At 70.4% G+C, this 57,671-nt stretch carries 49 protein-coding genes, 1 tRNA gene and 2 riboswitches (2 of these 52 only partly in view); of the genes, 12 read left to right on the top strand and 38 right to left on the bottom strand.

The genetic code is table 11. The features are described 5' to 3' along the window. Positions 1 to 319 carry the end of an MBL fold metallo-hydrolase gene (locus QSK05_RS07700; RefSeq protein WP_285595415.1) on the top strand. The gene continues 1,028 nt to the left of window position 1, outside the view, so only the last 319 of its 1,347 coding nucleotides appear in the window; its start codon lies off the left edge, out of view; it ends in the stop codon at positions 317 to 319. Positions 320 to 331: 12 nt separating this feature from the next. Here QSK05_RS07700 and QSK05_RS07705 read toward each other — a convergent pair whose 3' ends face one another. Then, positions 332 to 724 carry a VOC family protein gene (locus QSK05_RS07705; protein ID WP_285595416.1) on the bottom strand — a complete coding sequence of 131 codons (393 nt, stop codon included), beginning with the start codon at positions 722 to 724 and terminating at the stop codon, positions 332 to 334. 33 nt (positions 725 to 757) lie between these two features. Then, positions 758 to 1,081, bottom strand: a complete 324-nt coding sequence (locus QSK05_RS07710) for a hypothetical protein (protein ID WP_285595418.1) — start codon at positions 1,079 to 1,081, stop codon at positions 758 to 760. Positions 1,082 to 1,238: 157 nt separating this feature from the next. Between QSK05_RS07710 and QSK05_RS07715 the strand changes: the two genes are divergently transcribed. After that, a complete protein-coding gene (locus tag QSK05_RS07715) occupies positions 1,239 to 1,508 on the top strand; it encodes a hypothetical protein (protein WP_285595420.1) in 270 nt (89 codons plus the stop codon). A gap of 30 nt (positions 1,509 to 1,538) precedes the next feature. Continuing rightward, on the top strand, positions 1,539 to 1,844 hold the full coding sequence (locus QSK05_RS07720; RefSeq protein ID WP_285595421.1) for a hypothetical protein: 306 nt from the start codon (positions 1,539 to 1,541) through the stop codon (positions 1,842 to 1,844). Between the two features lie 484 nt (positions 1,845 to 2,328). Here the strand turns inward: QSK05_RS07720 and QSK05_RS07725 are convergent, their stop codons facing one another. After that, positions 2,329 to 2,712 (bottom strand): hypothetical protein, encoded by a 384-nt coding sequence (locus QSK05_RS07725; protein WP_285595423.1) that lies wholly within the window; start codon positions 2,710 to 2,712, stop codon positions 2,329 to 2,331. A gap of 165 nt (positions 2,713 to 2,877) precedes the next feature. On the opposite strand from QSK05_RS07725, the gene QSK05_RS07730 reads away from it, so the two are divergent. Then, positions 2,878 to 3,201: an effector-associated constant component EACC1 gene (locus QSK05_RS07730; protein WP_285595425.1), complete on the top strand. Its 324-nt coding sequence runs from the start codon at positions 2,878 to 2,880 to the stop codon at positions 3,199 to 3,201. Here QSK05_RS07730 and QSK05_RS07735 read toward each other — a convergent pair. Beyond that, on the bottom strand, positions 3,189 to 4,529 hold the full coding sequence (locus QSK05_RS07735; protein ID WP_285595427.1) for a hypothetical protein: 1,341 nt from the start codon (positions 4,527 to 4,529) through the stop codon (positions 3,189 to 3,191). The genes QSK05_RS07730 and QSK05_RS07735 overlap by 13 nt on opposite strands. Before the next feature lie 309 nt (positions 4,530 to 4,838). Between QSK05_RS07735 and QSK05_RS07740 the strand changes: the two genes are divergently transcribed. Continuing rightward, a complete protein-coding gene (locus QSK05_RS07740) occupies positions 4,839 to 5,528 on the top strand; it encodes an HAD family hydrolase (protein ID WP_285595429.1) in 690 nt (229 codons plus the stop codon). Here QSK05_RS07740 and QSK05_RS07745 read toward each other — a convergent pair. The 8 genes from QSK05_RS07745 to QSK05_RS07780 all read right to left on the bottom strand — a co-directional run bounded on the left by QSK05_RS07745 (position 5,513) and on the right by QSK05_RS07780 (position 10,735). Beyond that, a complete protein-coding gene (locus tag QSK05_RS07745; RefSeq protein WP_285595431.1) occupies positions 5,513 to 5,677 on the bottom strand; it encodes a hypothetical protein in 165 nt (54 codons plus the stop codon). The two genes, QSK05_RS07740 and QSK05_RS07745, sit on opposite strands and share 16 nt — an antisense overlap. A gap of 154 nt (positions 5,678 to 5,831) precedes the next feature. Then, on the bottom strand, positions 5,832 to 6,617 hold the full coding sequence (locus QSK05_RS07750) for a L,D-transpeptidase (protein WP_285595433.1): 786 nt from the start codon (positions 6,615 to 6,617) through the stop codon (positions 5,832 to 5,834). A gap of 5 nt (positions 6,618 to 6,622) precedes the next feature. Beyond that, entirely contained in the window at positions 6,623 to 6,991 is a 369-nt protein-coding gene (locus QSK05_RS07755) for a hypothetical protein (RefSeq protein WP_285595435.1), read from the bottom strand. A gap of 133 nt (positions 6,992 to 7,124) precedes the next feature. Next, positions 7,125 to 7,688 (bottom strand): hypothetical protein, encoded by a 564-nt coding sequence (locus tag QSK05_RS07760; RefSeq protein WP_285595437.1) that lies wholly within the window; start codon positions 7,686 to 7,688, stop codon positions 7,125 to 7,127. Further along, a complete protein-coding gene (locus tag QSK05_RS07765; RefSeq protein WP_285595438.1) occupies positions 7,685 to 8,284 on the bottom strand; it encodes a SigE family RNA polymerase sigma factor in 600 nt (199 codons plus the stop codon). The genes QSK05_RS07760 and QSK05_RS07765 overlap by 4 nt, the downstream gene beginning before the upstream one ends. 200 nt (positions 8,285 to 8,484) lie before the next feature. Further along, positions 8,485 to 8,976, bottom strand: coding sequence for an FBP domain-containing protein (locus tag QSK05_RS07770; protein WP_285595441.1), 492 nt, complete (start codon positions 8,974 to 8,976; stop codon positions 8,485 to 8,487). A gap of 231 nt (positions 8,977 to 9,207) precedes the next feature. Continuing rightward, positions 9,208 to 9,927 carry a hypothetical protein gene (locus tag QSK05_RS07775; RefSeq protein ID WP_285595444.1) on the bottom strand — a complete coding sequence of 240 codons (720 nt, stop codon included), beginning with the start codon at positions 9,925 to 9,927 and terminating at the stop codon, positions 9,208 to 9,210. Between the two features lie 70 nt (positions 9,928 to 9,997). Then, positions 9,998 to 10,735, bottom strand: coding sequence for a metallophosphoesterase (locus tag QSK05_RS07780; RefSeq protein ID WP_285595445.1), 738 nt, complete (start codon positions 10,733 to 10,735; stop codon positions 9,998 to 10,000). 149 nt (positions 10,736 to 10,884) lie between these two features. Beyond that, positions 10,885 to 10,999, top strand: a riboswitch (glycine riboswitch). Between the two features lie 151 nt (positions 11,000 to 11,150). On the opposite strand from QSK05_RS07780, the gene gcvT reads away from it, so the two are divergent. Both gcvT and gcvH read left to right on the top strand, forming a co-directional pair. Next, the gene (gcvT, locus tag QSK05_RS07785) at positions 11,151 to 12,278 is read left to right on the top strand and encodes a glycine cleavage system aminomethyltransferase GcvT (RefSeq protein ID WP_285595447.1); all 1,128 of its coding nucleotides are present in this window, start codon (positions 11,151 to 11,153) and stop codon (positions 12,276 to 12,278) included. A gap of 26 nt (positions 12,279 to 12,304) precedes the next feature. After that, positions 12,305 to 12,691 carry a glycine cleavage system protein GcvH gene (gene gcvH, locus QSK05_RS07790; RefSeq protein ID WP_285595449.1) on the top strand — a complete coding sequence of 129 codons (387 nt, stop codon included), beginning with the start codon at positions 12,305 to 12,307 and terminating at the stop codon, positions 12,689 to 12,691. Positions 12,692 to 12,879: 188 nt separating this feature from the next. Here gcvH and QSK05_RS07795 read toward each other — a convergent pair whose 3' ends face one another. The 5 genes from QSK05_RS07795 to QSK05_RS07815 form a co-directional block, all read right to left on the bottom strand. Continuing rightward, positions 12,880 to 15,627, bottom strand: a complete 2,748-nt coding sequence (locus QSK05_RS07795) for a tetratricopeptide repeat protein (protein ID WP_285595451.1) — start codon at positions 15,625 to 15,627, stop codon at positions 12,880 to 12,882. 78 nt (positions 15,628 to 15,705) lie between these two features. Then, positions 15,706 to 16,404 carry a hypothetical protein gene (locus QSK05_RS07800; RefSeq protein ID WP_285595453.1) on the bottom strand — a complete coding sequence of 233 codons (699 nt, stop codon included), beginning with the start codon at positions 16,402 to 16,404 and terminating at the stop codon, positions 15,706 to 15,708. Beyond that, a complete protein-coding gene (locus QSK05_RS07805; protein ID WP_285595455.1) occupies positions 16,401 to 17,306 on the bottom strand; it encodes an ABC transporter ATP-binding protein in 906 nt (301 codons plus the stop codon). Before QSK05_RS07805 ends, QSK05_RS07800 begins: the two co-directional genes overlap by 4 nt. Beyond that, positions 17,303 to 17,680: a GntR family transcriptional regulator gene (locus tag QSK05_RS07810; RefSeq protein WP_285595457.1), complete on the bottom strand. Its 378-nt coding sequence runs from the start codon at positions 17,678 to 17,680 to the stop codon at positions 17,303 to 17,305. The genes QSK05_RS07805 and QSK05_RS07810 overlap by 4 nt, the downstream gene beginning before the upstream one ends. Positions 17,681 to 17,881: 201 nt before the next feature. After that, the gene (locus QSK05_RS07815) at positions 17,882 to 18,418 is read right to left on the bottom strand and encodes a MarR family winged helix-turn-helix transcriptional regulator (protein ID WP_285595458.1); all 537 of its coding nucleotides are present in this window, start codon (positions 18,416 to 18,418) and stop codon (positions 17,882 to 17,884) included. A gap of 106 nt (positions 18,419 to 18,524) precedes the next feature. Here QSK05_RS07815 and QSK05_RS07820 point away from each other — a divergent pair, with 106 nt between their 5' ends. Then, entirely contained in the window at positions 18,525 to 19,757 is a 1,233-nt protein-coding gene (locus QSK05_RS07820) for an MFS transporter (protein WP_285595459.1), read from the top strand. Here the strand turns inward: QSK05_RS07820 and QSK05_RS07825 are convergent. The 8 genes from QSK05_RS07825 to QSK05_RS07860 form a co-directional block, all read right to left on the bottom strand. After that, positions 19,745 to 21,262, bottom strand: a complete 1,518-nt coding sequence (locus QSK05_RS07825) for a precorrin-2 C(20)-methyltransferase (RefSeq protein ID WP_285595461.1) — start codon at positions 21,260 to 21,262, stop codon at positions 19,745 to 19,747. The genes QSK05_RS07820 and QSK05_RS07825 overlap by 13 nt on opposite strands. Further along, the gene (locus QSK05_RS07830; RefSeq protein WP_285595463.1) at positions 21,259 to 21,906 is read right to left on the bottom strand and encodes a precorrin-8X methylmutase; all 648 of its coding nucleotides are present in this window, start codon (positions 21,904 to 21,906) and stop codon (positions 21,259 to 21,261) included. The genes QSK05_RS07825 and QSK05_RS07830 overlap by 4 nt, the downstream gene beginning before the upstream one ends. A 19-nt stretch (positions 21,907 to 21,925) precedes the next feature. Then, positions 21,926 to 23,188: a ferredoxin-like domain-containing protein gene (locus QSK05_RS07835; RefSeq protein WP_285595465.1), complete on the bottom strand. Its 1,263-nt coding sequence runs from the start codon at positions 23,186 to 23,188 to the stop codon at positions 21,926 to 21,928. A gap of 159 nt (positions 23,189 to 23,347) precedes the next feature. Further along, on the bottom strand, positions 23,348 to 23,911 hold the full coding sequence (locus QSK05_RS07840) for a M73 family metallopeptidase (protein WP_285595467.1): 564 nt from the start codon (positions 23,909 to 23,911) through the stop codon (positions 23,348 to 23,350). A 3-nt stretch (positions 23,912 to 23,914) separates the two neighbouring features. Beyond that, positions 23,915 to 25,441, bottom strand: coding sequence for a LamG domain-containing protein (locus QSK05_RS07845; RefSeq protein WP_285595469.1), 1,527 nt, complete (start codon positions 25,439 to 25,441; stop codon positions 23,915 to 23,917). Between the two features lie 68 nt (positions 25,442 to 25,509). Further along, a complete protein-coding gene (locus tag QSK05_RS07850; RefSeq protein WP_285595471.1) occupies positions 25,510 to 28,530 on the bottom strand; it encodes an MGH1-like glycoside hydrolase domain-containing protein in 3,021 nt (1,006 codons plus the stop codon). Between the two features lie 226 nt (positions 28,531 to 28,756). Then, positions 28,757 to 29,734 carry an SWIM zinc finger family protein gene (locus QSK05_RS07855; protein ID WP_502879745.1) on the bottom strand — a complete coding sequence of 326 codons (978 nt, stop codon included), beginning with the start codon at positions 29,732 to 29,734 and terminating at the stop codon, positions 28,757 to 28,759. Continuing rightward, the gene (locus tag QSK05_RS07860) at positions 29,665 to 32,871 is read right to left on the bottom strand and encodes a DEAD/DEAH box helicase (RefSeq protein ID WP_285595475.1); all 3,207 of its coding nucleotides are present in this window, start codon (positions 32,869 to 32,871) and stop codon (positions 29,665 to 29,667) included. The genes QSK05_RS07855 and QSK05_RS07860 overlap by 70 nt, the downstream gene beginning before the upstream one ends. Positions 32,872 to 32,939: 68 nt before the next feature. Continuing rightward, a riboswitch (cobalamin riboswitch) is annotated at positions 32,940 to 33,113 on the top strand. 28 nt (positions 33,114 to 33,141) lie between these two features. Between QSK05_RS07860 and cobN the strand changes: the two genes are divergently transcribed. Continuing rightward, the gene (gene cobN, locus QSK05_RS07865) at positions 33,142 to 36,846 is read left to right on the top strand and encodes a cobaltochelatase subunit CobN (RefSeq protein ID WP_285595477.1); all 3,705 of its coding nucleotides are present in this window, start codon (positions 33,142 to 33,144) and stop codon (positions 36,844 to 36,846) included. A 20-nt stretch (positions 36,847 to 36,866) separates the two neighbouring features. Here the strand turns inward: cobN and QSK05_RS07870 are convergent, their stop codons facing one another. Then, positions 36,867 to 37,721, bottom strand: a complete 855-nt coding sequence (locus QSK05_RS07870; RefSeq protein WP_285595479.1) for a helix-turn-helix domain-containing protein — start codon at positions 37,719 to 37,721, stop codon at positions 36,867 to 36,869. Between the two features lie 64 nt (positions 37,722 to 37,785). Between QSK05_RS07870 and QSK05_RS07875 the strand changes: the two genes are divergently transcribed. Next, entirely contained in the window at positions 37,786 to 38,382 is a 597-nt protein-coding gene (locus QSK05_RS07875) for a TIGR03086 family metal-binding protein (RefSeq protein WP_285595481.1), read from the top strand. Here the strand turns inward: QSK05_RS07875 and cobA are convergent. From cobA to QSK05_RS07930, 11 genes are all read right to left on the bottom strand, one after another. Then, positions 38,364 to 39,671 carry a uroporphyrinogen-III C-methyltransferase gene (cobA, locus tag QSK05_RS07880; protein ID WP_352300425.1) on the bottom strand — a complete coding sequence of 436 codons (1,308 nt, stop codon included), beginning with the start codon at positions 39,669 to 39,671 and terminating at the stop codon, positions 38,364 to 38,366. The genes QSK05_RS07875 and cobA overlap by 19 nt on opposite strands. A 4-nt stretch (positions 39,672 to 39,675) precedes the next feature. Further along, positions 39,676 to 40,815: a nicotinate-nucleotide--dimethylbenzimidazole phosphoribosyltransferase gene (gene cobT / locus QSK05_RS07885; RefSeq protein ID WP_285595485.1), complete on the bottom strand. Its 1,140-nt coding sequence runs from the start codon at positions 40,813 to 40,815 to the stop codon at positions 39,676 to 39,678. A gap of 329 nt (positions 40,816 to 41,144) precedes the next feature. Continuing rightward, positions 41,145 to 42,779, bottom strand: a complete 1,635-nt coding sequence (gene cobC, locus QSK05_RS07890; RefSeq protein ID WP_285595487.1) for an Rv2231c family histidinol phosphate aminotransferase CobC — start codon at positions 42,777 to 42,779, stop codon at positions 41,145 to 41,147. Then, positions 42,779 to 44,227: a cobyrinic acid a,c-diamide synthase CobB gene (locus tag QSK05_RS07895; protein WP_285595489.1), complete on the bottom strand. Its 1,449-nt coding sequence runs from the start codon at positions 44,225 to 44,227 to the stop codon at positions 42,779 to 42,781. The genes cobC and QSK05_RS07895 overlap by 1 nt, the downstream gene beginning before the upstream one ends. A gap of 7 nt (positions 44,228 to 44,234) precedes the next feature. After that, positions 44,235 to 44,849, bottom strand: a complete 615-nt coding sequence (cobO, locus tag QSK05_RS07900; protein ID WP_285595491.1) for a cob(I)yrinic acid a,c-diamide adenosyltransferase — start codon at positions 44,847 to 44,849, stop codon at positions 44,235 to 44,237. Further along, positions 44,849 to 46,984 (bottom strand): magnesium chelatase subunit D family protein, encoded by a 2,136-nt coding sequence (locus QSK05_RS07905; RefSeq protein ID WP_352300685.1) that lies wholly within the window; start codon positions 46,982 to 46,984, stop codon positions 44,849 to 44,851. Before QSK05_RS07905 ends, cobO begins: the two co-directional genes overlap by 1 nt. 298 nt (positions 46,985 to 47,282) lie before the next feature. Continuing rightward, complete coding sequence (locus QSK05_RS07910) at positions 47,283 to 48,788, bottom strand: cobyric acid synthase (protein WP_352300688.1); 1,506 nt, start codon at positions 48,786 to 48,788, stop codon at positions 47,283 to 47,285. Between the two features lie 35 nt (positions 48,789 to 48,823). Then, positions 48,824 to 49,822 (bottom strand): cobalamin biosynthesis protein, encoded by a 999-nt coding sequence (locus QSK05_RS07915; protein WP_285595497.1) that lies wholly within the window; start codon positions 49,820 to 49,822, stop codon positions 48,824 to 48,826. Positions 49,823 to 49,878: 56 nt separating this feature from the next. Beyond that, on the bottom strand, positions 49,879 to 50,475 hold the full coding sequence (locus QSK05_RS07920; RefSeq protein WP_285595499.1) for a single-stranded DNA-binding protein: 597 nt from the start codon (positions 50,473 to 50,475) through the stop codon (positions 49,879 to 49,881). Between the two features lie 250 nt (positions 50,476 to 50,725). Further along, positions 50,726 to 52,618: a GTP-binding protein gene (locus QSK05_RS07925; protein WP_285595501.1), complete on the bottom strand. Its 1,893-nt coding sequence runs from the start codon at positions 52,616 to 52,618 to the stop codon at positions 50,726 to 50,728. 113 nt (positions 52,619 to 52,731) lie between these two features. Continuing rightward, positions 52,732 to 55,164 carry a dynamin family protein gene (locus QSK05_RS07930; protein ID WP_285595504.1) on the bottom strand — a complete coding sequence of 811 codons (2,433 nt, stop codon included), beginning with the start codon at positions 55,162 to 55,164 and terminating at the stop codon, positions 52,732 to 52,734. Between the two features lie 841 nt (positions 55,165 to 56,005). Here QSK05_RS07930 and QSK05_RS07935 point away from each other — a divergent pair. After that, a tRNA-Arg gene (locus tag QSK05_RS07935) sits at positions 56,006 to 56,081 on the top strand. A 318-nt stretch (positions 56,082 to 56,399) separates the two neighbouring features. Then, positions 56,400 to 57,551 (top strand): GGDEF domain-containing protein, encoded by a 1,152-nt coding sequence (locus QSK05_RS07940; RefSeq protein ID WP_285595506.1) that lies wholly within the window; start codon positions 56,400 to 56,402, stop codon positions 57,549 to 57,551. A 94-nt stretch (positions 57,552 to 57,645) separates the two neighbouring features. Here QSK05_RS07940 and QSK05_RS07945 read toward each other — a convergent pair whose 3' ends face one another. Next, positions 57,646 to 57,671, bottom strand: the end of a protein-coding gene (locus QSK05_RS07945) for an EAL domain-containing protein (RefSeq protein WP_285596495.1). The gene runs 1,054 nt beyond the window's last position; 26 of the gene's 1,080 nt are visible here — the last part of the coding sequence; the start codon falls outside the window, past its right edge; it ends in the stop codon at positions 57,646 to 57,648.

Raw genomic sequence — 57,671 nt, forward strand, 5'->3', positions numbered from 1 at the left:
ACTGATGGGCGAGAGCGGCCGGCCCGCGAGCTACCGCAAGGCCTCCTTCGCCGACCTGGCCGAGGTTCTCGGGCAGCCCGGCGAGGTGGTGCTCGACGTGCGCCGCGACGACGAACGGGCGGCGAGCCACCTGCCGGGCTCGGCCCACGCGCCCCTGCACCGGCTCCTGACCAGCCTCGACACCCTGCCCGAGGGCCGGCTCTGGGTGCACTGCGTCAGTGGGTACCGCTCGGCCATTGCGGCCAGCCTGCTGCAGCGCGCCGGGCGTGAGGTGGTCTGGATCGCCGACGACTACACGAACGCGGCCGGGCTGCGCTAACTCTCGGCCGCTCTAGCTCTCGGCGGCGCTGGTGATGCAGATGAGGTTTCCGCAGGTGTCGTCCAGCACCGCCATGACCATCGGCCCCATCTGTGTCGGCTCCTGGGTGAACACCACACCCTGACCCTTCAGCCGCTCGTACTCGGCGTGGCAGTTCGTCACGGCGAAACTGGTGAACGGGATGCCGTCGGCGACCAAGGCACTCTTGAACGGCTGGACCGCGGCGTGCCGGGAGGGCTCGAGCAGCAGCTCGACGCCGTTCTCGTCACCGGCCGAGGTGACGGTCAGCCAGCGGTCCTCCCCCAGGGGCACATCGTTCTTCAGCACGAAGCCGAGCTTCCCGGTGTAGAAATCGAGGGCCTTCTGCTGGTCGTCGACGAACACACTGGTGATGTGGATGCGCATGACCGGTCACACTATGCAGTCGGTGATCATGCTTCAAGCACGTCCGAGGGCATAGTTGCCGTTCGCGCTGCCCTCCGGGTCGATGCGCTTCATCACCTGGGCCGCCAGACCGAGCACGGCCGGGTCGCTCCAGGCCCCGGATTCCTCCAGCCCCGCGATCAGCGTTTCCTTGTCCTGCTCGGGCTCGGCGATGTACTGCTCGAGCGCCCCCTGCGCGTCCGGACGCCCCTCCAGCCGAGAGCGCAGCGCGGTGTGCAGGCTGGCGAAGTCGTCTTCCACCGCACCCAGCATGGTGCTGGACTCAGTCTTGGACTCCCCGGCCACGATGGCCGTCAGGATCAGCGACAACGGTTCCATGATCACCCTCTGTATGCGTCGATATGCGTTCTGGCTCAGCCATTCTTTGCCCTGAACGGCTGGTGCGCACGTCGGGCCCGGGATGCCGGAACGACCGCCTGCCGACATACTGGCACCGCCACTGTGGCAGTGCGCCGTGACAATCGGGAGAGTCACCATGGTTCAGCCGCGTATCAAGCTCGACCCCAACATCTCGCTCGGCCCCGTCGAGAAACTGCGCGAGCCGCTGGAGGAACAGCTCACCTCGGCCCTGCGCAACGCCGTGGACAAGGTCGACGACCACTACCAGGGCGAGACCGTGACCGAGGTCGAGAAAGAGCTGCTCGAGGGTACGAAAGCCGGTCTGCACCCGGACATCGCCGCGGCCATCAGCCCGGACCAGGATCAGCTGCGCGACGTCGCCGCGACCATCGTCCACAACAACTGACGACAACTGACGACAACTGACCCAGTGACGGTGGCCGAGCCGACCCCGGACGGCCACCACGTCGTCATCAAGGGCCGGAAGTGGCGGGCGACCGACCCCGACCTGCCCGGCGACGTCGCCGAGCTCCTGCGCAAGGAACTGATGAGCGCCCGGCGAGCGGTCGGCCAGGCTCTGAAAACCCAGGATCGCCAGGCCGAACGCTCCGCCCGCGACCGGGTCCAGGCCGCCAAGATCGCCCTCGGTGAGCGCGGCACCCCCTGGTGGGAGCAGTCCCCCGACGAACGCGAAGCCCGCTGGCAGCCCTTGGTGAAAGAGCTCCGAGCCGCCCAGCCCTAGCGCTGTGGTCACCGCACCAAGCATGCGAGCAGAGCCGACGCTCTCTCGTCCGCGATCAAGGCCTGGGTCAAGTTTTGGGTCGAGGTCGGGGCGGCCAGTTCCCTCAAAACTGCCGCTCGCGGCTCCCGGGAATCCCCGCGGACCCGTCCCCCACCCGCACCACCGTGTTACCGCAGGAGGCCGGCGGGAGGGGCGTTGCGCGTCCACTGCTCATAACCAAAATCTCTGCTTTTAATTCAACCTCAAGGCAGGAAATCGCCGTTTGACGGCGACGCATGGGGCTGCAACCTTTCTCCCGGTTCCATTATTCGCCGAACCAGGAGCTAGCCCGTGAACAGTAAGCTGACTGAGAACCCCTGCGTGGACGGCGGTCTCACCTGCTCGAACGTCACTCTGCAGAACTCCACCGTCAGCCGCTGCTGACCCCCGATCGCCGGTGGGGCGACCCGATGCCCCGGGACCGCCCCACCGGTTCGGCAGCAGATCAGTTCGGGGTGAAAAGCCCCTGCAGACCGACCAGCACGGCGATGACCCCGAAGATCGCCAGCAGCAGCGCGGCGCCCTGCACCTCTCCCCCGGCCGGGCGCAGCGGGCGCTTGCCGGTGAGCCGGTCCCACAGCAGGATCACGCCGACGGCGATGCCGACCACCTCGAAGTGGAACAGGTGCGGGCCGGAGGTCAGGTGCACGATCAGGTAGTAGCCACCCGTGACCAGGGCCACCACGCCGACGATCCAGGCGAACGGGTCGAGGCGGGAGATCCACCGCCCGGCCGTCTCGCCGCCGCCGTTGGGGATCATGAGCAGCAGCGGTAGGGCCAGCAGCAGACCGCCGAGAATGTTGGACAGGTCGAGAAGAAGCGCGATCACCGTGAGCTCCACTTGCCAGATATCGCCGGGGACAGGAACGCTCAGGTCGGTGAGCCTTGAAACCGTAGCAGAATGGGGTTAAACCGCACTTCGTGGCGCTGTCGTCCCGGCTGACCCCCCGGTAGGGGTTTATCATCCGTGCTCACGTGACGCGGAGGGGGAAGCATGCACGTGAGAATGTCGGTCTGGGGCGAGCCCGAGGAACACCTGGTCGCCTCGCTGGAGAACTGGCTCCAGCTGGACCCGGAACTGCACGGCACACCGGTCATCCGGGAGGCCCGGCACGACGACCGCCTGTCGGTCGTCCTGCCCGCCGACCGCACGCCCTCCGCCCTCGCCGGGGCCCTGAGCACCTGGCTGAGCACGCGCATCGGAGACGTGCGGCTCAACGTCACCGGGCCCGACGGCACCGTGGAGGTCTCGGTCGCGAACATCGCCGACCACGACGCGCTGCTGCGCGAGGCGCTGGGGTCCGATCAGAGACGCTGACCGGGCAGCTGACCGGGCAGCAGGGTGGCCGACGAGGTCTCACGCACCCGGATCGTGTGCGGCTCCATGAACACGGCCTCGTCGGCGACACCCGTGATCCCGTCGATGAGCACGGGAATGCCCGCGGTCAGCCAGGTCAGGCCGACCTCGGTGAACCGGCCGCTGCGCCCGTCCAGCTCGTAGCGCTTCTTCCAGGCCGTCTGCAGGCAGCCGAAGGCCACCTGGTGCGCCTTCAGCACGCTTTCCTCGGCCTCGCCCAGGCTTTCGACGTCGGTGACGGTGAACTTCTTCAGGCAGCCACCGGCCAGCACGTCGGCGAGAACCAGCTCCGAGGTGTGCCGGCGCACCACCGGGGCACCGGGCACACCGTCCATCGCCGACCCGAACGCCTTCAGCCCGAAGGTCAGGGCCATGCCGAGAAAAGCGTCACCGGTGGCGCCGGTCGACACCACCCCGGCCGGCCGCAGCGTGCCCGGATGCAGCACGACGGTCGATCCCCCGGTCAGAAGCGTGGTTTCGGTGCCGGCTGCGGACCGGTGCACGCCGCCGAGCCCCGCGGGCAGCTCGACCCCGTTGCCCAGTGCCTCGCCCCGCCAGGCTCCGGGGAACCTGACGCTGACCGGATATCCGCGCACGTTGGTCACTTTCAGCACCGGCGCGCCCCCGTCCACGCCGTAGCACCACAGCACCCGGCCACTGCGCCCGGCCTCGACCCGGAGGCCGGAGCGTCGGGCGGCGAGCTCGTTCGGGCAGACCGGTGCGGACGCGGTGACCGCCAGGGTGTTGCGGTAGTCGGCCGCTACCGCGTTGCGCAGGGCCGAGAAGTCCCAGCCGAACGCGTTCCACCACGACAGCTCGTACACCTCGGCGGTGATCGTGTGCCGATCCGGGTCGTACTCGGCCGGGACGATGCTCCACCGGGCGGTCGCGTCGTCGTAGTGCCCGAGCACGGCGGAGGAGTCCTCGTCCGCCGCGGTCGGCAGCGGCTGCGTCACCACGGGTACCGTCAGCCGCAGCGGTCCGGTCAGCCGCGCGCCGCGGAGCCGGAGCTCGTAGGCGTCCAGGGTGCTGAGGAACGGTGACGGCGACTCCGGCGGCATTACGCTCTTCCCCGCCCGGCGCACCACCAGTTCGCCCTCACCCGACACCGAACCGGCCGGCACATCGATCACGGGACCACCCGGCACGGACACGCGTCCCCCGGCCGCCCCGACAGCGCCCGAGACACCCACCTCGGCGGGCCGCGTCACCTGTTCCGCCGTGACCGGCTGCGTGGTGCATCCGGCCACACAGACCGCGGCCAGCACCCCCACGAGTCTCCTCAGCACAGCCGAGCCCCCTTGTTCCACGCATCGACCGAAAGGAGCCACGGTAGGCCCGGCGCCGGGGATACCCGCGCGTAGAGAACTGGTCTCGGAAGAACGGCCGATGCCACCGCCGCCTCCTCCGCCGCGCGTCCTAGGGCGTGTTTTGGAAGTCGCTGCCGTAGCGAGGAGGTGCCCGGTGACCGTCTGGGGGTGCCGAGTGGGGCCCCTCGTAGCGGTGTTCTACGTGGGGCCCCACTCGGTGCCGCCAGGCGGCCACAGGGTGCCCCGCAGTAGGCATGGACTTTCAAAACACGCCCTAAGCTGCAGGTCATGGACTTGACTGACTCTGAACAGCGTCTGTCGGAACTCGCCGCCGCGACGAAGTACGTGCTGCTCGACTTCGACGGTCCGGTCTGCGACCTCTTCGGGGTGCTGGCACCCGACGTGATCGCCGCCTCGCTGCTCGACGAACTGGAGGTCATCGTGGGTGGCCCGGTGGACGAGGAACTGGCCGACCTCGACGACCCGCTCGACCTGCTCGACGGGGTCAGCGAGATCTACCCGGAACTGACCGGGCGGGTGGACGCATCGGTGCGCGAAGCCGAGGTGGATGCGGCCGGCCTGGCCCCGGTGACGCCCGGGGCGGTGGAGTTCCTCCAGGCCTGCGCGGCGAGCGGGCGGCCGGTGGCGATCGTCAGCAACAACGGCGCCGAGGCGGTGCGGGCCCTGCTGGAACTGCACGAGCTCAGCGGCCTGGTGCAGCACGTGGAGGGCCGCAATCCGGACCCGCGCCTGATGAAGCCCGACCCCACGCCCCTGCTCCAGGCCATGCGGGCGCTGGGGGCCGATCCCGCGAGCACCACGATGATCGGCGACTCCTCCAGCGACATCCTCGCCGCCCGGGCCGCCGCAGTGGAGGCCATCGCGCTACTCACCCTCGCGCCGGACCATTCCGAACAGCCGTGGGTGGGCGACATGGACACCCTGGCCGAGCTCTTCGGGGCTCAGTCCTTGCCGTAGAAGCTGTTCAGCTGGGCGTCCAGGTAGGCCAGGTCGGGGTGGGCGCGCAGGTCAGCGCCGAGTTCGTGAACCCGCACCCGGGCCGAGAAGACTTCCAGCTTGTGGGCGCAGGTCTCGAGAGTGCGGGCCATACGGTCGAGTTCGTCCATGGCTCAATCATGTACGGCCGGTAGTTGAAGGTCACGGTTCCCCGGCCGGATGCACTCGCCCGGCGCAACCGGATCCCGGCCGGAGCAACCGGTGTGGCGGCGGCCGCACCCGGTTGGCCCCTTCTCGGCCGGGATCCGCTGTCGTCGGGAACCTCTACGCCTGAATCACGATCGGGGAGCCCAGCGGGACGGTCTTCGCCAGTTGCGTGATCACGTCGTTGGCGATCCGGATGCAGCCGTGACTCACGTTGCGCCCGATCAGGCCGGGCTGGTCCGTGCCGTGCAGGCCGAGCTGACCGGGACCGCCCGCATAGCTCGTCAGTGTGTCCGAGTGCGCCGACAGCCCGAAAGCGTAAGGGCCGTAGCCACCTTCCGGATTCGGTGGGCGGATCAGCTCGGTCAGGTAGTACTCCCCCGGCGGGGTCGGGGTGGTGGATTTACCCACCCCGATCGGGTAGTGCCCCACCCGCACGCCCTTCTCGATCAGGTCCAGCCGGTGCTCGTCCATCGAGACCACGAGCCGGTAGGGGGTGGTCGAGAGGGTCACCTCCTCGACGGAGATCCAGCCGGTCGCGCCATTGGGGCGGGTCGGCAGGTGCACCTTCAGCCAGTCGCCCTTCTGCGCGGTCACGAGAAAGGCCAGCGGGCCCGCGCCCTTGCGGATCTTCTTGCTCACCGGGCCGTTCGCCGACCGGTGGATCGCGATCTGCGGCCCGGTCGCGGTGGCCACCAGGCTCCAGCCGCGGTCGAGTTGGTCGAAGGCGCTCTTGTGGACGACCTGACTGGCATCCGTGGACGCCTGGGTCGCGGGGGTGGTCGCCGTCGATGTGGACGGCGAGGGGGACGACGAGCACGCCGCCAGGAGGGCCACGGCGATCAGGAGCGGGGCACCCCGCCGGGCGCAAGGCCCGGCGAGGTGACCACGGGGTTTCCGGTGCACCTGGTTCAGCCGGTGAAGTCGGGGTTGGCCGGGACCGGGCGGGCCGGGCGGGCCTTAGGGGCCGGTTCCTGCGGGGACGTCGCGGGCTTCTTGCTCGCGGCGGTGGGGGCAGGACCGGTCACCGGCTTCTTCCTGGCATCGGCGGTCGCCGTGGGCACCGCCGTCCGCTTGTCCGCCGGAGTCGGCTCCTGGGTGGTCCGCACCGCGGTCGTCGCCGGGGTCGGCTCCTGGGTGGTCCGCGCCCCGGTCGCCGCGGTCACTGTCGCCGTCGGAACCGCCTGAACCGGCTTCGTGTCGTGGCCGACCGCCATGGCCGTGCTCGACACCCCGAACACCAGTCCGCCGGCCATCAGCACCGCTGCCACGAGTTTCATCCTGCGCACGGTCTTCCTCCTCGTCCGGTGACCGGGGCGGGGCCGGGTGGGCCGGCCGCTGCGCGCCGCGATCACTACCTTCAACGACTCCCGGTCGCGGGGAAAGGTTGTGTTCGTCAGGAGAATTCGCGATTCAGGGAGATTGGGTGGTTTCGGCCGGACGGTCGGCGACCGTGGGCTCCTGCGTGGGCCGCGCCGTCGGGGCGATCGTGGCGGTCGGCTCCGAGGTGGTCGTTGCCGAGGTGGCCGCCACCCTCGCCGTGGCCTCGGTCTTCGATGTCGCCCGGGGTGTGGACCGCTGGGACTCCGCTCTGTCCGGAGTCGGTGTGGCCGTGGACTTCCGGGGTATCCGGGTGGCCGACGGCCCCGACCTGGGCTGATCGGCCGCCGTGGTGGTCGGGACCGGATCCGCCGTGATCTCCGGGATCTCGGTCTGGACCACGGAAGGCTCCCCGGCCGGGGCGATCCCGTTACCGGTGTCGCGTTGCAGCACAGCGGGAACGGCCAGGAGCACGGCCGCGATCACCCCGGCCGCGGCTACCGGCACCATCACCGAGGCCCGCAACCACGGCGCCCGGCGGCGCCCGCGCATGCCCCGCCGCAGCCGTTCCCGCGATCCGGCCCGCACCTGGATGTCACCGAGCTCGTCGTCGAGCCGTCCTCTGAGCCGCTGGGCCAGCTCCTCCTCGTCCGTCATCCCTGCTCCTGTGGTCTTGCCGCTGGTCCTGCCGCGGGCTCGAGCACCGCACGTAGCTTCGCCAGCCCGCGAGAGGCGTACGCCTTGACCGACCCGGGCCGCAGCCCGAGGGCGTCCGCCGTTTCCTTCTCCGAAAGATCCAGGTAGTGCCGCAACAGCACGGCCTCCCGTTCGCGCCGCGGAAGCGCCCCGATCGCCTCCATCAGCGGCTTCGGCAGCTGCGCCCGCAACGCCGCGTCCTCCGCACTGATCTGGTCGTGCTGCCGCAGACCGGCCAGGCGGAACACCACCGACCGCCGCCGCAACCGCGACCGGGCCCCGTTCACCACACTGCGGTGCAGGTAGCCGACCGCCTCGTCCTTGTTCCGGATCCGGTCCCACCCCGCGTGCACGGCCAGGAAGGCGTCCTGCACCACGTCCTCCGCCGCCACCGGATCCCCCACCAGCACCGTCGCGACCCGCAACATCCGCAGCTGATGCCGGTCGAACAGCATCTCGACCGCAGTCTCCGCGTCGACGCCGGACAGCGCCGGCGGAGCCGCCGGCACCTCACCACCGAAGCCGGGCGAGGTGCCGGCAGACCTGGACGTGACCATCACCCCGATACGACGCCGGACGCGCGGAAAAGGTTGTGCGGATTCGGTCAGGGCAGATCGAGAAGGAAGGCGAGGGCCCGGTCGACCACTCACAGAAAGAGTATGCATGGCGCATACAGTCAGAGCTCAAGCTTTTGAGCCCCACCCCGTTCATGGGCGGGAGCATGCCGCATTCGGCATGCTCCCGCCCATTTCGGCAACTACTGTCCCTTCAGCACCGCGCTCACGAAGGCGTACACGTTGAGCTCCAGGGCCTCGATGCGCTGTACGCGGGCTGCCTCGACGTCGAAGCCCTCGTAGGCCACGCGCGGGAGCACCCGCACGTTGGCCGAGCACTGGAATCCCGCGCAGACCAGGGTGCCGATCGTGTTGCCGTTGCGACCGGCCGCACCGGCCCGCTTGGCGCTCAGGAAGACCACGTCGTTGGGCAGTGCCACGTCTTCGCACCAGTTGCACATGGCGCGGCGGCGCACCACGGCGTCGGACTGGCGCATGACCACCCCGACCAGTTCGCCGTCGATCTCGGCGAAGACGTAGCCCATGGCCGGGGTCTTCTGGTCGCGCCAGCCCAGGTACTCCAGGCGGTCCCAGTCCAGCCCGTCGAAGTTCTCGGGCAGGACGAGCTCCTTGCGCTCACGCAGCGTGGAGTTCACGAACGACGTACGGATCTGCTTCTCGGTAAAGGAACGCACAGCTATGACCTCAAGTCTGGGGGCCCCGCAGACAGGGCGGGGTGATGTGTCAGAAGGTGGGATCGGCCTGCGAACAGGCCGGAACGCGTGGGCCCGCAGAAAGGGCACACGTCTGGTCACCGATTGAGGGCAGAGCTACCTCGTGCCGGCGCTGAGCGCGCCGATGACCTCCAGACGCCACAAGGGCGCAGAGCACGAGTAGGTTCCGGACACGAGAAGTGAGTCTACGCCTCACCTCGCCGTGCTGTGATCCTCCGGGTGCGGATCCGTGCCGCCCGGCAGGTCGAGGCCCGTGACCGGGAGCTGCGCGGCGTCCAGTACGAACAGCAGCGACGTGTTCATCCGGCGGACCGGCACCAGGGCGTTCTCGTCGTTCACCGCGACCAGCGGGCTGTCGCCCATCTGCAGGGTCGTGGCATTGCGGGCGGCGTCGCGGGCGAGGATCCGCACGGCGTCGACCAGGTAGGCGCGGGCCTCCGAGGTGGCCTCGGCGACGCTGTTCACTTCCCGCAACGACGCATCCAGCGCCCTCATCTCCCGGGCCACCCGTCGCAGCGTCGCGATCTGCTGCGTCGGCCGGGCGCCGCCCGCCACATCGTCCTGCGCCTGCTTCATCGCCGTCAGATACTCCCGCTCCGCCGCGAAGAACGCCTCCCGCCTCACCAGCAGCTCCTGGAGCGGGCGCCGGATCTGAGCCCGCACCTGTTCCAGACCGGCCGCGTCACGCTCCGCCTGACTCCCGTCGCCGATCATCCCGATCATCCGCACCAGGCCCACGGCCAGGGCCAGCACGATCACCGCCGCCCCGAGCACCAGCAGCAGACGACGCCGCACCGGGTCGCGCAGAGGCGACTCATCGGCGATGTCGTGCACCAGCACAGTGGTGGCTGTGGGCGGCCCCTGTGGCGAAGCCTCAGGGGCCACCGGAGTGCTCGTGTCGGTCGAGCTCATGCGCAGCACATCGGCGCACCAGCCGGTCGAGGTGAAGCCCGGCGCCGGGTTTGCTCCGAACGGGGACGGGTCACAGGCCCCGGAAGTGGGTCACCAGGCGGCCGTCGTCGTCGAGCACGTGCAGGGCGTAACCGGGCGGGCTGTCGAGTTCGTACGGGCCCCGCTGCTCGACCGGCAGACGCGAGGTCGAGACACAGCCCGGGGCCCCGACCAGCGGACGCCCGGCGAACGTGGTGACGAACCCGGTGTGGGCGTGACCGCAGAGCAGGGCGGCCACCTCCGGATGGGCCGAGACGATCCCGGCCAGACGCATCTCCCCGGTCTGCCGGATCCCGTCGACCCCCGGGATGTGGAGCACGGCCGGCGGGTGATGGAACGCGATCAGTACCCGCCGGTCCGGATCCCGTTCGGCCAGCGCCGACTTCAGCCACTCCAGCGTGGGCCCGCTGAGCTCGCCGCCACTGTGCCCGGGAATGACGCTGTCGCACAGCAGGAAGTCGGTGTCGCCCACGGCGATCACCTGGTTCAGTTCGTGTTTCGATGAAGGACGCGCCAGGAGGGCGGGCCCGAAGTGCTCACGGACGTCGTGGTTGCCGGGGAGCGTCAGAACGGGCACCTCGAACCGGTCGAGCAGGTCACGCACCACGGCGTACTCCTGCGGGGTGCCGTGATCGGCGATGTCGCCGGTGACCAGCACGGCATCGAGTCCGGTCATCGGCCGCACCGCGTCGATCAGCCGTTGCGCGCGGTCCGTCGCCCGTTCGCCGAGGTCGATGTGCAGGTCACTGAGGTGAGCGAAGGTGATCACCAGCACATCGTGACGCGGCGCCCAGATCGGGCAAAGTGCCACCCGGGCGGCACTGGCCTGCCCGATCTCACACCCGATCTCACACGTGTCCCGGTTGATGATCGCGGACGGGCCGGGCTACCTTTGCCAGCCCCAACTGAATATGCCGTCGACGCGCGACGGGAGAGCCTCCCGGCCGGCCACTACACCGTGAACCAGGCCGGGGGCGCCGTAGGAGCAACGCCTCCCCAGGAATCTCTCAGGCCCAGATACCGTCGCGACGAGGCAACTCTGGAGAAATCCGGCCCGATGCCGGTTTACCGAAGGTGAAGTGCCGTGCCACCCGCGGCCAAGCTCTCAGGTCCCAGGACAGAGCGGGGAGGAATCGCCAGACCTGCGCGCGCGTGTGCGCGGGCCGGATTCCGGAAGGCACCGCATGTCCTCACCAGCATCTGCCCGGCCGACGCCCCTGAACGCCGTGCACGTGGCGCTGGGCGCACGGCTCACCGACTTCGCCGGCTGGAACATGCCGCTGAAGTACACCAGTGAGCTCGCCGAGCACCAGGCCGTTCGCACCACCGTCGGCTTGTTCGACCTCAGCCACATGGGCGAGATCCGCGTGAGCGGCCCGCAGGCCGGGGCCGCTCTCGACCACGCGCTGGTGGGCCGGCTCTCCGCGATCAAGCCCGGCCGCGCGAAGTACTCGCTGCTGTGCGACGCGAACGGCGGCATCCTCGACGACCTGGTGACCTACAAGATCACCGACGACGAGTTCCTGGTCATCGCCAACGCCTCGAACACCGGCGTCGTGCTCGCCGCCCTGACCGACCGCGTCCTCACTTTTGACGCGAGCGTGACCGACGAGACCGAGCAGACCGCCCTGATCGCCGTGCAGGGCCCCGCCGCGCAGGCCGTGATCCAGTCGCTGGCCGACGACCCCGACAATCCCGATGCGCGGGACGCCGTCGCCGCCCTGCGCTACTACGCCTGCATGCCCGCCCGGATCGCCGGGCTGGACGTGCTGCTCGCCCGCACCGGCTACACCGGTGAGGACGGGTTCGAGGTGTACGTGGCCGCGGACGACGCCGTCACGCTCTGGAGCGCGCTGTCCACCGCGACCGAGGCCGCGGGGGGCCGGGCGGCCGGTCTGGCCTGCCGCGACACCCTCCGCCTGGAAGCCGGGATGCCGCTCTACGGCAACGAACTCAGCCTCGAGACCGACCCCTACGCGGCCCGTCTGGGCCGGGTCGTGCAGCTGGACAAGGCGTTCGTCGGGCAGGAGGCCCTGGCGCTGGCCGCGCAGGACCAGCCCGCCCGCCTGCTGACCGGACTGACCGGAGAAGGCCGCCGGGCCGCGCGGGCCGGCAACGTCGTCCTCAATGCGGCGGGCGAACCGGTGGGTGTGATCACGTCGGGAGCCCTCTCCCCCACGCTCGGCCGCCCGATCGCCCTGGCCTACGTGGACCGCGACGAGGCCGTCGAGGGCGCCTCGCTGCAGGTGGATGTGCGCGGAACCCTGCTGCCCTTCACCGTCTCCCCGTACCCGTTCTACAAGCGTTCCTGACTTCTCAGGTCAGCAAGGAGTTTCCGATGACCAATCCGTCACATCTTCTGTATACCGCCGAGCACGAGTGGATTCAGCTCACCCCCGGCGCCGATCTTCCCACCGAGCCCGTGCGGGTGGGCCTGACCACCTTCGCCCTCGACGCCCTGGGCGACGTGGTCTTCGTGGACCTTCCCGAGGTGGGCACCGAGGTCACGGCCGGGGACGCGTGCGGTGAGGTGGAGTCGACCAAGTCGGTCTCCGATCTGTACTCACCCGTCACCGGCACGGTCGGTGCCGTGAACCAGGCCATCATCGACGACCCGGCCCTGATCGCGGCCGACCCCTACGACGCCGGCTGGCTGTTCACGGTGACCCCCGAGGCGACGGCGAAACTGCTGACGTCGAACGAGTACGAGGCCCTGCTGGACTGATGCTGGACTGATGCTGTTCTGAGGCCACCGGTCTGATCGCGGCATCCGTCCCGGATGAGGAAGGGCGGCGTCGCGACCAGACCGGCTTGACGGGGTAAGGATGGTTTAGCGCATCGGCCCGGGCCGATGCCTCCGGACCCTTCGGTAATCGGCGGAACACACGGAACTTCCCGGGCGTTCGGCGCGCGTCAATCAGGTTGCCGGGCCGGTTGCCCCGTCGTGGGAAGCTGTATCACGCGGGCGGCCGGGGGTACGGGCAGCCGCCGCACCGCCTCGACGAACGCCGTGTCGGCGCGCCGGGCCGGGGTGGTGGCCCGTTGCCGCAGGGCCGCCCAGACCGCTGCCCAGGCCCGGCAGAGGTTCCCGAGTTCTTCCTGGGACAGGGGAAACTCGGTGCCGGGCACGCCGCGGCTGCAGTTCTCGGCGTGCCAGATCCAGGCCCGGGTACTGGGGATCACCGGCGCCGCGAATTCCGTGCCCTGCCGTCGCAGGTCGGTCAGTGGATCACCCTGCGCCGGCATCGGCGTCTCGGTCTCGACGAAGTCCATCGGCTCGTCCGGGTCGGACTGCTCCGGGTCGAGGGCCGCAGCCGGGCCGAGTTCCCGGCCGAGGAAGGTGAACAGCTCTTCCATTCCGTCGATGCGCCGCTGCGAGTACTCCGGGGTGTTGACCCCGACGCTGTAGTAGTCACGGGCCATCTCCGGGAAGGGCACGGGACGCGCGTCGGTGCCGAGATAGCGGGCCAGACCACGCAGGCCCTCCAGGGCTGCGCTGCGGGTCTGCCACTGCTGATGGAACCGGCTCAGGCGCACCACCATCTCCCAGGCACGGCGCTCCATCCGGAACCAGCGCTCGAGGTTTCGAGGGCTGAGCGTGGCCGGGTCGCGGTTGACCCGTTGCAGCCACAGGCTCTCCATGATCTCCGAGCTCTGCGCCAGGCCCAGGCGCATGTAGTGGAACAGCTCGTACCGCGCCGGATTGACGGCCGGCGGCTGCGGATGCCGGTACACCCGGGCCTCGAACGCGCGAAAGCAGTCGTACTGTCGCAGCCCGGCCAGGTCGGGGTCACCCGCGAGCAGCCAGTACCGCTTGGACGTCACGAAATCCACCTCGTCCCCGCACTCCTGGGCCCGTTCCAGGGCCGCTACGGCGGCCTCGGCGAAACGCACGTGCTGATCGATCTGGGCCGTGTCGCCCTCCAGCGGGAGCGCGAGGAAACAGGCCGCCACGTAATGCTCCAGCCAGCGCTGGGAATCGGCGCGGTAGCCGGCCCGGTCGCGCAGGTCGGCGGTCATCTCCTCCAGCCGGGGCGGCCATGTGATGCTGCCCCCGAACAGTCCGGCCGGCCGGAAACGCCGCTTGCGGTAGACGATCAGCAGATCCATCAGGCCGAGCACCACCATGGTGAGGCTCGAGCGAGGACCGTGGGTGCGACGGCTCGGCGGGTGCATCTCGAAGTCTTTACGCAGCGACTCCATCTCCAGCCCGGCGACGTGGAGGAAGTACTCCTCGACCGCGAGCACCCGGGCGTCGCGCGGGGCCAGGTCCTGCCAGGGCGGTGCCGTCCAGAAGCCCGGATCCGTGTCCAGCCGGGGGTCTTCCACCAGAACGGCGGCGAGCCCCTGGCCGTACAGGGCGGCGTTCTCCGGCAGCGAGCCCTTCCAGGCCTCGTCGAACAGCCCCGCGAGCCGCGTGCGGATGTCGGCCAGTTCGGTGGAGCGCCAGGGCCGGAAGTGCCGCCCCTCCCGCACCCGGCCCTGCGTGCGCTCCTCGAAGTCGTACTGCAGCCAGTCGCGCAGCACCTTCCAGTCGGGCATCAGCAGTTCCCGGGCCAGCCGGGAGCCGGTGGTCAGGCCCCCGACATACCGGTAGCGCACCATGAACGGGTCGTCGTGCAGGGTGGGCCGGGTGAAAGCCATGGATCGGCCTTGCGTTCCGTCGTGTGGGTCGGTCAGCGGGAACAGCCGGTTGGTCAGCAGGGCGTACAGCCGCACGGCATCCGGGTACAGGTGCAGGCGCTCGAAGATCTGGCCCACGTCGAACTGCAGGTACACGTTGTCGGCGTCGAACAGCAAGGCATCGTGGTACAGGCTGAGGGCCTCGTCGTAACGGCGTTCGGCCACCATCCGCTTGGCCCGCTGGTAGTGCCGCATCAGCTCCATCGGCATCGGCCGGTCGCGGGACTTGTTGCGCCACTGCCCCCACGGCGGCCGGTCGCAGGCGCGGGTCTGCGGCAGGATGTGCGCGGTCACGGCGAAGGCCGCGCGTTGCAGGGCCCGGTCGAAATCACCCGACCAGTAGGTGTCCAGCTCCACCCCGGGCCGGGGCAGGCGCCGCACCGTGACGCTCACGCCGAACTTCGGTTCTTCCGGGCGGTTGCGCAGGGTCGCGGTCACCACGAAGGAGCGGGCCGGCCAGAGAAAGGTCCAAACCGCGCCGAGAACGGCCACCCGACCTCCGGCCTGGGCGTCGCGGAACACCTCGATGATCCGCTCGGTCTCGAGATCACCCGGGACGCTGGTGGTCTCGTAGAGCTGCGAACCGGCCAGGGCCTCGCGCAGCTCCACGTTGTAGCGCCGCAGCCGGTCGTCGTCGAGGTTCAGCTGCGAGGCGTCCTCCACCGGCCGCACCTCCACCGGCCCGGGACGGATCGTCAGCCAGTCCAGCCGGGCCCGGCGCACCAGGAACAGCAGCAAGACCCCGAGCACGGCCAGATCGATGCGGTTCACCGTGATGCTGCCGCCGGTGAGGTGTTCCAGCCCGGCCTGCCCGACCTTCTCGATCGCCACCCCGTCGGGCCCTTCGAGCACCCCGAACACGAGCACCACGACGGAGAGGACCAGCATCGCGCCGAGCATCAGGAAGGATGGGCGCCAGTAGATCGTGCGCGCAGCCCGCAATCCGATGCGCCGATTCCGCGGAACCCATCTGGCCATTCACGCCACCTCCCCCGAAGAGGCCATTCTGCGTCAAGTGGCCCGGCTTTTCCCCGGAATCGGGCATCAATGTGACCGTCAGGCCGCGACCCGCCGGACCACGGCGTAGGCGCCGGCCCCGGCCACCGCCGTGACGATCCACGGGTACCCGGCGAACAGGGCCGCGCTCGGCTGATCGGCGATCCAGTGGCCCAGTGACGTCCAGGCGTGCGCGTAGAACATGATCACGGCGAACACCCCGCCGGCGATCAGGGTCACGATCGCCGCGGTGTAGACCCCGATCAGGCCCCAGCGGGCGTTGATACCGCCGGTCAGCGCCCCCAGCGCGGTCAGCGCCGTCATCGGGGCCGCGTAGCCCAGCACGGCCACGACCGGATTGCCCTCGCCCAGACCGACGACGCCGAAGAAGGAGAGATCCATCCACCACCCGCCGGTGGCCTGCTCGAGGCCGTACAGCGCGTACAGCACCACGGCCGAGCCGAACGACAGGGCCAGGGCGAAGAGAGCGGTACCGAACAGGTAGGTGCGACGGGTCAGCCCGAATCCCAGGGCGAACGACAGCGGCTTGTTCATGGCCTGGATGAAGACCACCATGGTCACGGCGTAGAGCGCCAGCAGACCGCCGGTGGTGGGATCCTCGTCGATGCCGTCGCCGGCCTGGATCGTGCCGAAGATCAGGAAGTTGATGGCCAGGGCACTGACCAGCACCGACCACGGAACGCTGATGCTCTGGCCGCCGATCGTGTGCAGCCTGGCCGCGCTCACCACCCGGTTCATCGCTTCTCTCCCGTCATCGCGCTCTTCACCACGAGGTCTTGCAGCGAAACGGTTTCCACGTCGAGACCGAGGGCCCGGGCGTGCTGGGGATCGTCCGCGTCGCCCAGCACCGTGATCCGGCTGCGTCCCATCAGACGCTCCTCGTGCAGCTGGGTCATGGCGTAGGTGAACTTCTCCACCGTGTCGGTCGGCCCGCTCACGCTGATGGCCCGCCCACGCAGAGCCTCGGCCTCCTCGTCGATCACCAGCCGCCCCCGGTCGATCACCAGGACGTGCTCGAGCAGGTCACTCACCTCGTCGATCAGGTGGGTGGAAAGCACGATCGTGCGCGGATTCTCGGCGTAGTCAGCGATCAACTGGGCGTAGAACAGCTGCCGCGAGGTGGCATCCAGCCCGAGGTAGGGCTCGTCGAACATGGTCAGCGCAGCCCGCGAGGCCAGTCCGGTCACAATGCCCACCGCCGAGCGCATGCCCCGCGAGAGCTTCCCGATACGGCGCCTGGCCGGAAGGTCGAAGAGCTCCACGAGCTCGTCGGCGTAGGCCTGGTCCCAGTCCGGGTACAGCAGACGGGCCGCCACCATCGCGTCCTTGACCCGGAAAGCATCGGGATAGACCTGGTTCTCGGCGGCGAAACAGATGCGCCGGGTGATCTGGTCGTTCTCGAAAGGGTTCTCGCCGTGCACGGTCACGCTACCTGCCGTCGGCAGCGCATGACCGGCGAGCATCCGCATCAGCGTGCTCTTACCGGCCCCGTTACGCCCGAGCAGACCGTAAATGGTGTTGGCGCGCACCGAGAAACTGACCTCGTCGACGGCCGTGAACTTTCCGTACCGCTTGCCCACCCCGCGCACTGCACCGACCTCGGCCGCCTGCAGCGACGGCCGGTTCTCCAGGGCATTCATCTCTTCCCCTCCTGAGTGACGCCTTGCCCCGACTTGTCGATCATGTTCTTCAGTTCTTCGGCGTCGAACCCCAGCTTGCGGGCCTCCGTCACCAGCGGAACCACGAACTGCTCGGCGAACGCCTGACGCCGCCGTTCCGTCAGAACCCCCCGGGCCCCTTCGGCCACGAACATCCCGATCCCCCGCCTCTTGTGCAGAATCCCGTCGGAGACAAGCTGATTGACACCCTTGCCGGCCGTGGCCGGATTGATGCGATGGAAGGCCGCCAACTCGGTGGTCGACGGCGCCTGCGCCCCTTCGGCCAGCGAACCGTCGACAATCGCGTTCTCCAGCTGCTCGGCGATCTGCAGAAAGATCGGCCGCCCCTCATCCATCGGGGACCCTGCGCTTAGCTGGTTCATTACTCATGTAACTAACCATGCAACCGGGGCGAGGAACTGTCAACCGCCCATTAAGGACGCGGGTGAGCCCCCCCCAACCCCCCCCCCAGCCCTCTCCGTGATCATGCAAAACCTCCCCGGAGTTCTAGAACTGTCGCGCGGAGAGTTCTAGAACACCGGGGAGGTTTTGCATGATCACGGAAGGATTTTGGGAGAGCTACGCGGTGGGGGAGGGGGCTCGTCGGCGGCTACGGCCAGCTTGCGGAGCAGGCGGTTCAAGGTGGTGAGCTCTTTGGCCGAGAGGGCGCTCATCAGGTGCTTCTCGGCTTCGCCGCGTTGCCGCATCGCCCGGCGCCAGATGGCCACCCCCGCAGTGGTGGCCTCGATGATCACGCTGCGACGGTCGGTGGCACTGGGAGTGCGCTTGATCAGGCCGGCCTTCTCCAGGCTGTCGAGGCGGCCGGTCATGCCGGCCGGAGAGACGTCGGCGGCCTCGGCCAGTTCGCGGGGAGAGGCAATGCCCGGAGTATCGCGGATCATCAGGGTGTGCAGGGTCTGGTACTCGAACACCGCGAGCCCGACCGCGGCCGCCGCATTCTTCACGGACTCCTTCTGGTACTTGGTGAGCCGGGACAGGCGGACGGTGGCCAGCTCGATCTCGTCGTCGAACTCCACATCGATCCAGTGATCCCGCCAGCGGGCGATGTGCCGCTCCGCGAAGTCCTCAGCCACCCGGCCAGCCTATCCAACCGTCCTTCTCCGGCAAGAAGTTAGTTGACGAATATTTCGCTGGCGAACTACTTTGTCTGCGAACACACGGATGACGGGGGTGGATGTCATGGCGGAGGCTCCGGCCTGGGGGTCGGTGACGTTCCGGTGGTTGATGGCCGGGCGTACCGTGACGAGCCTGGGGTCGGCGATCGCACCGGTCGCGCTGGCCCTGGCGGTGCTGCACCTGGGTGGGTCCGCCACCGAACTGGGTTTCGTGGTGGCGGCCTACGCCCTGGTCGAGGTGCTGACCACGCTGGTCGCCGGGGTGGTCGGGGATCGGTTCTCGCGCACGTTGCTCATGCGCGGCACCGCCGCCGCATCGGCTCTGGCCCAGGGGTTCGTGGCCCTCGCGCTGATCACCGGCCACGCGAGCGTGCCGCTCCTGGCCGTGATGGGCGGGGTGAACGGGGCCCTGGCGGCGCTGGCCAGTCCGGCGTCACGGGCCGTGGTGCCGCAGACCGTGCCGGCCTCGGCCCTGCCCAACGCCGTCTCGGCTCTGCGCCTGGGCCAGAACACCGCAATGGTCTTGGGTTTCAGTCTGGCCGGGGTGCTCGTCGGGTTGTTCGGACCGGGCTGGGCCATCGCCGTCGATGCTGCCACCTTCGCGGTGGCCGGACTCTGCTACACCTTCATGCGGGTGGAACCGGTGACCGGCGTCCCCTCGCAGTCGATGATCGGCGACCTGGGGGCAGGTGCCCGGGAAGTGTTCCGGCACACCTGGTTGTGGGTGCTCATCGGGCAGGCCCTGATGTACCACCTGGTCTACGGCGGGGTGCAGGGCGTGGTCGGGCCGGTGGTCATCACCCGCGAATTCGGCGAGCAGGCCTGGGGTCTGTCGCTGGCCGCGCTGATGGTGGGATTCATGGCCGGCGGGCTCGTCACCCTGAGGTACCGTCCTCGGCGCCTGCTGTTCGCGGGCACGGCGTTCCTGGCCCTCACCGCCTGTTTCCCGCTGGCGATGGCTCTGGACGTAGCGCTGCCGGCGATCCTGGCCGGCGCCTTCCTGCACGGCCTCGGGCTGGAGATCTTCAGTGTCAACTGGGATCTCGCCATCCAGCAGGAGATCCCGCCGGACAAGCTGGCCCGGGTGTTCGCCTTCGACCACCTCGGCTCGTTCGTCATGCGCCCCCTCGGTCTGGCCGTGGCCGGGCCGATCGCGGGGGCGTTCGGTGAGAACACCTGGCTCTACGTCGCCGCCGCGGTGATGGCCGGCACCAGTTTTCTCGCCCTGATGCCGGCCTCGGTCCGCGCCCTGCGCCGGGAAAGTCGGCAGGATCACGAACGGGTTCAGGCGGGGTAGCGGCGCGGGGTCCAGACCACCTTCGAACCGTCTGGTTTCACCGAGAGACGGGTCTGCGACGAGCCGATGATCAGCAGGGTACGCATGTCGACGGTCTCCGGGTCGAGCTCGCCGAGCGGTACCACCGTCACGGTCTCGGCGTCCGATCCCACCGCCCGGCCGACGATCACCGGGGTGGACGGGTCCCGGTGGCGCAGCACCACGTCGCGGGCCAGGCCGACCTGGGCCCGGCGCTCCTTCGAGGCCGGGTTGTAGATCGCGATCACCAGGTCGGCGGCGGCCACGGCGTCGAGCCGGCTCTCCACCACCTTCCAGGGCTTCAGCCGGTCGGACAGCGAGATCGTGCAGAAGTCATGGCCCAGAGGAGCACCCGCGCGGGCCGCCACGGCCTGGGCCGCGCTCACGCCCGGCAGTACCCGCACCGGGACGTCGCGGTAGGCGGGTTCGTCGGCCACCTCGAGCACGGCCGAGGCCATCGCGAAGACACCCGGGTCACCGGAGCTCACCACCACCACGCGACGGCCCCGCAGCGCCAGGTCGAGAGCGAACGCGGCGCGCTCCGACTCCACCTTGTTGTCCGAGGAGTGGCGTTCCTGGCGGGGATCGACCGGCACCCGGTTCAGGTAGGTGACGTAGCCGACCAGGTCGTCGGCGACGGAAAGGGCCTGCTGCACCTCGGGTGTGGTCCACTCGCGCGGACCCGGCCCGAGACCGACGACCACGACCTCGCCAACCTCGCCGGCCTGCCCGTCGGCGTCCTCCAGGCCCCGGACCACCGGCAAACCGTCGTTCAGGGGCCCGGGCATGAGCGCGATCGACATGTACGGCACCGCCTCGGGATCCACGTCGGCCAGGGCCGAGGTGCGCTGCCGGTCGCTGCTCGCCCGCTCCACGTACCAGGCGCGGTCGAGCTTGCCCGCGGCCTCGAAGCCCTCGCGCACCCCCTCGAAGGTGCGGCCGAGCTTCATCACCACGGCAGCGTCGGTGTCACGCAGGCGCCGGGCCAGCTCCTCGTCCGGCAGCGTTCCCGGCAGCACGGTCAGCACCTCGTCGCGCTCCACCAGCGGACGGCCCAGGGCGGCGGCAGCCGCGCTGAAAGATGTGATGCCGGGCACCACCTCGGCCGGGAAACGGTGAGCCAGCCGCTTGTGCATGTGCATGTACGACCCGTAGAACAGCGGGTCGCCCTCGGCCAGCACCACCACGTCGCGCCCGGCCTCGAGGTGGGCAGCGAGGCGTTCGGCCGCGGCGGCGTAGAACTCGTCCATCGCCCCCTGGTAACCGCCCGGGTGATCGGTGGTACCAGTGGTGACGGGGTAGACCAGCGGTTCTTCGATCTGGCCCGCGCGCAGGTACGGCTCGGCGATGCCACGAGCGATGCTGCGGCCGTGACGCGCACTGTGGTAGGCGATCACATCGGCCGCGCCGATCAGCCGAACCGCCTTGACACTGACCAGTTCCGGGTCGCCCGGGCCGAGCCCGACGCCGTAGAGGGTGCCGCTCATTCCTTCTCACTCGCGATCGCGTTGACGGCGCCGACGGTCATGGCGCTGCCCCCGCGCCGACCGTGCACCACGACGTACTCCAGCCCGAGGGGGTTCGTACTCAGAGCCCGTTTCGACTCCGCGGCGCCGATGAAGCCGACGGGGAGACCGAGGATCACGGCCGGGCGCGGGGCACCGTCGCGGATCAGCTCCAGGAGGCGGAACAGCGCCGTCGGGGCGTTGCCGATCGCCACCACGCTGCCCTCCAGCTTGTCCGCCCAGAGGTCGATCGCGGCGGCGCTGCGCGTGGTGCTCAGCTGCGCGGCCAGCTCGGGCACGCCGGGAACGTTCAGCGTGCAGACGATCTCGTTGTCGGCGGGCAGCCGGGAGCGGGTGATGCCGCTGGCCACCATCTGCGCGTCACACAGCACCGGAGCCCCGCCGAGCAGGGCCTGCCGGGCCGCCGGGACGGCGTTCGGGCTGTAGGCGAAGTCCTTCGTCAGATCGGTCATCCCGGACGAATGGATCATGCGCACCGCCACCCGGGCCACGTCGTCCGGCATCCCCGCGAGATCGGCCTCGGACCGGATGGTCGCGAACGACTCCCGGTAGATCTGCGCGCCGTCCGCCTCGTAAGAACCTGGCCAGGAGGTGGTTTCCGTCACGCGTTTCCCGTCTCGTCTCTCAGTCAGATGCCTGCAACCCGATGCTCGAGAGCGCTGCCGGGCCGCGATCCGCGTCACCCAGCTCACCGATCACCCGGTAGCCGCCCTCGGCGGCCAACAATGCCACACCGCCGTGCGAGGCACCGCAGGCCCGTTCGCACCCGGCCCAGTGCACCGCAGCACCCTCCGGCGCGCAGGCCGCGGCGAACGCCCGGGCGTCGGCCTGCACGTCGGTGAGCGACTTGGCACAGCCCGGCCGCCCGGCGCAGGCCGTGACCCGCGACCAGGCCGCGTGCGGCTCGACGACCAGACCGACCGCGGCGAGCAGTTCCCGGGCCGCCAGCGCCGCCGGTTCCTCCAGGTCGCGCACCACCACGCGACGCCAGGGGGTGATGCGCAGGGGCGTTCCGCCGTCCAGCTCGGACCCGCTGAGCACCGGACCTGACGTCGCCAGATCGCAGCAGGCCGCGACGGCCTCGAGTTGTTCCCCGTTCAGGATGCCCAGGGGCACCACCGCGCAGAGGGCGTACCCCCCGTCAATCTGCTCGGACAGACCTGCCGCCGGGATCGTCCCCGTCTCCGGCACCCACGAGGCGGCAACCGTCTCGTACCCGTCCGCGGCCAGCGCGTTCATGATCGCCGCGGCTCCGCCGGGCAGTTCCTTCACCCGCCAGGCCTTGCTCTCCTGCCGCTGCCGTTCCACCAGGAACGCCGTCGCCACCGCCAGCACGGCCTCGACGACCTGGTCCCGCGCGACCTCGATCCCGGCCGGGGCGCCGAACGGCACCACCTCGAAGCGCCCGCCGGGCCCGGCGACGGCCAGCACGTCGGGCTCCTCACCGGCGATGTCACCGGTGCCGTCGTCCAGGCCCATCAAGAACCGGCCGGGCAGCGCGACCAGGTCGGGCCGCGCGCACAGAGCCGTGTCGAGCGCGAAGGCGAGCTGATCGACGTCCACTATTGATGCCTGCGTACGCCCCGACAGAGGTGAGGCGACGATGTTCCGGACCCGCTCGTGGGTGGGGTGCGGCAGCATCCCGAGCGCCGCCAGGCGCATCTCCAACGCCGCCACATTCTCCGGAGCAACGCCTCTGACCTGCGTGTTACCGCGCGAGGTGAGCCCGAGCGAGCCGTCGGCAAGCTCCGCCGACACCGCTCGCAACCCCCTCAGCGTCGCCACCGGCAGAGCTCCGCCCGGTGTGCGCAGACGGGCCAGGGCGCCGTCGGCCGCCAGATGCGGCCGCAACACCCCCGGGCAGGAGTCCGCCACGACTCGCTCCACCTGTTCCACGATCCCGCGTCCAGCTATCCGTCCAGCTACCCGTCCAGCCACGCCTGCGATCCTACGACCGCCGCGCCCAGTCCGGTCAGGGCACAACGGACCGCACAACGGACCGCACAACGGACCGCACAACGGACCGCACAACGGGCAACGGCGGGCTCAGGTGTTACGCGCCTCCCAGCTGAGCCGCACCTGCGACGACCGTCCGGCAGCGGCACTGCCCGCCGTCAGGGTGTAGACGACGCGGTACACCCGGACCTGCCCATTCGCGGTCGGGGTGAAACTCCCGACACCGCTCGCCCAGCCGGTCGCCGTCGACGCGAGGTGGTCCAGCGTGCCGGTCCAGGCGGTGGAGGCGGCCGAGAAACCGGAGCACGAGCCGAAGCCGCCACCGGCCCCTTCGGTGACGGTGAGCGTCAGGTACGGGGCCAGGGTGCCGGTCAGGTCGCCGGCCGAGACGTACATCCGGACCTGCGCCGGGAGCGAACCCGTGTACGTCACCGCGATACACCGGCTGCCGGTGCTGCCCGGCTGCAGGGAGTTCACGGTGAACATCGCGGCCCCGGCGTCGTCGTCACCGAGACTCACCGAGCCGGCGTTGAACGTGCTGTTCCCGTTGTCCGTCCCGGAGGAGAACGCCGAGAAGGTGGCCGGGGCCAGGCAGAGGGCCAGCAGCAGCAGTCCGGCCGGCACCACCGCCAGCACCACGCGTCGCCGGGGCACCGTCTAGTCCCTGCTCCAGTAGTGACGCGCCACTTGCGCAGCGGTCAGCCGGACCGGGTAGACGGCGACCTCGTCCAGATCCCCGAAAAAGAACTCACTGGCGGGAGGGGTCACCCACTTCTTCCCGCCGCCCCACCGCCAATAGCCCGAATAGTTCTGCGGTGAGCCGGGGCTGGGGTTGGTGGCCGCCACCGTCCCGTCGATGTAGAGCACCATGCCGTCGGCCGGGCTGAGCGTGAGAACGCCGTGGTGCCACGCCCCGTCGTTGTACGAGGCGGTGGAGGTGGCCGAGACGATGTTCCCACTCACGTAGATGCCGAAGGTCACCGTCCCGTCGTCCATCATCTTCCAGATCCGGTCGTAGGTGGAACTGTCGCCGGTCATGGTGTTGCCGAAGCTGATCAGGTCACCGCCCGTGGTGCTGGAGGTGCGGAACCACAGCTCCAGCGAGAAGGTGGTGGGGTTGCTGATCTGCACCGGGTCGTAGCCGATGCCGGCACCGGTGAAGCGCATGGCGGTGCTGCTCGCCTCCGGCCCGCCGAGCGCACCCGGCACGCCGCCCTTCATCCCGATCGGACGCACGTAGTAGTACCAGCCCCGCCGGTTCCCGGTACCGGCGTCGAGCAGGCGGGTCGGGAAGTTGATGCCCTTGTACGAGGCGTCCGGAGCGTCGTTCAGGTGGTAAACGGCCCAGGGGCTGTCGGTGGTGAGTGCCGAGGTCCAGGACGTCAGCGAGGTGGCCGCCGCGTGGTGCGCACTCATCCGGGCGGCGGTCAGCTGCTTCAGGTAGAGCACGCTCTCGTCCAGCGTGCCGACGAAATAGGCGCCGTCACCGCCCATCCGCAGATATCCGGTGAACGCCGTGCCCGTGGTCGTCGCGGCGTCGGCCGCCACCTCCACGCCGTCCGCGTACAGGCGCATGCCCGCTGCCCCCAGACTGGCACCGAGCAGGTGCCAGGCGCCGTCGTTCAGTCCCGTGACGGTCGAGGTGACCGTGCTCGAGCCAACGGTCAGACTCAGGGCCCCACCGGTGGTCAGGCTCACGTACCGGTCGACGGTGGCGCTGTAACCGGAACTCGCGCTGCCGAAACCGATGATCCGGCTGACGGCCGTCGAGGTGGTGCGGAACCAGATCTCGTAGGTGAAGGCGGTCGGCACGGTCAGGCTGGGCGACGCCGCCGTCGAGGAGTCGCCGCTGAACCGGACCGCGGTGTCGGCTCCCGACCCGCTGCCGCCCGCCGGTCCGCCCGGCACCTGGAAGCTCGGGACGACGCTGAGATACCCGCCGGTGGTGCCGTTCCCGCTGCTGTCGACCGCCGTCGCCGAACCGTCGGCCTCGTCGCCCCGGTAGTAGACGGACGGCCCGTCGGCCCGCACGACCTGGGGATAGGTCGGGAAGGACGACGCCGCGGCGAAGGAGTTGCCCGCGCTGGTCGTGGTGGAACTGAAAGCAGCCGGCAGGTATCGCGAGGAAGGTCCCGGCGCGGTGAGAACGGTCAGGACACCACAGATGACGACGAACAGGACCATCGGCAGCCCGGAGGTACCCCGGTGCGGGCGTCGGTCCGGGCGTCGTTTCGGGGGCGGCATTCTCGTGGTCAGGCCCAGCCGCGCTGGCGGGGGTCGGGTGGGAGACGGGGATTCAGGAGGTGGGCGACCAGAGCCGTCCAGCCGGTCTGGTGGGTGGCGCCCAGGCCCTCCCCGGTGTCACCGTCGAAGAACTCGCTGAACGTGGGGTGCTCGGCCCACAGCGGGTTGTCGCTCGCCTCGATGCGTTCGCCGTCGGAAGGACGCTTGCCGTCGACGGGCCGGAACAGGGCCACCAGACCGCGGTCGATCACGTCGGCGGCCTCGCTCAGGGTGCGGTGGTTGCCCGAACCGGTGGGGATCTCGATGGTGAAGGTGTCGCCGAAGTGCCGGCCGTAGGTGCGTAGCTTGTCGGCCAGCAGCACGTTCACCGGGAACCAGACCGGGCCCCGCCAGTTCGAGTTACCGCCGAACAGACCGGTGCGGGACTCTCCTGGTTCGTACTCGATCGAGGCGCTGCGGCCGTCGATGACCGTGGTGACGCCGGAGCGGACACCGGCCGACATCGACCGGATGCCGTACGGGGACAGGAACTGTCCCGGGTCGAACATCCGCTCCAGGATGCGGCGCAGGCGCTCGGGATCGAGCAGCGAGAGCAGCATCTTGCGCTCCCCCGGGCCCTTGGCGAACAGCAGCGGCCCGACCAGCTCCGGCCGGCGGCGCTGCAGCCAGCGCAGCCGGGCCGTGACGTCGGGGCACTCCTCGTTGATCCACGGCGGCACCTCGGTGGCGCCGAGAATGGGCAGCAGGCCGACCATCGAGGGCACCCGCATCGGCTGGGCGCTGCCGTCCGGCCCGACCAGCACGTCGTAGAAGAAGCCGTCCTCCTCGTCCCAGAGCGAGACCTCGTGCGACCCGAAACTCGTCATCGACCGGGCGATCGCCAGGAAGTGCTCGAGGAACTTGGTGGCGGTGTCGTCCCAGGCCTTGTCGTAACGGCTGAGCTCCAGGGCGATCTTGAACATCTGCTGGCAGTAGAACGCCATCCAGCTGGTGGCGTCGGACTGCTCCAGCCGAAAACCCGGCGGCAGCGGGGCGGAACGGTCGAACAGGCCGATGTTGTCCATCCCGAGGAAGCCACCCTCGAAGATGTTCGACCCGGTCGAGTCCTTCCGGTTGACCCACCAGGAGAAGTTCAGCAGCAGCTTGGTGAACACCCGGATGAGGAACTCCCGGTCGCGGTACCCGTCGATGCGGTAGACGTGCCACGCGGCCCAGGCATGAACCGGCGGGTTCACGTCGCCGAAGGCCCATTCGTAGGCCGGGAGCTGGCCGTTGGGGTGCATCGCCCACTCGCGGCACATCAGCACGAGCTGTTCCTTGGCGAAGTCGGGATCGACGTGGGCCAGCGGAATCGCGTGAAAAGCCAGGTCCCAGGCTGCGAACCAGGGGTACTCCCACTCGTCCGGCATGGAGATGACGTCGGCCAGCGAGACCTGGCGCCAGGTGGTGTTACGGCCTCCCTTGGCCCGGCGCGACTCCGGGGCCGGGGTGGCGCTGCCCGGATCGCCCTCCAGCCACTGCTCCACGTCGTAGCGGTAGAGCTGCTTGCCCCAGAGCAGACCGGCGTAGGCGCGACGGGCCACGTGCCGGTCCTGAGCGCACAGATCCGGATGGATCACCCGGCCGTAGAACTCGTCCGCCTCCCGCCGCCGGGCCTTCATCACGGCCTCGTAGCTGGCCCCGAACGTGTTGCTCTCGGGCATCTGCCGGGTCAGGCGCAGCCGGACAGTGACGGACTGGCCGGGCTCGACGGCGTCGAACGAGTACCAGACGGCCGCCTTGGTGCCCTCGTCGAACGGGTTGACCAGCTGCGGGTCACCGTGCACGATGCGCTGGTTGATGCCGTCCTTCGGGTACGGGCTGATGTTGCGCCCCGCCCCGAACAGCGACACCGCGTTGGTCTCGTTGTCGCAGAACAGCAAGACCGGTGAGCCCTCGGCGGCCAGGTAGTAGGTGCCGAGCGAACCGTGCTTCACCTCCAGCGCCTCCATCCCGCCGACGGCGAGAGTGGGCGGCATCAGCTGGTGCATGTGGCCGCGGCGCGGATCCCGGCCCCAGGTCCAGGTGTTGCGCAGCCAGATCTGCGGCACCAGGTCGAGCGGTGCCGCCGCCGGGCCGTGATTGGTCGCGCGGATGTTGATGCAGATGTCCTCGGGCGAGGCCTTGGCGTAGGTCACCATGACGTCGAAGAACCGGTTCCCGTCGAGCACCCCGGTGTCGCCGAGTTCGTACTCCCGCTCGTCCCGCCCCCGCCGCGCGTTCTCGTCCTTCAGCTGCTGGTAGGGGTACTCGGCCTGCGGGTAGCGGTAGAGCCACTGCATCCAGCTGTGCGTGGGCGTACCGTCGACCGCCCACCAGTACTCCTTGGCGTCCTCACCGTGGTTGCCCTGGCCGTTCGTCAGACCGAACAGACGTTCTTTGAGAATCGGGTCTTTGCGGTTCCACAGGCCCACCGAGAAGTTGAGGAAGCCGAAACGGTCGCTGATCCCGCCCAGCCCGTCCTCACCCCAGCGGTAGGCCCGGGCGTGCGCGTGCTCGAACGGGAACGCCGACCAGGCGTCGCCGTCGGCGGTGTAGTCCTCCCGCACGGTGCCCCACTGCCGGCCGGACAGGTACGGCCCCCACTGACGCCACGGGCTGCCCGGCCCCGGCGACTCGGCCAGCCGGTCGTGCTCGGCCGTCGGCTCGGCGGGCAGCCCCCAGGACACGCCCCCGTCGCCCCACCCCGACCGGCGTCCACCGCGCTGGTCATCGTCGGAGGGCACCTCGTCGTCGCTGGGCGTGCCGTGCGACCAGTAGGCGGCCATCGCCTCGGCCACCTCACGCTCCTCGGCCTGCCGCTTCCGTTCCCGGCTCTCCTGATCGTCCTCTCCGGCTGCCCTCACCGCCTGGGTGGCAGACCGCGGAGCGGGAATATCCGTCGATCCCGACCCGTCCGGTTCCGCCGCCGCCGTTGCCATCCTCTTCTCCTCGGCAACCCCGGCGCGCTCCTGCACCTCCTCCGGCGCACCCTTCACATCAGTGTTCACATCAGCGTTCGCATCAGCCTTCACATCGGGCTGAGAAGCCGCCTTCGGATCTGCCCGCCGCGACCCGGGACCATCGGCTCGTCGGCGCGCCGACTTCTGGCGTCTGGGCTTCTGCTCGGAGGTCACTGCCCAAGACTGCCTCGCCGGACCCGCGGAATCCCGCCTCGCACGCCCGTGCCGGGAGAGTATTCACCGTCGGAATTCGTTGTATCGCGGGCAAAAACGGTCAATCCCGGTCGGTCATCGCCTGGTAGAGACCGGCCAGGTCGTCCACCAGGGGGGCGCCACCGAGTGCGGAGCCCGGGACCGGCAACTGACGCAACAGTAGATCGACCGGCAGCTCCGGATGACTGGGCATCGGCAACAACTGACCCGCGGTCCAGAAGATCACCGCATCACCGCCCGGAGGGCCGGGTTTGGCCCGCTTGCGACCGGTAACCACCGGAGCGAGATCGCTTTCGGTCAACGCCAGGGCGGCTCCCAGAACGGGGGACGCGGTGGCGCGCGGCTCGTCGGTGACCTCACCGACCGGTTCGGGCAGCTCCTCGTCACCCCGCAGCTCACGCAACTGGTCGAGCAGAACCTCCCGGTCCCGTCCGCGCCAGAGCAGCACCAGGAACGGGTCGTCGTCGAAACGCTCGGCCAGGAGGTAGAACACGGCGGCGATGTGCTTACACGGCACGGCCCCGTCAGGGCAGGTGCAGGCCAGGTCCAGGTCGGCCAGCCGCCCCGGGAACAGCGGCGCGCCGGCCTGGGCGAACACCGGCTCCAGCTCGCGCGGGAACTCCCCCGCCAGCAGCTGCGCGCTGAACAGCGCCTGCTCGGCCAGCACCACCTCGACCTTGGCCCAGACCAGCCGGGTGAACTTCTTCAGGCCGATGCGCACCCGGTAGGGCGTGACCCGCGAACCCTGCACCTGCGCCGTGACCACCCCGGGCCCGACCTCCAGCGAGACCACCTGCCCCTTACGGGCGTACGCGCGGCCCCGGGTCAGGCGGGTGCCCAGGGCGAAGGATTCGAGCACCCCGATGAACCGGCGCGACCACCACTGCTCGCCGATGTCGCCCCGGGCGCTGCGGGCGGTCAGGCCGTTCTCCACCTGGCGGGGCTTGCCGTACTGCTCGAAGCCGGCCATCAGCCCACCGCCTCGGGATCCAGGGTCAGCAGTTCGCGCAGCTGGGCGGTGGACAGCTCGGTCAGCCAGTTCTCGCCGGTGCCGACGACCGAGGCCGCCAGCCCTCGCTTGTCGCGGATCATGGTGGCGATGCGTTCCTCGAGGGTGCCCGCGCAGACGAACTTGCGCACCTGCACGGTGCGGGACTGCCCGATCCGGAAGGCCCGGTCGGTGGCCTGGTCCTCGACGGCGGGGTTCCACCAGCGGTCCACATGGATGACGTGGTTGGCGGCGGTGAGGGTCAGTCCGGTGCCGCCGGCTTTCAGGGAGAGGATGAAGATCGGCGGGGTGTCCGGACGCTCTTCCTGGAACCGCGCGACCATCTCGTCGCGCTGGGTCTTTCGCACCCCGCCGTGCAGGAAGAGCACCTCGCGGCCGAATCTCGCGGTCAGGTGGGTGCGTAGCATCTCGCCGAACTCGGCGTACTGGGTGAAGATCAGCGCCTTCTCACCCGAGGCGAGCACCTCGTCCAGCGTCTCCTCGAGGCGGGCCAGCTTGCCCGAACGGCCCGCGACCCGGCTGCCGTCGCGCTGGAACTGGGCCGGGTGGTTGCAGACCTGCTTGAGCTTGGTCATGGTGGCCAGCACCAGACCGCGCCGTTCCATGCCCTCGCTGTTCTCGATGCGGGCCAGCATGTCGGTGACCACGTTCTGGTAGAGCGCGGCCTGCTCCGACGTCAGGGTGCAGACCACCTCCATCTCCAGTTTCTCCGGCAGGTCACTGATGATGGTGCGGTCGGTCTTCACCCGGCGCAGGATGAACGGCTGGGTCACCGCCCGCAGCTTCTCCCGGGCCTCGTCCGACCCGACCCGCTCGATCGGCAGGGCGTAGCGCTTCTTGAAATCGGCCGGGTCGCCGAGCACCCGGGGATTGGCGAACTCCATCAGGCTCCACAGGTCGGCCAGCCGGTTCTCCACCGGCGTACCCGTGACCGCGATCCGCCGCCCGGCCGTGAGCGAACGGGCAGCCGTGGCCGCCAGGGTCGCGGCGTTCTTCACCGCCTGGGCCTCGTCGAGCACGATGCGCCGCCAGGCGTACTTGCGCAGGGTCACCGCGTCGCGGGCGAGCAGCGAGTAGGTGGTGACGACCAGGTCGCAACCGCTCACCGCGTCGTGGAACTCCTCGCCCTGCGGACGGTCCGCGCCGTGCTGCACGTGAACCCGCAGCCCCGGCGTGAACTTCGCGGCCTCCCGCTGCCAGTTCCCGACCAGCGACATCGGGCAGACCAGCAGGGTCGGGCCGGGGATCAGGTCTGCCCCGGTGTCCCCCGTATCCTCGAGCGGCGCGTCTGCGGCCATCAGCGCGAGCAGCTGCACGGTCTTGCCCAGGCCCATGTCGTCGGCGAGAACCGCTCCCAGGCCCAGGTTCTCCAGGAATGACAGCCAGGCCACGCCGCGCTCCTGGTACGGGCGCAAATCGCCCACGAATCCCTCGGGAACCGTGAAGGGCTGCAACTGGCGATCTTCCGCGGAGGCGAGGAAGTCGGCCAGCCAGCCCGACGCGTCCACCCCGGTCACCTCGAGCCCGGCCGGGCCTTCCGAGCCGGCGCCGATCACCGAGAGCACGTCGGCGATCGACATCGTCTCCGGACCGGTCTTGCGCCGCTTGCGCAGGAAGGCCCGGGCCTTGCGCAGTTTCTCGGGATCGACCTGCATCCACTCACCGCGCAGCCGCACCAGCGGGGCCTGCGACTCGATCAGCAGGGCCACCTCGTCGTCGGTCAGCTGCTGGTCGCCGATCGACAGCCGCCAGTCGTACTCGACGATGTCATTCTGCCGGAAGACCGGTGAGCCCTCGATCCTTCCGGGCTGGGGCGGGGTGCCCGCGCGCAGCCGGGCGCCGAGGCGCTGCGGTTTCGACCACCAGCCGGGCAGCTGCACACCGAACCCCGCACCGATCAGCAGACCCGCGGACTCGGTCAGGAACTGGTGCGCGGTGGCGGTCTCCATCAGCAGCTGCGCCGGGCGGGCCTGCAGCAGGGCGTCGCGCAGGGGCGGGAAGAGCCGCAGCGCCCGGCCCAGTTCGGCGAGCAGCGTCTCCTGCGGGCGGGGGGCGTTGCGGCGCAGCCGGGTCAGGGTCAGCTCGGCGTCCCAGATCTGCTGGGCCGGGATGAACAGGCCGGGCTGATCGGCGTCCTGCAGACCGAACTCGAGCCGCCACATCGCCGCCTCGTCGGCCGGTCGCAGCTCCTCGTCGCCCGGGCGCAGCACGCTGGTGATGTCGTCGTCGGTGGGCTCGACCAGCCGGAAACCGGCCCGGACCAGACCGCCGGAGACCGCCTCGGCCTGCCACTGCTCCAGACCCGTGACCAGCTGGCCGATCTGGCGCCGGTTCGCGGGGAACGCCGGGTAGGGGCCGTGCAGGGCCTGCCGCCAGCCGGCCAGCCCGAGCCCGCCGGACGCCCGGGCCGGACGCAGCCGGGCCCGCACCCCGACGTCGACGAAGGCGTCCACCGCCGCGGCCGCACACCGGCCCGGCGTGAACCCGGTCGCCCCGGTCGCCCCGGTCGCCCCGGAGGCCAGCGCCGCACCGAACGAGGGCGGCAGGGTCGCGACCGCGTGCCGGAACCACTCCCCGTCGTCACCGGTGAGAACCGGGCGCCACCGGGCCACCCCGTGACCGTCGGGAGCCTCCAGCGCGACCGGCAGCACGCGTCCCCTGCTGATCAGATCTTCGGAGAAGGCGAGCAGAGCGAGAAGGTGACGGACGTCGGAACCGAGCGCCACCGCGTCCCCCATTGACCCTTTCAGGCCGTCGAGCACCGCGGGCGCCTGGGCGGCGGGCACCGAGACGGTGACCACCCGCCACCGGACCTCGGGAAACAGCCGGGCCGACTCGCCCTCGACGTGACCGGAGGCGCCGGGCGCCCAGCCCGAGCGCAGGTCGAGCAGCTCGGGCGAACCGGCCGGGGCGTGCTGGAAAGAGGGCAGCACGAGGTCGGCGGTGCCCTCCTGCCAGCCCTCGGCGATCAGGCCGCAGACGTCGGTGAGGGTCTTCGTGAGCTCGTCGGCGGCAATGTCGAAGGGATGCTCGCGCACCTTGGGACGGCGCCCGGTGCGCTCGGCGGGCACCGCGCGGACCTGCGGATCTTCCGCCCAGAGAAGGAGAGAGCCGTCGTCTGCGGGATCACCGGGGCCGGGAGACCACCAGGCATGGACGACGAACACCGCCCAAGGGTAGGCCAGGGGTTGGGTGCCGTGCGCCGGGCTGGCACAGTGGCACCGTCAGATACCCCCGAACAATCGAGCGGCGTGGTGGACAGGAAGCCGGTGAGATTCCGGCGCGGTCGCGCCACTGTGAGCGCTGAGTGACGTTTCTGGATCGATGGTCACGGCCCGTCAGGGCTGGAAGGCCTGAGACCTCACGAGGACGCCGAGCCAGGAGACTGTGCCACGCCGCAGCAACCCGCCGCGCGGACGGCGAGGAAGAGGACGTTCGTGACCGACGTGCCCATCGAACGGCAGCCCGTTCTGCTCATCTCCACCTCCGACACCGACCTGCTCAGCGCTCGCGCCAGCAACGTTCCGTACCGGCTGGCCAACCCGAACCGGGTGTCCGTGGACGACCTGGACGGCCTGCTCGACGGTGTGGCCGTCACCGTGGTGCGCCTGCTCGGCGGCACCCGGGCCTGGGAGGAGGGCCTGGCCGCCCTGCTGTCCAAGGGGGTGCCGGTGGTCGTGCTCTCCGGCGAGGCGCTGCCCGACGCCGATCTGATGAGCCGCTCCACCGTTCCCGTCGGGGTGGCCACCCAGGCCCACGGGTACCTGGTCGAGGGCGGTCCGGGCAACCTCGCCGAACTGCACGCGTTCCTGACCGACACCGTGCTCCTGACCGGATTCGGTTTCGAGCCGCCGGCCGGCACCCCGCTGTGGGGAATCCTGGAGCGACCCCCCGTGACAGGCGACCGTCCCACCGTCGCGGTGCTCTATTACCGCGCCCACCACGTGGCCGGGAACACCGCGTTCGTCGAGGCGCTCTGCACGGCCGTCGAGGACGCGGGCGGGCGGGCGCTGCCGATCTTCTGCGCCACCCTGCGCGGGGCGGACGACGACCTGCTGGCCACGCTGGGCACCGCCGACGCCCTGCTGGTGACCGTGCTCGCGGCCGGAGGCAACCGGCCCGCCAACGCCTCGGCCGGGGGTGACGACTCCACCTGGGACATCGGCGCCCTGGCCGCGCTGGATGTGCCGATCCTGCAGGCCATCAGCACGCTGACCTCGCGTCAGCGGTGGGTGGAGAGCTCCGAGGGGCTGATCCCACTGGACGCCGCCAACCAGGTGGCGATCCCGGAGTTCGACGGCCGGCTGATCACGGTGCCGTTCTCGTTCAAGGAGGTCGACGCGGACGGGCTCACGCAGTACGTCGCCGACCCAGAAAGATCAGCGCGGGCAGCCGGTATCGCAGTGGCCCACGCCCGTCTGCGGGCCGTTCCGCCGGCGGTCAAGCGGGTGGCCCTGATGCTCACCGCCTATCCGACCAAGCACGCGCGCATCGGTAACGCGGTGGGGCTCGACACCCCGGCCTCGGCACTGGCCCTGCTGGCGTCGATGAGGGACGCGGGGTACGACGTCGGCCCTTCCGAGGGCGAAGGTGCGTTCCCGGGTTTCGCGGCGATGGACGGCGACGCCCTGGTGCACGGGCTGATCGAGGCCGGCGGCCAGGACCTGGACTGGCTGACCGAGGACGACCTGGCGCGCAACCCGGTCCGGATCCCGGCCGCGGTGTACCGGCGCTGGTTCGCGACCCTGCCCGACGACCTGCGCGCGTCGGTCGAGGGGCACTGGGGCGCGGTACCGGGCGAGATGTTCGTCGACCCGCCGGGCGGGGCCCTGTCGAGCGGTGACCCGGACGGCGACATCGTGCTGGCCGCGATCATCGCGGGCAACGTGGTGATGCTGCTGCAACCGCCGCGGGGCTTCGGCGACAACCCGGTCGCGATCTACCACGACCCGGAGATGCCGCCCTCGCACCACTACCTGGCCGCCTACTACTGGCTGAACCTTCCTGCCTCCGAAGGCGGTTTCGGTGCGGATGCGGTGGTGCACCTGGGTAAGCACGGCACCCTGGAGTGGACGCCCGGCAAGACGCTCGCGCTGTCGGCGTCCTGCGCGCCCGACGCGGCACTGGGCAACCTGCCGCTGATCTACCCGTTCCTGGTGAACGACCCGGGCGAGGGCACGCAGGCCAAGCGCCGGGCCCACGCCACGCTGGTCGACCACCTGGTGCCGCCGATGGCCCGGGCCGACTCCTACGGCGACATCGCCCGCCTGGAGCAGCTTCTCGACGAGTACGCCTCGGTCACGGCCCTCGACCCGGCCAAGGGCCCGGCGATCCAGTCGCAGATCTGGACGCTCATGCACGCGGCCAAGCTCGATCACGACCTGGGTCTGACGCAGCGGCCGCACGAGGCCGAGTTCGACGACATGATCCTGCACCTGGACGGCTGGCTCTGCCAGGTCAAGGACGCCCAGATCCGCGACGGGCTGCACATTCTCGGCCAGGCACCGACCGGTTCGGTGCTCGTGCACCTGGTCACGTCGATGCTGCGGGCCCGTCAGCTCTGGGCCGGTTCGCAGTCGCTACCCGGGCTGCGTGAGGCACTCGGTCTGGATGAGGCGTCGGTGGGTTCGGTCGGTGAGGACACCGACGGCCTGGAAGAGGTGGACGCGGCCCAGGCCACGGCCGAGGCCCTGGTGCAGGCGCTCTCGGACGCGTCCTGGTCGGCGGACGCGGTGCCGGCGGTGATCTCGTCGGTGTTCGCCTCGACCGAGGTGGATGTCTCGCAGGTCGACCACGAGGGGCTGGAGGCCATTCTCCGCTTCGCCGCGACCGAGGTGGTTCCCCGCCTGCTGCGCACGACGGACGAGCTCACGGCCGTACTGCACGCCCTTGAAGGCGGTTTCGTGCACCCGGGCCCGAGCGGCTCGCCGCTGCGCGGTCTGGTCAATGTGCTGCCGACCGGGCGTAACTTCTACTCGGTCGACCCGCGCGCGGTGCCGAGCCGGCTGGCCTGGGAGACGGGCCGGTCGATGGCCGAGTCGCTGCTCGAGCGGTACCGGGCGGACGAGGGTGACTGGCCGCGCTCGGTGGGCCTGTCGGTCTGGGGTACGTCGGCGATGCGGACCTCCGGTGACGACGTGGCCGAGGTACTGGCCCTGCTGGGTGTGCGGCCGGTCTGGGACGACGCCTCGCGCCGGATCACCGGGCTGGAAGCCATGTCGCTGACCGAGCTGGGGCACCCGCGCATCGACGTCACGGTGCGCATCTCCGGTTTCTTCCGCGATGCGTTCCCGCACGTGGTGCAGATGATGGACGACGCGGTGCAGTTGGCGGCTTCCCTCGAGGAGTCTCCGGCGGAGAATTTTGTGCGGGCTCACGTGCAGGACGATCTTGCGGCCCACGGCGATGCGCGGCGGGCCACCACCCGGATCTTCGGATCCAAGCCCGGAACGTACGGGGCGGGCGTCCTCCCGCTCATCGACACCCGCACCTGGCGGGACGACGCGGATCTGGCCGAGGTGTATGCGGTCTGGGGCGGTTACGCCTACGGACGGGGGCTGGACGGCCGGCCGGCGCGTGACGACATGGAGAAGTCTTACTCTCGTATTGCCGTTGCCGCCAAGAACTACGACAGCGTCGAGCACGACATTGCCGACAGCGACGACTACTTCCAGTACCACGGCGGCATGGTGTCGATGGTGCGGGCGCTGACCGGTACGGCGCCGAAGGCCTACATCGGAGACAGCACCCACCCCTCGGCCGTGCGCACCCGCACCCTGCACGAGGAGGTCTCCCGGGTGTTCCGCTCCCGGGTGGTCAACCCGCGCTGGGTGGCAGCGATGCAGAGGCACGGTTACAAGGGCGCTTTCGAGATGGCCGCGACGGTGGACTACCTGTTCGGGTACGACGCCACGACCGGCGTGGTCGCGGACTGGATGTATGGCAAGCTCGCCGAGACCTACGTGCTCGACGAGGCCACGCAGAAGTTCATGACCGATTCCAACCCGTGGGCGCTGCACGGCATCACCGAGCGCCTGCTGGAGGCCGCCGAGCGAGGGCTGTGGGCCGAGCCCTCACCGGAGATGCTCGACGCGCTGCGTGAGGTCTTCCTGAAGACGGAAGGCGATCTCGAGGGCCGGTGACCTCTACGCCCGGTTCCTGCTCACGACAGGGACCGGGCGTAGGCGGCCGGGGTCGCGCCGATCGCGGCGCTGAAATCCCGCACCAGATGGGCTTGGTCGCTGTACCCGAGGTCGGCGGCGATCCGGGCCCACACCACCCGGTCACCGTGGCGCACCGCCTCGGCCGCCTCGAGCAGACGGTAGCGGCGCAGCACCCAGGTCGGCGAGACCCCGGCGTACTCGGCGAACATTCTCTGGAGCGTACGGACGCCCGTCCCCGCCTTCTGCGCAAGATGTTCCACTTTGCGCAGGGTGCGGTCAGTCTCGGCGAGACGCGCGGTGGCAGCGACCTCTCTCGCCGCAGTGACCCTCTCGGGTCTCACGGCGTTCTCCAGGGCCGTGCGCAACACGTCGACCTTGGCCGGCTCGCCCTGGGCCCGTCCGATGTTTCGTACCAGGATGTCGTCGTCGCTGCGGACAGCCGTTCCCAGCCGGACGGTGCGGTCGTTGTACTGACCGGCCGGACCGGTCAGGAACGCGCCGAGGCCGCCGGGGGTCGTCATCGCGGCCACGCAGCTGCCTTCCCCCGCCATCCGGCGGCTCGAGCGGTTCAGCACGACGCCCTCGAGTTCGGCGACGGTGGGACCGAGGTCGTCGTCCACCGTGGTGGGCTCCTGAGGGCTGACGTAAAGATTCGCGCACGGGTGCGTCAGGAGTTCCTGGGTGTGGGTCTCCCCCGGCGGCAGGGACCACGAAACGACCCAGAACCAGCTGATCAGCCCTTCGAGGGCGGGCCCGGCCGGATAGCGGTTGAGCCGGTAGCGACGCCGGAACTCGCCCGGCTCGATGATGCCGCGGCTGTCCTGCTCGATGCTGTCGATGCTCCTGGGTTCCATCTCCGTGCCCTCGTGTCGCGGTTCTTCAATCTCGCGGTCGCACCCCGCACCTAGTTTGGTCCTCATGACTCAGAGCCACGGGCAGTACCTCACCTCTGTTCTCGATCAGCTGGCCGATCTGGTGGCCGAGGTCGAGCCCTCGCAGTACGGCGCGCCGACCCCGTGCCCGGAGTTCGACGTGGCCGTACTGCGCAACCACATCCTGGCGTGGGCCCAGTTCTTCGCCGCCTCCTTCGAGCATCCCGACGGCAGCGGTGAGCGACCCGACGTGGACGGCTACGAGGCGCCCGCCTCACCGTCCGAGGCCGCCGACGTGCTACGGGACGCCTCCCGGCGGATCGCCGCATGTGTCGCGGCGGGGGTCGCCGACCAGCCGGTCACGATGTTCGGCGGGGCGATGCCCGGCTCGATGTCGCTGGGCATGTGCCTGAGCGAGTACGTCGTGCACGGGCACGACCTGGCCCGGTCCACCGGTCTTGACTGGGACCCGCCCGCCGAGGCCGTCACCGCCGCCCTGGATTTTCTCCCGAGCCTGCTCACCGACGACTACCGCGGGCCGGACAAGAGTTTCGGATACGCCGTCGAGGTGCCCGCCACCGCCCCCGCACTCGACCGGATCGTCGCTCTCAGCGGGCGTGACCCTTACTGGAAAGCCGCCTGAGGGTCGGTCGGCCGGCGCTTCACCACGTCCCCGATGACGATGATCGCGGGCGGGCGGATGTTCTCCCGCTGTGCGACCTCCCCGATCTGCGCCAGGTCCGACACCGTGACGCGTTCGGCCGGCATCGAGCCGTCCTGGATCACGGCGACACCGGTCCGGGGGTCGCGGCCGTGTTCCATCAGCGTCTTCGCGATCGCGGGCAGGTTGGCCACACCCATCAGGACGACGATCGTGCCGTGCAGTTTCGCGAGCGCGGTCCAGTCGATGAGGGAGTCGGGGTTGTCGGGCGGCAGGTGGCCGGACACGATGACCGCCTCGTGGGCGACCCCGCGGTGGGTCAGAGGGATGCCGGCCAGGCCGGGCACCGAGATCGCGCTGCTGAGCCCGGGCACGACCTGGACCGGTACGCCGGCGGACAGGCAGGCCTCGAGTTCTTCGGAGCCGCGGCCGAACACGTAGGGGTCGCCGCCCTTGAGCCGCACGACGAACTTGCCGGCCAGGGCGTGCTCGACCAGGGCGGCGTTGATGGCTTCCTGCGACATCGACCGGCCCCGCGGCAGTTTCGTCGCGTCGATCAGTTCGACGTCGGGGCTGAGCTCGGGCAGCAGGGAGCGTGGGCCGAGACGGTCGACCACCACGACATCAGCCTGGCCGAGCAGGCGGCGGCCACGCACGGTGATCAGGTCCGGATCGCCCGGGCCGCCGCCGACCAGGGCCACGCCGGGCAGTTTCTGCGGGGCCGCGTCGGCGCGGGTCTGCTCGCCGCGGGCCTGCTTGCGGGCCGCCAGGATCTCGTCGCCCGCTCCTGAGCGCAGCCATTCGAGCAGGCTGTCCCGCACGACGGCGGCGCGGATCGGGTCGGCGCCGTGCTCGGAGCCCGGGCCGATCGACTCGCTGGCCACCGCGATGCGCAACCCGCGCCACTCGCCGCTGGCGGGTGTGGAGGCGCTGCCGCCGGCGCCGCGGTCGGCGCGGACGCAGAACACCCGTCGCTGCTCGGCCTCCTGCGCGACCGCGGCATTGGTCGCCGGGTCGTCGGTGACGGCCATGACGTACCAGGCGCCGGTCAGGTCGCCCGGCTCGTAGCGCTTGCGCTGCCAGGTGATCTCGTCGGCGCCGGCCATGCCCTCGATCGCGGGCGTGACCTCGGGCGCGATCAGCTCGACCTGCGCCCCGACGTCGAGCAGGGCCGGGAGACGACGCTGGGCGATGGTTCCGCCTCCGACCACGACGACCCGACGGCCCGTCAGGTCGAGGCCGGCAAGGTAGGGCCTGTCCACTTGCGGCATTGTCTCAGGAACTCTTCTCGGTGACGCCCGCGGCGTCGAACGTGGCCATTTCCCGCAGCACGGCCACGGCCGACCGCACCAACGGCAGGGCCAGCACGGCTCCGCTGCCCTCGCCCAGACGCAGCTCCAGGTCGACGAGCGGGGTGAGGCCCAGGTGTTTCAGGGCGACCGCGTGCCCGGGTTCGGCCGAGCGGTGACCGGCCAGGCAGGCGTCCACCACGTCGGGGGCGAGCGTGGCCGCGACCAGGGCGGACGCGCCGGAGATGACGCCGTCCAGCACGATCGGCACACGGTGGGCGGCCGCACCGAGGATGAATCCGGCGATCTGCGCGTGTTCCAGGCCGCCGAGCGAGGCGAGCGCCGCGACCGGGTCGTCCCCGGTGCCGTCGCTCTCCGCCTCGGCCGTGCGGCGGGCCAGGGCGACCCGCACCACGCCGATCTTGTGCCGGTGGGCCGCGTCGTCGATGCCCGTGCCGAGGCCGGTGACCTCGGCCGGGTCGGTGCCGGTGAAGGCCGCGATCAGGGCCGCGGACGCGGTGGTGTTGGCGATCCCCATGTCGCCGGCCACCAGGCAGCGGTAGCCCGCCCCGACCAGTTCGCCGGCGATCGTGATGCCGTGCGTGAGCCCTTCGAGAGCCTGCTCGCGGGTCATCGCGGGGCGTACGGAGATGTCGTCACTACCCCGGCGCACCACGCGCTCGACCAGTCGAGGCTGCCCGCCCGGCTCGATGGTGGATGCGTCGGGCACCAGAGCACCCTCGGGCACCAGGCCGTCCAGCGGGGTGACCACGCCGGCGTCGACCACCACCACGGCCGCACCGTTCTGCCGGGCGAGCACGTTCACCGCGGCGCCGCCGGCCAGGAAGTTGGCGACCATCTGGGCCGTGACCTCCTGCGGCCAGGGGCTGACCCCCTGCGCGTGCACGCCGTGGTCGGCGGCGAAGACGGCCACCGCCGCGGGCGAGGGGTCGGGTGGCGGGCAGGTGCCGGCCAGTCCGGCCAGGCGGATCGAGACCTCTTCCAGCACGCCGAGGGCCCCGTGGGGCTTGGTCAGGCGGTTCTGCCGGTCTCGGGCCGCGGCCAGCGCCGTCGGGTCGGCGGGGCGGATCGCGGCGAGGGTCTGGGCGAGCTGGTCGTCGGTCATCGGTGCTCCAGGAAATCTCGGGGTGGGCGCCCGGCCTCGCTGTCCGGGTCCCACCGGTGGTGCGCGTCCGGGCTGTGCTGGTGTCCGGGCGTGTTCTGTCCGCGTGCGTGTTCTGTCTACGTGCGTGTTCTGATCGCATGACCACGAACGAAAGAGTGACGGGGTCAGCCGGTGAACGTTCGCGGCCACCGCATCAGGCACCACCCCAGATCTGGTGCCGCACGGGCACCCCGGCCGGTCGCGAGGCTCTCCCGCTACCGGCCGGACGCGCTCGATCCGAACGCCTGTCCTGCTGAGTGTGACTCTTGCCGAACGGGTTCCAGCTTCGGCTACCCGGGGTGCACGGCCCGGCCCAGTGCTTCGGCGAACTGCTCGGAGATCGAGCGATCGCGCACGGTCACGCGCAGCCAGCCCGAGCCCAGCCCGGGGAAGGTGTCTGCCCGGCGCACGGCCCATCCGGCCGAGCGCAGGCGCTGGTGGACACCGGCCGGGTCCGGGCCACCGGCGCGCAGCAACACGAACGGAGCGGAGGGCGGCCCCTGCACCTCGATGTCGGGCACCCGGGCCAGGGCCGCGAGCAGTTGTTCCCGGTCGCCGGCCTGGGCCACCGCGTATCCCTCGGCCTCGGCGACGGCCTGCGGCGAGGTGACGGCCAGGGCCGCCTCCAGCGCCAGCGAGTTCACCGACCACAGGGCCTGGGTGGCCGCACAGGCCCGGAGCAGCTCGGGGGCACCGAGCAGGTAGCCGACGCGCAGACCCGCGAGCCCCCAGGTCTTGGTGAGACTGCGAACGACGACCAGGCCGGGAACGTCCGGCGCGGGCTGTTCCGGGCTACCGGCCAGCGACTGTGCTTCGCCGGGGACCGCGTCCATGAACGCCTCATCCACGACCAGTACCCGGCCGGGCCGGGACAGCGCGATCAGGGTCTGCGCCGGGTGCAGCACCGACGTGGGGTTGGTCGGGTTTCCGACCATCACCAGGTCGGCGTCATCGGGCACCAGGCCGGGGTCGATGCGGAACGGCGGAGCCAGGACCACTCGCTGCACGTCGTGGCCGGCCGCCAGCAGTGCGGCCTCCGGCTCGGTGAACTGCGGGTGGATCACCACGGCGCGGTGCGGGGCCAGGGCTCGGGCCAGCAGCACGAACGCCTCGGCGCCACCGGCTGTCAGCAGCACCTGGTCGGCCGGGCGGCCGTGACGGGCGGCGACCGCCTCGGTGGCCGCTCGCGGATCCGGATAGGAGGACAGGTCGGAGACCGCGTCCCGCAGGCGGTGCTGCAGCCAGTCAGGGGCGGCACCGCGCACGTTGACGGCGAGGTCGACCAGGCCGGGGACGATCTCGGCATCACCGTGGTGGCCGAGGTCCTCGGCGATGTAGGCCTCGTCGTACTGGTCGTACACCCGGGCCTCGGTGGATGCCCCGAAACCGCCTGTCGGACCGGTCTGCTCCTGCGGTCTGGGCAGTTTCGCCACCGCGGACAGCCGCCCCACCGCCGCGGTCACCCCGCGGTAGGTGTGCTTGGCCCCGATCAGCCGGGCATCGGAGGCGAGCACGGCGGCCTCGGCGACGGACGGCACCCCCACCAGACGCTCGGTGGTCGGTGAAGGGTTCGGAACCTGCTGGACGGCCAGGACGTCGGCCGGCAGCAGCTTCAGCGGCACACCCAGCACGTCGGCCAGCTCGAGCAGCGCTTCCTCGTTCTGCTTGGCGTCCACGGTGGCGATCGCCACGACGTCACGGGCGCGGACCCCGGCCACGGACAGGGCCTGGCCCATCGCCATCCGGACATCGCGGATACCGACACCGCGCCGGGAACCGATGCCGACCACGATCTGGTCGCCGGTGCCCTGCAGATCCAGATGCAGGCTGCCGGTGATGGGGCCGATCTCGGTGTATCGGTCGCGGATCTCCTCAGGGCTGCGACCGTCGGTCGAGCCGGTGTCAGAGGCTGCGGTGGTCGACATCAGGCTTTCACCTCTCCTCGGGCTGCTGCGGGGTTCTCTCGGACGGCGCTCTTCCGGGCGGCGTCGGCCAGGCCGACCGCTGCGCCCGGCATCGAGGCCCAGTGCAGGTGCAGGTAGGAGGCGTGGACACGACCTTGGACGAATCCCTCACGGTGCCGGGTTCCGTCCGGGGCGGCCCATTCCCACGCGGGCGGGGCGCCGGCGCCGGGGGTGCACGCGGTCCGGTGGAACTCGTGGCCGCGCACGGTCGTGCCCGCGGTGGCGAGAACCGAGTCACTCATCGCAGTCGCCTCTCTGTATCCCAGGGTGAGCCGGCCGGTCATCCTTGCGTCCGCATCCAGCACACCGCACATCTGCCGATCATCGAGAGAGCGTGCCAGGTAGAGCAAACCTGCGCACTCCGCCACGATCGCCGCACCGGCCCGCGCCCGGCGCAGGACAGCCCGGCGCAGGGGTTCGTTGGCGGACAGTTCCTCGGCGTAGACCTCCGGGAACCCACCTCCGACGACCAGCCCGGTGGTTCCCGGAGGCAGCGACTCGTCCGTACGCGGGTCCACGGTCACCACGTCCGCCCCCGCGGCCGTGAGCAGCTCGGCCGTCTCGGCGTAGGAGAAGGTGAACGCGGCGCCACCGGCCATCGCGATGACCGGCCGGAATTTCCCGTCTGTCGCGGACTTCTCGGGAAGATGCAGTCCGGCCCGGGCCGCTGCGACCTCGTCGTCCGGGTTCCAGTCGGTCCCGGGCAACGCCGGGGCGGAGCGGGCGATGGCCAGCACCGCATCCAGATCCACCGCATCGGCGACCACCGCGCCCAGGCCACGCACCACGTCCACGGCTTCGCCCGACCGCTCGGCCGCGGGCACGAGACCGAGGTGCCGGGAGGGGGTCGCCAGCGAGTCGTGACGACGGATCGCGCCGAGCACCGGGATGCCGAGCTCGTCCAGCGCCTGCCGCAGGATCATCTCGTGCCGGTCCGAGCCGACCCGGTTGAGGATCACCCCGCCCACCCGGATCCGCGGGTCGAACCCGGCGAAGCCCTTGACCAGCGCCGCGACCGAACGACCCATCGCCGTACTGTCGACGACCAGGACGACGGGGGCCTCCAGCACCCGGGCGACGTGCGCGGTGGAGGCGAACTCACCGCGTCCCGCGGCGCCGTCATAGAGCCCCATGACCCCCTCGATGACCGCCAGGTCGGCGGGAACCGGCGTGGCCACCGCGTGCCGGAACAGCGGCACGAGCCGTTCCTCACCCACCAGCCAAGGATCCAGTGTGCGACCGGGACGCCCGGCCGCGAGCGCGTGGTAACCGGGGTCGATGTAGTCGGGGCCGACCTTGTGCGGGCTCACCACCAGACCACGCGCGGCGAAGGCCGCGAGCAGTCCGGTGGCCACGCTGGTCTTGCCGTGGCCGCTCGCCGGGGCGGCAACCACGATCCGGGCGGTCATCGGGTGCTCACCATTCGATACCCCGCTGACCCTTCTGACCCGCGTCCATCGGGTGCTTGATCTTCGTGGTCTCCATGACCAGGTCCGCCGCGTCGATCAGGTCGGGATGCGCGTCCCGGCCGGTGATGATCACGTGCTGCTGCCCGGGCCGGTCCCGCAGCGTCTCCACCACCTCGGAGACGTCGACCCAGCCCCACTTCATCGGGTAGGTGAACTCGTCCAGCACGTAGAGGCCGTGTTCCTCGGCCGTGAGCCGGCGCTGGATCTCCCGCCAGCCTTCCAGCGCGGCGACGGCGTGCTCCTCGTCCGAGCCGGGCTTACGCGACCAGGACCAGCCCTCACCCATCTTCTGCCAGCTGACCGCGCCACCCTCGCCGGTCTCCTCGTGCAACCGACCGAGCGCGCGAAAGGCGTTCTCCTCGCCGACCTTCCACTTCGCCGACTTGACGAACTGAAACACCCCGATCGACCATCCCTGCGTCCAGCCCCGCAGAGCGAGACCGAAGGCAGCGGTGGACTTCCCCTTCATCGTGCCGGTGTGGACGATGGTCAGCGGGCGGTTCCGACGCTGCCGAGTGGTCAGGCCGTCCTGCGGCACCGTGACCGGTTTTCCCTGCGGCATCAGGCAATTCTCCGTTCGGTGCGGTCGCTCATCTGACTGCGGACCATCCCGGCGAGGGACTCCGCGCGCAGATCGTCGAGGGTGATCAGCTCACCGCCGAGACCGGCCGCCAGTTTTCCGGCCATTCCGAGCTTCACGGGCCCACGCTCGCAGTCGACCACCACGCTCCGCACGCCCTGCCGGGCGAACTCGACGGCGATACGCGCCGGGTCCTCCCCGGAGGTGTGACGGCCGTCGGTCACCAGCACGAGCAGGGGACGCCGGTGCGGGTCGCGCAGCCTCTCGTTCCCGATCACGGCCCACGCGCGGCGCAGCCCGGCCGAGAGCGGCGTACGGCCGCCCGTCGGCAGCCGGTCCAGGCGCATGCGGGCGGCTTCCACGGCGCCCGTGGGAGGCAGGGCCAGCTCGGCGTCCGCACCGCGGAACGTGATCAGGCCGACCCGGTCACGACGCTGGTAGGCGTCGAGCAGCAGCGAGAGAACAGCACCCTTGACCGCGGCCATCCGCTTCTTCGCCGCCATCGAACCGGAGGCGTCGACGCAGAACAGGATCAGGTTTCCCTCGCGACCCTCGCGGACCCCCATCCGGATGTCGTCGCGGCGCAGCATCACCGGACCCCCCGGCTCACGGCCACGCGCGTGCTGCTGGGCTGCTGCCGCCGTCAGGGTCGCCGGCAGGTGCACCCGGCCGGACCCGTCCTGGCGGCTCGCGCTCCCGGAGTCCAGTGGCCGCGTGGCGACCGTCCGCCCGGACGTCGTCAGAGCCCGGGAACGCCTTCCGGCCGCCCCTTTTCCGAGACCGGGAAGCTTGAACGACCGCACCTTGAAGGGGGCCGTGGCCGACACCGGATCCTGCGCCGGGGCGGGCGCTCGGGGGGTGTCGGGATTCGGGTCCTGGTCGTCCTGGGCGTCCTGGTCGTCGTGGGATTCCTCGCCCGGGCGGCTCCGCCTCTGGTTCGAGGGTCCCGACGGGGCCTGTCCTTCGGCGGCCGCGTCCGGTCCGGGATCCGGCTGCGCGGCAACGGATCCGGCGTCGTCCGCCGTCCCCCCAGCACCGTCCTGGCCGTCTTTGGGGGTACGGCCACCCGGACCGCCGTCCGGGCCGCCCTCCGGACCACCCTCGGGCCCACCGTCCGGATCGGTCTCCGGTGGTTCGGGGTCGTCCGGCAGGTTGTCCCGCAGCGCCTCGTCGAGCAGGTTCTCGTCCATGCCCGGGGCGTCGAACGGGTCACGGCGACGCCGGTGCGGCAACGCGAACATCGCCGCCACGCGTACGTCGTCGCTGGTCACCCGAGTACGGCCGGACCACGCCGCGTGGGCCCGGGCGGTGCGGGCCACGACCAGGTCGGCGCGCATACCGTCCACGTCGAAGGCGGCGCAGACCGCAGCGATCTGGCGCAGCACACCGTCGGGAAGTTCAACGGACGGCAGGTGGGCGCGGGCGGAGGTGATGCGAGCAGCCAGTTCTCGCTCGGCCTTTTGCCAGTCCCTGACGAAACGCTCCGGGTCGGCGTCGAACGCCAACCGGCGGCGCACCACCTCGGCGCGGGTGTCGGGGTCCCGGCTCGCCCGCACCTCCACGGTCAGACCGAACCGGTCGAGCAGCTGCGGGCGCAGCTCGCCCTCCTCCGGGTTCATCGTGCCGACGAGCACGAACCGCGAGGCGTGAGTGATCGAGATGCTCTCCCTCTCGATGTGGACCCGGCCCATCGCGGCAGCGTCGAGGAGCACGTCCACCAAGTGGTCGTGCAGCAGGTTGACCTCGTCGACGTAGAGGATGCCCCGGTGCGCGGCTGCCAGCAGACCCGGCTCGTAGGCCCGCACCCCGGCGGACAGCGCCCGGTCCAGGTCGAGGGATCCGAGCAGACGGTCCTCGGTCGCACCGACCGGCAGTTCTACGAGCCGGGCCGGCCGAGGATGGTGCTCGTGGCCGTGCGGCTGGTCGGGGCAGCCCGGGTCGGGCGAGTGCGGGTCACAACCGAAACGGCATCCGGAGATCACGTCGACCGAGGGCAGCAGTCTCGCGAGGGCACGCACGGCAGTCGACTTCGCCGTGCCCTTCTCCCCCCGGACCAGGACACCACCGATGTCCGGTGCCACCGAGGAAAGTAGGAGCGACAGGATCAGATCGTCCATGCCGACGACGGCGGTCAACGGGTACGGGGGCACCGGTGTTTCCTCCACTCCCGGCGGGTCTCCACGCCCACCGCTAGCGCACACCGCGCCCAGACGGGCACGGGGACCTGGTCGAAGTACCTGGCTTCCGGATCCGATCCGGTCACAGTGGCGGGACCGCCCCGGACTCCGAACCCGGGCCGATGAGGGCCCGACCTCGTGCACCGGTGTTCCTCCGCGCAGGTCGCCTCGGATACTGCCACATTCGGGTGACGGGCCGGTCCCCCACTCGGAGGTGCCTCGGGGACCGCCCCCGTGATCATGGACGTCCTGGTGGGACGAACGGCAGTCCGGCCGGGACCCCCTCGTTGATCAGGCGTTCCACCGCCTTGACGTCCAGGTGGTCGGCCACCATGTCAGCCAGCGAGTCCAGCCGGGCCTCACGCAGTGCCTCGAACGACGTATCCGGGGCCACCACGAAGCCGTCACGCCCGGACAGGTCCGCGACCTCGGTCAGGTAGGCCCGCCGGAACCCGTCGTTCTCCAGCGCCCCGTGCCACGTCGTGCCCCGGACCGGGCCCGATCGCCAGCCGTCCAGGAACGCTTCGGCCCCGTTCCGGGCGCTTTCCGGGGCCTGCGGATCGAGGGTGACGACACCGTGGTGGATCTCATATCCGTGCACGGGCTGCCCGAGGGCCTCTCCGACCGGCCGGGCCAGCACCTTCTGCGCGCCGAACTCGGTGCGGGTCGGCAGTAGTCCCAGCCCGGCGACCGTTCCCTGCCGCGACTCGACCTCATCACGGACCAGTCGCCCGAGCATCTGGTGCCCGCCACAGATCCCGAGCACCGGCAGCCCCGCGGCGGCGTGCGCCACGATCGCGTCGGCCAGGCCCGTCGACCGCAGCCAGGCCAGGTCGTTCACGGTGGCACGGGTACCGGGCAGCACCACCAGGTCGGACCCGGCGATCTCGGCCCCGTGGTGCACCAGGCGCACCACGACCCCGGGTTCGGCCGCGAGTGCGTCGATGTCCGTGATGTTGGACAGACGGGGCAGGCGGGGCACGGCCACCCGGATCACGTCGCTGCCCAACGGCGGACGCATCGGGCCCCGGTCCTTCTCCAGGTCGAGGGAGTCCTCCACGTCGAGCCAGAGACCGGTCAGGTAGGGCAGTACCCCCAGCACCGGTCGCCCGGTGATCTCCCGGATCATGCCGAGCCCGGAGTCCAGCAGCGCCGGGTCACCCCGGAACTTGTTGATCACGAACCCGCTGATGTGTTTCTGGTCGTTCTTGTCGAGCAGCGCCAGGGTGCCGTGCAGCGCTGCGAACACGCCGCCCCGGTCGATGTCGCCGACGACCAGGACCGGAAGCCCAGCTGGCCGGGCCAGCCCGAGATTGGTGATGTCCCGGTGCCGCAGGTTGATCTCGGCAGGGCTGCCCGCGCCCTCACAGATCACCACATCGAACCGGGACCGCAGATCGGCCAGGGCCTCCAGCACCACCGGCAGCAGCCGGGGCGTCAGGTCGCCGTAGTCCATCGCCCCGGCCTCGGCGAACGGCCGGCCCATCAGCACGACCTGCGACGTGCGATCCGTACCCGGCTTCAGCAGCACCGGGTTCATCGCGGCCTCGGGTTCGACCCGGGCCGCTCGTGCCTGCATCGCCTGGGCCCGGCCGATCTCCGCGCCGTCCCGGGTGACGAACGAGTTCAGCGACATGTTCTGGGCCTTGAAGGGCGCGACACTCACCCCCTGCCGTGACAGCCACCGGCAGAGCCCGGCCACCAGGACACTCTTACCGGCATCCGACGTGGTGCCGGCCACCATCAGGGCTCCGCGCAGGGAACCGTTCGACTCCACCGTCACGCTGCTCCACCCTTCTGATCTCTACCCCCGACGACCGACGCGACGACGACCGTTCCTGCGCACACCACCGCGGCCAGCGCACTGACACACCGCCCCAGTCTCACTGCCCGCCGGACATCGGCGATACCCGGCGGCCGTTCCCCCCTACCCATCACCGGCCGCGATTCCACTTCTCCCCCATACACATTCGTTCCCCCGAGCTGCACTCCCAGAGCCCCGGCGGCCGAGGCTTCACACTGACCGGCGTTCGGACTGGGGTGCCGGTTCCGGTCCCTCCGCCACACCGACCAGGCCTGGGCCCACGAACCACGCACCACCGGCGCGGCCACCACCGTCAGAACGGCCGTGAGACGGGACGGCAGCAGGTTGACCACGTCGTCCACCCGGGCCGCCGCCCACCCGAACTGCTCGTACCGTGCCGAGCGGTACCCCACCATCGCGTCCAGCGTGTTCACCGCCCGGTACCCGATCACACCGGCCGGGCCGGCCACGGCGGCCCAGAACAGCGGCGCCACGACCGCGTCCGAGGTGTTCTCCGCCAGCGACTCCACCGTGGCGCGGGCCAGTTCGGGCGGTTCCAGCCGGGAGGGATCCCGGGCACACAGGTGGGTCAGTAGTTCCCGGGCCTGCGGGGTCTGCCCGTTCTCCAGCGCGGTGGCCATCCGCGCACCCTCCCGGGCCAGACTCGTTCCCCCCAGCGCGGTCCAGGTCGCCAGTGCCGTCAGCCCCGCCCGGGCGACCGGGCGACCGGTGCAGCACCGGTCCAGCCCGGCCGCACCGAGCGCGGGCAGACCCGCCGCGACCGCTGCGTACAGCGTTCCCCGGGCCCGCGTCGGACGGTAGAGCCGCTGTTCCAACCGCCCGGCCCACGCACCGAAGACCGCTACCGGGTGTCCACGCCGGGGGTCGCCGAACACGGCGTCGGCCAGGACCCCGATCGCGATGCCCACGGCCCGGGCCCCGAGGTCACGGCTCGTCGTCTGCACGGAACTCATGGCCAGAATCCTGCCTCAACGACTCCGGGCCACAAGCGCCACCTCACCGACTCCGCTCACTGGGCCCGCCCCGCCGGAACCTTGCCGCTGCCTGCGGTCTGGGTCTTGGTCCGGGGCTTGGTCCCGTCCGCACCCGCCGTGGTGTCGTCGTCGAGCACCGTCAGACCGGAGACGTCCTTGACCGGCTCACCGATCTCCCGCACCGCGCCGTAGACCGCCGCCGCGTCCGGGTCCCGCTCGTCGGCGCCCCGCACCTCACGGGGAGTGCCCACCGGTTCTCCGGCGTGCCGTTCCCGGGTGAACCGGGTGAACGCGGAGACGCCGAACGTCAGGTCGTGGCCGACGGTCTCGGCCTCCACCTCGAGGGTGCGTCCCGACCGGTCGTCCTTCGTCCATGCGCGCTCCCAGAGCCGGCCGGTGATCACCACGGGATGCCCCTTGTGGAGACTCTGCTCGGCACTGGTGGCCAGGGCCCGCCGGCAGTTCACACTGACGTAGGTGGTGCGCCGGTCGACCCAGGTGTTGCGTTCCCGGTCGAACCACGACGAGGTGGAGGCGAGCCGGAAGCTGGTCACGCAGTTGCCGTCGTCGAACCGCACGAACCGCGGGTCGCTGGCGATGTTCCCTCGCAGAACCACCTGGATGTCGTTCACTGAAGACCCCTTTCGCCCACCGGCCGGAGTGGCCGGAGCTCGCCGGGCCGAATGCCCGATCAGGGATCCAGACTCGGTGGAGCGCCGTCCCGCCGGAAGCTGCGAACGTTCTTCTGTGGACAAACCCCGGGTCGTGCGGGCCTGTGGAATCCACGAACGGGACGTTGTCCACAGACCCGCCCCACGGCTGGATCCGCCGGGGCGAGCGCTCCACCATCGAGGCATGAGCGCACGCACCCTGAGAGGTATTTCAGTTGGAGAGGGCCGCCACCGGCTCGGTGTTGTTCTCCGCCGCAGTGGCCTCACGCTGCCCGGCGGGCGGGACCTGATCTCCCTGGGCAGCCGGGTCACCGGCCGAAGGGGACTGTTCACCGAGCAGTACCTGCCGGGTCTCGCGGTGCCGGGCGAGAACCGACCGCACCGGTGCTACCACCCGTACGGCAGCGACCTCGGCGACAGCTTCGTGAAGTCTGCCCTGCAGTTCCTCGCGGCGGCGGCCGGCCCCGTTGGTGAGCCACCAGCGGGAGAACAGCCGCAGCAACACCCCGGCCACGAGCGCACCGACACCCACCGTGATGGCGAGCGGAAGGGACCCGAGGGCCCCGGGCAGGTCCTGCCCGAACAACTGGAGAAGGCCGTACAGGGCCAACCAGAGCAGTCCGATCACCGTGACGCCACCGAGCACGTGTTGCCCGATCTGGACGACGTGCCACCAGAAGGGCGGGGTGAAACGCAGATCGACAGCGGCGAGCCGGCTGTCCAGGACCCGGGCGAGGCCCTCCGGGTCGGGCTTGGCGGCGTACGAGGGACGGCCGTTGACCACGGGCAGGCCGAAGGCCGGGGTATGCCGTCCCGGTCCCGGGGAGGCCGCTGCGCGCAGTTCCCTTCCGGCGATGACACCCGTCGAGCCGGCCGGTGTGGCTGTGGTGGCAGCACCGGAGGGAAGGACCGCGTCTTCCGGGGGAAGGCCGGGGTCACCGGCCAGGGCGACGAGAGTCCTCATCTCGGTGGCCCAGCGCTCAGGCAAGGAGTCGGCGTTGTCGGCGAGCATGGCGTCGACGGCGATCCGGACGGCCGGACGCTGAGCCGGCGATGCGAGTGCCTTCAGAGAAGCTGTCTCGGCACGCAGCTGGGTCTCCGCCGCTCCGGTACTGCTGCGCCGGGAAGCCGCGATCCGGGAGGCCCACACGGCCGGGGCCCAGGCGAGCTTCTCCTTGCCCCGGCGGCGGTAGTCGGCGCCGAGCACGTCGAGCAGAGCCGGGACACCGGCGGCCGCCGCCAGGTCGACGGTCAGCTTGTCCTGCGAGACCGGCTTGCCCCCGCCGGGTTCCGAGGCCGCCAGACCGCCGGCGATCTCCTCGGCGGCAATGTCCAGGTCGCTCTCGATCCGTTCGATGACCGCGAACCGGTCCTGCACGACATCAGCCAGCAGGATGCGCAGCTCGTCGATCCCGTCGCCCCGGGTCGCGGAGACCGGCACAATGCCGACGCGGGCCAGCCCGTCGCCGTCCAGGAGGCGGCGCAGGTCGGTCACGCAGGTGTCGACCTCTTCGGCGCTGAGCTTGTCCACCTGGTTCAGCACCACGAGCATCACACCGTCGTGGCTGGTGAGCTTCTGCAGGTAACCCGAGTGCAGCGAGTCGTCGGCGTACTTCTGCGGATCGACCACCCAGATCATCAGGTCGACCATCCTGACCAGACGGTCCACCTCGACCCGGTGCACGGCCTCGGTCGAGTCGTGGTCCGGCAGATCGAGCAGCACGAGACCGTGGAGCGCGGCCTGGTCATCGGCATCGAGCACCGACTCCCGGCTCATCCGGCGCTCGTCCGGTACCTGCAGCCAGTCGAGCAGCGTCTGCGAGCCCAGATCGCCCCAGACACAGGCCATCGGCGAGGTGGTCAGCGGCCTGCGCGCGCCGACCGCTGCGATGTCCATCCGGGCGATCGCATTGAAGAGACTGGACTTGCCGCCACCGGTGGCGCCGACGAGCGCGACCACGGTGTGTTCGGTGCCAAGATCGAGCCGGTGGCGCACATGCTCCATCCGGTCACGCGTCTTCTTCACGGATTCCGGCGGAAGCCAGGGCGATCCGTAGTCGAGAGCCGCGGACAGTGCGGCAACCCGACCCATCACGTCGGTCACCTGGCCTCGCCGTCCTTTCGAGTCATCGGTCCTGACGTTCTCGGGGGTGTCCCGGCAAGTGCTGCCGCCCGGGAACGGCATACGTCAGTCATCATGTGGGTTCAGGGTAGAGCTCATTCGGCGATGTTCACCGCGGATGCCGCATCCAGGAGGGCGCCGACCCGCAGGCCGAGGTCCTCAGGATTCTCGAGCACCCGCTCCAGGCGCAGTCGCTCGTCGTCGATCACGGTGGCCGACCTCATCACCAGATCGGTGCGGGCCGCCTCGAGAATCGACCTCAGGGCGTCCTCCCCCAGCAGCTCCTCGACCGCCAGGCGAGCACCCACCGTCGATCCCGGAGTGACGGCCGTACCTTCCGCCTCGGCGGAATCGGCGGTCTCCGACACGCCGGCCCTCTGCCCGGCCCGCACCCGGACCTTCTTGGCCACGGTCTTGCCGGAGGCATCGTGACCCGCGTCCGGCGTGACCGCGAGAGCGAAGACCACGTCGGTCACGGCCTGTTCGTCGACCTTCAGGTCCGGTCGATCCTTACGCGCCTTGGCCAGTGCCTCGGTCACTCGCTGCGTGACCTTCTCACGCCACTCACCGACCGGCTTGGCCAGCAGCTTCTCCGGATCCGCGGGCGCCACCTGGTGCCCGCGGGCCGTGAGCAGGCTCGCTCCGTAGGTGTGTCCACGCCAGGTGGTGAGCACCTGTTCCATGGCCGTACGCACCGAATGCTGCACGGACGCGGTGACGGCCTCACAGATCGTGGTGGCCAGCGATGCCTCGTCCTGGTCCGGCTGGGTGAGCGCGGCCCCCAGACGCTGAGCCCGGTTCGTGGTCGTCCCTCCCAGGCGGGAAGCCAGGTCACCCCGGGCAATGAACTCCTGCCAGTGCGAGAGCACCTGCCCACTCATCAGCGACCCGTCGGCCAGTCCGTCCAGCATCGCGAAGCGCGCCGGGATCATCACGCCGTCGATCTCCTCGTACAGCTGCGACCAGCCGTCCGCCTGAGCCGCAGCGGCTTTCGCCAGGGTGCGGGCGCGGGCCGGGAGACTGCGCAGAGCACCTTTCAGCGTGCGTTCCACGACGACCGAGCGCGAGCGGTCGTCGCCGGCGATCCGGCGCAGCCAGTCGCGCAGGGGCTTCACGGCGTCGGTCGGCAGGAAGCCGTTCTCCAGGGCGGCCTCCGGCACGGTGAACAGCGCCGCACCGCCGAGTCCCCGGTCACGCAGCTTGGTGGCCAGGTGAATACGAAGTTCCTGCAGCGCCTCCGGTGGTACCCGGTCGAGCACGACCGCGATCGCGGCACCCCGGTCGGCAGCCTGCTTGAGCATCTCCCACGGCATGGCGTCGGCGTACCGGGCCGCCGTGGTCACGAAGATCCACAGATCGGCGGCCTGGAGCAGCTGCACCGCGAGGTCGCGGTTGGTCTCCACCAGGCTGTCGATGTCCGGGGCGTCGAGCAATGCGAGGCCAGGGGCCAGGCCTTCATACGGAACGAGCCGGAGACCGGTGATGCGCGGGGCGTTCGGATCGATCGGCTGGAGCGGCTCGGCGGCCTCCGAGGTGACGCGGGTCAGCCGCGGCAGGATGCGCTGCGAGAGGAACGCGCCCGAGTCGATGGGGTGGTGCACGAGGACGGGCGAGCGCGTCGTCGGACGCAGTACCCCGGAACGGGTGACCTCACGGCCCACGATCGAGTTGGTCAGGGTGGACTTCCCCGCGCCGGTCGAACCGCCGATGACGGCCAGGGCCGGGGCGTCCGGGCGCTGCAGTCGCGGCAAGATGTAGTCGTCGAGTTGGCTGAGGAGGTCTTCGCGTTCCTTCCGGACCGCTGCGGCGCCCTCCACCTCGAGTGTCAGCGACAGCGTGGCCACCTGGGTGCGGAGCCGCTCGACGGCGGCCAGCCGCTTGGGCAGCGGGGAGTTACCGGCGCCCGGGCCGTTTCCCTTGTCGCCGCCCGAGCCACGACCGGCCGCACCCCGGCCGGCTCCCCCGGGACCCTTACCGGATCCGCCGCCGGCGGCTCCCACGCGCACACTTCCCGCCGGCGCACCGGCAGCTCTCGGCGCCCGGCCGGAGTCGGACGGGACCACCGCAGCAGAAGCCGGTCCGTCCACCCGGGAATCGGTGGAACGCTCCGCCGCAGAATAAGAGCCGGCGGCCGGCACGACCGGTGCAGAGGCTGCCTGGGTCAGCACAGCGGCACCGACCCCCGGAGCATCCCCGCGGGACCCTTCGGGAGCGAGCGTCCCCGGACCACCGGCGCCAGGCGCTCCGGGTCCGGCGAACGCTTCCGGTATCCCGGCGGTGTCGCTCCCGGGTTCGGCCGGGTCACCGTGGCGGCGGCCGATGGCCGGGGCGAACCAGACGCCCGTCACCGGCTCGGTCTCGGCATCAGCGACGGGCGGGGCGGGGGCGGCCGGGGCAGCGGTGCCGGTGACCGGAGCGGCAGCCACGGGAGCAGCTCCGGTGCGGGTTTCCGTGGACGAGTTCACGGGCGCGACCGCCGCCGGAACCCGGGACATGACCGGAGGCAGGGCCGGCGGAGCGGGTGGCATCTCCTCGGACCGGCCACCTCGGCCGGTGGACGTGAGGGGCCCCATCGGTACCGGAGGTGCTGCGACACGAGCCGGTGGGCCGACCGGGGAATCCGCCGAACTCTCGACGGGGACACCTTCCGGGGCCGGAACGGTCGATCCGGAATCGGTCACGACACCATCCTGGTCAGGAACGCCTGCTTCAGAAACACGAGGCCACACAGCGCCACCCGGATATCCAGTGGGAGCGAAAGTTCTTGTGCCACGAGGCAACGACCCTTCCTCGCCGGGCATCCCGGTGGGGACGACCGGAATCGACCCGGTAGCGACGGGCGGTCCGCCGACACCGTCGGCACCGTTGTCCTTCGTGCGGCGGCTATCTCCTGCCGGGCTCACAGCGCCGTCCACCTCCCTGTCATCCTCCGCCACGTCGCCGTACGGACGAGCGAATTCAATACGTTCCGTCGACCAAAGATTACTAATTGTTCAATGCGCGAGGAAGGGCCGCAACGACCCGGTCTCCGCACCTATGTTTACTGCTTCACCGCCCTGAACACCGCCAACCCACGCCGATACCTTCGAATGGCCGTACGGCGAGATGCAGGTCACGGTGATTCAACGAGAATGAACGCATAGATAAACTCTTTGCATTCATCCACACACTCTTCGTCACCACTTCGTGAATATGCAGGTCAATCTCCCACAACGCATCGACCAGCCAAAAGTACGGTTCGCACCTTTTACCCGTTGCACGTCGACGCGGACATTCCATATTCCCTTCATCAGACCCGACGCGCCGGTATCATCGCGTTCGGGGGTCAGCGAACGAGGCGTTGCAGCCATCGGTAGCGAGCCCCTACACGCGCTCGTAGCTCAGCGGATAGAGCAACAGACTTCTAATCTGTCGGTCGCAGGTTCAAATCCTGCCGGGCGCACCAGCACCACCCGCCCCGGGAGTGTGGCTCCAAGTCAGCTCCCGGGCCACTCCATACCCTCCAGCCCCCTGGACGGGGCGCGTAGCGAATCCAGCCGATCAGGCACGTTCCGCGATCGTTCGTGCGCATTTTGCAACGCCCTGACCTTGCCGGGCGTCATCGGGCAGTGCGACAACTCCCGACGTGCGGCATTGTGCCCGACTTCGAGCAATCCGGGTTACTGATCGGCGACTCAAGGTCAACGGCCACCGAACGATGACATCATCTCCTCCTGTGCTGAACTCGGGGCGAAACACCCCGACCGACCCCCGACGGACAACCGTGCCATCACGATCCGACGAAGCAACTGCCAGGTCCGACGAGGCGGCGACAGCGAGGATCCAAAGCCTCGCCACGGTCGCGCGCGCCCTGGGTCTGTCCATCCGCCTGGAGCAGATGCTGGAACTGGCCAGCGAGTCGGCCCTCGCCGCCCTCGGCGCCAGCAGCATCTCGATCAGCCGCCTGCAGCCGGGTACCAGCACGCTGCAGACCCTGATCAACGTGGGTGACCTGGCCCCTGACGAGGAACGCTGGCCGGCCGAGGAGACCTACCACTTCGACGACTACCCCCAGGCCCGCGCGGTGCTGTCCGACCTCAAGGTCTGGATCACCGACGTGGACAACCCGCTGAGCGACCCGATGGAGGTGGCTCTGCTGCAGCGGCTGGGTAAGCGCACCGCACTGGCCGCGCCGCTCATCGTCGACGGCCAACTGTGGGGCGAGTTCTACGCCACGCGGGGTGCGCCGCTCACCCACTTCTCGGCACTCGACCTGGCCTACACCGAGGCCCTCTGCGCGATCCTCGCGGGAGCCCTGTCCCGCGCGATCCATTTCGAGGCCCTCGAACAACTCGCCTTCCGCGACCCCCTGACCGGCCTGGCCAACCGCCGCGCCCTCGACGACGCCGCCGAGGTGGCCCTCCAGCACCGGCGGGCCCTGCGCAACGAGGGCCCCGGCCACCTGACCGATCTGGGCCAGTTGCCCGACCCCCGCGGACGCAACCGATCAAGTGCCGACGCCTCGGCCCGCCGGGTCTCGGCGGTCGCGGTCGATGTGAACGGTCTCAAGAGGGTCAACGACACCGCCGGCCACGCGGCCGGCGACCAGTTGCTGATCTCGGTGGCCCGTCTTCTGATGCAGCATTTCTCCCCACTGATCGGCAGCATGACCGCCCGGGTCGGAGGGGACGAGTTCGTTGTGCTGGTGCCTAATCACTCGGTCGAGGCGGTGCTGTCGTGCGCCGACGCGCTCTGCGCCTCAGCCGCGAACCTGCTGGCGGGAGCCGGAGTGTCCTGCGGCATCGCCAGCACCACTCGGGCCTGGCCGCACCTGACCGCGACCGACCTGTTCCGCGCCGCCGATCAGGCCCAGTACGAGGCGAAGCGCAGGGCGAGCCGGACCGCCGTGTTGTCGACGTCCCTCGTCGACAACTAGACCGGCAACTCGACCGGCAACTCGACCGGCAACTCGACCGGCAACTCGACCGGCAACTGAGGCGACCCGAGGGCGACGGCCGGTGCCGGCGTCCTCAGGCAGCCGGAAGATCTGCCGGTC

The sequence above is a fragment of the Kineosporia sp. NBRC 101731 genome, assembly GCF_030269305.1.
Classification (GTDB): domain Bacteria; phylum Actinomycetota; class Actinomycetes; order Actinomycetales; family Kineosporiaceae; genus Kineosporia.

What these genes read in the sequence shown, in the direction of transcription:
- QSK05_RS07745 (WP_285595431.1), bottom strand. Translation starts at nt 5,677, where the DNA reads ATGGACGAACTCGACCGTATGGCCCGCACTCTCGAGACCTGCGCCCAC.
- QSK05_RS07755 (WP_285595435.1), bottom strand. Translation starts at nt 6,991, where the DNA reads ATGAAACTCGTGGCAGCGGTGCTGATGGCCGGCGGACTGGTGTTCGGG.
- cobO (WP_285595491.1), bottom strand. Translation starts at nt 44,849, where the DNA reads ATGCCGCAGGGAAAACCGGTCACGGTGCCGCAGGACGGCCTGACCACT.
- QSK05_RS07705 (WP_285595416.1), bottom strand. Translation starts at nt 724, where the DNA reads ATGCGCATCCACATCACCAGTGTGTTCGTCGACGACCAGCAGAAGGCC.
- gcvT (WP_285595447.1), top strand. Translation starts at nt 11,151, where the DNA reads ATGTCCTCACCAGCATCTGCCCGGCCGACGCCCCTGAACGCCGTGCAC.
- QSK05_RS07730 (WP_285595425.1), top strand. Translation starts at nt 2,878, where the DNA reads ATGCACGTGAGAATGTCGGTCTGGGGCGAGCCCGAGGAACACCTGGTC.
- QSK05_RS07895 (WP_285595489.1), bottom strand. Translation starts at nt 44,227, where the DNA reads ATGACCGCCCGGATCGTGGTTGCCGCCCCGGCGAGCGGCCACGGCAAG.
- QSK05_RS07845 (WP_285595469.1), bottom strand. Translation starts at nt 25,441, where the DNA reads ATGGTCCTGTTCGTCGTCATCTGTGGTGTCCTGACCGTTCTCACCGCG.
- QSK05_RS07800 (WP_285595453.1), bottom strand. Translation starts at nt 16,404, where the DNA reads ATGAACCGGGTGGTGAGCGCGGCCAGGCTGCACACGATCGGCGGCCAG.
- QSK05_RS07805 (WP_285595455.1), bottom strand. Translation starts at nt 17,306, where the DNA reads ATGAATGCCCTGGAGAACCGGCCGTCGCTGCAGGCGGCCGAGGTCGGT.
- QSK05_RS07810 (WP_285595457.1), bottom strand. Translation starts at nt 17,680, where the DNA reads ATGGATGAGGGGCGGCCGATCTTTCTGCAGATCGCCGAGCAGCTGGAG.
- QSK05_RS07930 (WP_285595504.1), bottom strand. Translation starts at nt 55,164, where the DNA reads ATGCCACCCGCTCCGCCGGCCCTGCCTCCGGTCATGTCCCGGGTTCCG.
- QSK05_RS07825 (WP_285595461.1), bottom strand. Translation starts at nt 21,262, where the DNA reads ATGAGCGGCACCCTCTACGGCGTCGGGCTCGGCCCGGGCGACCCGGAA.
- QSK05_RS07820 (WP_285595459.1), top strand. Translation starts at nt 18,525, where the DNA reads ATGGCGGAGGCTCCGGCCTGGGGGTCGGTGACGTTCCGGTGGTTGATG.
- QSK05_RS07875 (WP_285595481.1), top strand. Translation starts at nt 37,786, where the DNA reads ATGACTCAGAGCCACGGGCAGTACCTCACCTCTGTTCTCGATCAGCTG.
- cobC (WP_285595487.1), bottom strand. Translation starts at nt 42,779, where the DNA reads ATGTCGACCACCGCAGCCTCTGACACCGGCTCGACCGACGGTCGCAGC.
- QSK05_RS07710 (WP_285595418.1), bottom strand. Translation starts at nt 1,081, where the DNA reads ATGGAACCGTTGTCGCTGATCCTGACGGCCATCGTGGCCGGGGAGTCC.
- QSK05_RS07760 (WP_285595437.1), bottom strand. Translation starts at nt 7,688, where the DNA reads ATGACGGACGAGGAGGAGCTGGCCCAGCGGCTCAGAGGACGGCTCGAC.
- gcvH (WP_285595449.1), top strand. Translation starts at nt 12,305, where the DNA reads ATGACCAATCCGTCACATCTTCTGTATACCGCCGAGCACGAGTGGATT.
- QSK05_RS07795 (WP_285595451.1), bottom strand. Translation starts at nt 15,627, where the DNA reads ATGGCCAGATGGGTTCCGCGGAATCGGCGCATCGGATTGCGGGCTGCG.
- cobA (WP_352300425.1), bottom strand. Translation starts at nt 39,671, where the DNA reads ATGCCGCAAGTGGACAGGCCCTACCTTGCCGGCCTCGACCTGACGGGC.
- QSK05_RS07870 (WP_285595479.1), bottom strand. Translation starts at nt 37,721, where the DNA reads ATGGAACCCAGGAGCATCGACAGCATCGAGCAGGACAGCCGCGGCATC.
- QSK05_RS07740 (WP_285595429.1), top strand. Translation starts at nt 4,839, where the DNA reads ATGGACTTGACTGACTCTGAACAGCGTCTGTCGGAACTCGCCGCCGCG.
- QSK05_RS07910 (WP_352300688.1), bottom strand. Translation starts at nt 48,788, where the DNA reads ATGGTGGCCGGCACCACGTCGGATGCCGGTAAGAGTGTCCTGGTGGCC.
- QSK05_RS07715 (WP_285595420.1), top strand. Translation starts at nt 1,239, where the DNA reads ATGGTTCAGCCGCGTATCAAGCTCGACCCCAACATCTCGCTCGGCCCC.
- cobT (WP_285595485.1), bottom strand. Translation starts at nt 40,815, where the DNA reads ATGACCGACGACCAGCTCGCCCAGACCCTCGCCGCGATCCGCCCCGCC.
- QSK05_RS07915 (WP_285595497.1), bottom strand. Translation starts at nt 49,822, where the DNA reads ATGAGTTCCGTGCAGACGACGAGCCGTGACCTCGGGGCCCGGGCCGTG.
- QSK05_RS07765 (WP_285595438.1), bottom strand. Translation starts at nt 8,284, where the DNA reads ATGGTCACGTCCAGGTCTGCCGGCACCTCGCCCGGCTTCGGTGGTGAG.
- QSK05_RS07905 (WP_352300685.1), bottom strand. Translation starts at nt 46,984, where the DNA reads ATGGACGATCTGATCCTGTCGCTCCTACTTTCCTCGGTGGCACCGGAC.
- QSK05_RS07775 (WP_285595444.1), bottom strand. Translation starts at nt 9,927, where the DNA reads ATGAGCTCGACCGACACGAGCACTCCGGTGGCCCCTGAGGCTTCGCCA.